This window comes from Roseibium sp. ROS1, from assembly GCF_054658215.1.
Genome location: NZ_BAAGIG010000001.1, coordinates 344,713 through 402,122 on the forward strand (window position 1 = coordinate 344,713; position 57,410 = coordinate 402,122).

At 60.8% G+C, this 57,410-nt stretch carries 51 protein-coding genes (2 of these 51 only partly in view); 27 read left to right on the plus strand and 24 right to left on the minus strand.

The features are described 5' to 3' along the window. The 5 genes from iolG to ACYQ6M_RS01505 form a co-directional block, all read left to right on the plus strand. On the plus strand, positions 1–40 hold the final stretch of the coding sequence (gene iolG, locus ACYQ6M_RS01485) for an inositol 2-dehydrogenase (protein WP_023003008.1). It extends 959 nt beyond the left edge of the window; the window shows 40 of its 999 coding nt (coding positions 960–999); its start codon lies beyond the left edge, outside the window; it ends in the stop codon at positions 38–40. Positions 41–215: 175 nt separating this feature from the next. Then, positions 216–1,349 (plus strand): Gfo/Idh/MocA family protein, encoded by a 1,134-nt coding sequence (locus tag ACYQ6M_RS01490; RefSeq protein ID WP_460071716.1) that lies wholly within the window; start codon positions 216–218, stop codon positions 1,347–1,349. A gap of 187 nt (positions 1,350–1,536) precedes the next feature. Next, a complete protein-coding gene (locus ACYQ6M_RS01495; RefSeq protein WP_297835324.1) occupies positions 1,537–2,154 on the plus strand; it encodes an NAD(P)H-dependent oxidoreductase in 618 nt (205 codons plus the stop codon). Beyond that, the gene (locus tag ACYQ6M_RS01500) at positions 2,154–4,043 is read left to right on the plus strand and encodes a monovalent cation:proton antiporter-2 (CPA2) family protein (protein ID WP_460071719.1); all 1,890 of its coding nucleotides are present in this window, start codon (positions 2,154–2,156) and stop codon (positions 4,041–4,043) included. Before ACYQ6M_RS01495 ends, ACYQ6M_RS01500 begins: the two co-directional genes overlap by 1 nt. 154 nt (positions 4,044–4,197) lie before the next feature. Next, the gene (locus ACYQ6M_RS01505; RefSeq protein WP_062487180.1) at positions 4,198–4,875 is read left to right on the plus strand and encodes a DsbA family oxidoreductase; all 678 of its coding nucleotides are present in this window, start codon (positions 4,198–4,200) and stop codon (positions 4,873–4,875) included. A gap of 207 nt (positions 4,876–5,082) precedes the next feature. Here ACYQ6M_RS01505 and ACYQ6M_RS01510 read toward each other — a convergent pair whose 3' ends face one another. The 9 genes from ACYQ6M_RS01510 to ACYQ6M_RS01550 all read right to left on the minus strand — a co-directional run bounded on the left by ACYQ6M_RS01510 (position 5,083) and on the right by ACYQ6M_RS01550 (position 15,544). Further along, positions 5,083–6,984: a beta-galactosidase gene (locus tag ACYQ6M_RS01510; protein ID WP_460071721.1), complete on the minus strand. Its 1,902-nt coding sequence runs from the start codon at positions 6,982–6,984 to the stop codon at positions 5,083–5,085. A 175-nt stretch (positions 6,985–7,159) separates the two neighbouring features. Continuing rightward, positions 7,160–7,999, minus strand: a complete 840-nt coding sequence (locus ACYQ6M_RS01515) for an SMP-30/gluconolactonase/LRE family protein (RefSeq protein ID WP_031270295.1) — start codon at positions 7,997–7,999, stop codon at positions 7,160–7,162. A 4-nt stretch (positions 8,000–8,003) separates the two neighbouring features. Continuing rightward, positions 8,004–8,618 (minus strand): 2-dehydro-3-deoxy-6-phosphogalactonate aldolase, encoded by a 615-nt coding sequence (locus ACYQ6M_RS01520; RefSeq protein WP_460071724.1) that lies wholly within the window; start codon positions 8,616–8,618, stop codon positions 8,004–8,006. After that, positions 8,615–9,535 carry a 2-dehydro-3-deoxygalactonokinase gene (locus ACYQ6M_RS01525; protein WP_460071726.1) on the minus strand — a complete coding sequence of 307 codons (921 nt, stop codon included), beginning with the start codon at positions 9,533–9,535 and terminating at the stop codon, positions 8,615–8,617. The genes ACYQ6M_RS01520 and ACYQ6M_RS01525 overlap by 4 nt, the downstream gene beginning before the upstream one ends. Further along, complete coding sequence (locus tag ACYQ6M_RS01530; protein ID WP_460071728.1) at positions 9,532–10,296, minus strand: SDR family NAD(P)-dependent oxidoreductase; 765 nt, start codon at positions 10,294–10,296, stop codon at positions 9,532–9,534. Before ACYQ6M_RS01530 ends, ACYQ6M_RS01525 begins: the two co-directional genes overlap by 4 nt. 61 nt (positions 10,297–10,357) lie before the next feature. Continuing rightward, positions 10,358–12,433, minus strand: a complete 2,076-nt coding sequence (locus ACYQ6M_RS01535) for an alpha-galactosidase (RefSeq protein WP_460071730.1) — start codon at positions 12,431–12,433, stop codon at positions 10,358–10,360. Continuing rightward, positions 12,430–13,278: a carbohydrate ABC transporter permease gene (locus tag ACYQ6M_RS01540; protein ID WP_460071732.1), complete on the minus strand. Its 849-nt coding sequence runs from the start codon at positions 13,276–13,278 to the stop codon at positions 12,430–12,432. The genes ACYQ6M_RS01535 and ACYQ6M_RS01540 overlap by 4 nt, the downstream gene beginning before the upstream one ends. Position 13,279: 1 nt before the next feature. Further along, complete coding sequence (locus tag ACYQ6M_RS01545; protein WP_023003020.1) at positions 13,280–14,197, minus strand: carbohydrate ABC transporter permease; 918 nt, start codon at positions 14,195–14,197, stop codon at positions 13,280–13,282. Positions 14,198–14,284: 87 nt separating this feature from the next. Beyond that, positions 14,285–15,544 (minus strand): ABC transporter substrate-binding protein, encoded by a 1,260-nt coding sequence (locus ACYQ6M_RS01550; RefSeq protein ID WP_023003021.1) that lies wholly within the window; start codon positions 15,542–15,544, stop codon positions 14,285–14,287. 118 nt (positions 15,545–15,662) lie between these two features. On the opposite strand from ACYQ6M_RS01550, the gene ACYQ6M_RS01555 reads away from it, so the two are divergent. From ACYQ6M_RS01555 to ACYQ6M_RS01590, 8 genes are all read left to right on the plus strand, one after another. After that, complete coding sequence (locus ACYQ6M_RS01555; RefSeq protein ID WP_168685224.1) at positions 15,663–16,451, plus strand: IclR family transcriptional regulator; 789 nt, start codon at positions 15,663–15,665, stop codon at positions 16,449–16,451. 27 nt (positions 16,452–16,478) lie between these two features. Continuing rightward, positions 16,479–17,540 carry an ABC transporter ATP-binding protein gene (locus tag ACYQ6M_RS01560; RefSeq protein ID WP_460071735.1) on the plus strand — a complete coding sequence of 354 codons (1,062 nt, stop codon included), beginning with the start codon at positions 16,479–16,481 and terminating at the stop codon, positions 17,538–17,540. A 683-nt stretch (positions 17,541–18,223) separates the two neighbouring features. After that, complete coding sequence (locus ACYQ6M_RS01565) at positions 18,224–19,423, plus strand: substrate-binding domain-containing protein (RefSeq protein ID WP_023003024.1); 1,200 nt, start codon at positions 18,224–18,226, stop codon at positions 19,421–19,423. 143 nt (positions 19,424–19,566) lie between these two features. Next, a complete protein-coding gene (locus ACYQ6M_RS01570; protein WP_189640247.1) occupies positions 19,567–20,349 on the plus strand; it encodes an ABC transporter ATP-binding protein in 783 nt (260 codons plus the stop codon). Then, complete coding sequence (locus ACYQ6M_RS01575) at positions 20,349–21,074, plus strand: ABC transporter ATP-binding protein (RefSeq protein WP_296601737.1); 726 nt, start codon at positions 20,349–20,351, stop codon at positions 21,072–21,074. The genes ACYQ6M_RS01570 and ACYQ6M_RS01575 overlap by 1 nt, the downstream gene beginning before the upstream one ends. Continuing rightward, on the plus strand, positions 21,071–22,099 hold the full coding sequence (locus ACYQ6M_RS01580; protein WP_023003027.1) for a branched-chain amino acid ABC transporter permease: 1,029 nt from the start codon (positions 21,071–21,073) through the stop codon (positions 22,097–22,099). The genes ACYQ6M_RS01575 and ACYQ6M_RS01580 overlap by 4 nt, the downstream gene beginning before the upstream one ends. 15 nt (positions 22,100–22,114) lie before the next feature. Next, positions 22,115–23,176, plus strand: coding sequence for a branched-chain amino acid ABC transporter permease (locus ACYQ6M_RS01585; protein WP_055656354.1), 1,062 nt, complete (start codon positions 22,115–22,117; stop codon positions 23,174–23,176). Next, complete coding sequence (locus ACYQ6M_RS01590) at positions 23,173–23,967, plus strand: alpha/beta fold hydrolase (RefSeq protein ID WP_460071738.1); 795 nt, start codon at positions 23,173–23,175, stop codon at positions 23,965–23,967. The genes ACYQ6M_RS01585 and ACYQ6M_RS01590 overlap by 4 nt, the downstream gene beginning before the upstream one ends. Before the next feature lie 45 nt (positions 23,968–24,012). Here the strand turns inward: ACYQ6M_RS01590 and ACYQ6M_RS01595 are convergent, their stop codons facing one another. The 10 genes from ACYQ6M_RS01595 to hemA form a co-directional block, all read right to left on the minus strand. Further along, positions 24,013–24,258: a hypothetical protein gene (locus tag ACYQ6M_RS01595; protein WP_367020024.1), complete on the minus strand. Its 246-nt coding sequence runs from the start codon at positions 24,256–24,258 to the stop codon at positions 24,013–24,015. Next, complete coding sequence (locus tag ACYQ6M_RS01600; RefSeq protein ID WP_023003031.1) at positions 24,255–25,016, minus strand: hypothetical protein; 762 nt, start codon at positions 25,014–25,016, stop codon at positions 24,255–24,257. The genes ACYQ6M_RS01595 and ACYQ6M_RS01600 overlap by 4 nt, the downstream gene beginning before the upstream one ends. After that, a complete protein-coding gene (locus ACYQ6M_RS01605) occupies positions 25,013–26,080 on the minus strand; it encodes a Rieske 2Fe-2S domain-containing protein (protein WP_460071741.1) in 1,068 nt (355 codons plus the stop codon). The genes ACYQ6M_RS01600 and ACYQ6M_RS01605 overlap by 4 nt, the downstream gene beginning before the upstream one ends. Further along, complete coding sequence (locus ACYQ6M_RS01610) at positions 26,077–26,244, minus strand: hypothetical protein (protein WP_168692191.1); 168 nt, start codon at positions 26,242–26,244, stop codon at positions 26,077–26,079. The genes ACYQ6M_RS01605 and ACYQ6M_RS01610 overlap by 4 nt, the downstream gene beginning before the upstream one ends. After that, entirely contained in the window at positions 26,241–26,462 is a 222-nt protein-coding gene (locus tag ACYQ6M_RS01615; RefSeq protein WP_023003034.1) for a hypothetical protein, read from the minus strand. The genes ACYQ6M_RS01610 and ACYQ6M_RS01615 overlap by 4 nt, the downstream gene beginning before the upstream one ends. A gap of 288 nt (positions 26,463–26,750) precedes the next feature. Beyond that, complete coding sequence (locus tag ACYQ6M_RS01620; RefSeq protein WP_460071744.1) at positions 26,751–28,727, minus strand: thiamine pyrophosphate-binding protein; 1,977 nt, start codon at positions 28,725–28,727, stop codon at positions 26,751–26,753. 30 nt (positions 28,728–28,757) lie between these two features. Further along, the gene (locus tag ACYQ6M_RS01625; protein WP_460071745.1) at positions 28,758–30,368 is read right to left on the minus strand and encodes a glutamate synthase-related protein; all 1,611 of its coding nucleotides are present in this window, start codon (positions 30,366–30,368) and stop codon (positions 28,758–28,760) included. A gap of 53 nt (positions 30,369–30,421) precedes the next feature. Next, entirely contained in the window at positions 30,422–31,669 is a 1,248-nt protein-coding gene (locus tag ACYQ6M_RS01630) for a cation:proton antiporter domain-containing protein (RefSeq protein ID WP_152505597.1), read from the minus strand. A gap of 149 nt (positions 31,670–31,818) precedes the next feature. Continuing rightward, the gene (locus tag ACYQ6M_RS01635) at positions 31,819–32,553 is read right to left on the minus strand and encodes a DUF1194 domain-containing protein (RefSeq protein WP_023003038.1); all 735 of its coding nucleotides are present in this window, start codon (positions 32,551–32,553) and stop codon (positions 31,819–31,821) included. 493 nt (positions 32,554–33,046) lie between these two features. Next, positions 33,047–34,264: a 5-aminolevulinate synthase gene (gene hemA, locus ACYQ6M_RS01640; RefSeq protein WP_031270302.1), complete on the minus strand. Its 1,218-nt coding sequence runs from the start codon at positions 34,262–34,264 to the stop codon at positions 33,047–33,049. Positions 34,265–34,724: 460 nt separating this feature from the next. On the opposite strand from hemA, the gene ACYQ6M_RS01645 reads away from it, so the two are divergent. The 5 genes from ACYQ6M_RS01645 (at position 34,725) to ACYQ6M_RS01665 (ending at position 38,537) form a co-directional block, all read left to right on the plus strand. Then, positions 34,725–35,351 carry a TetR/AcrR family transcriptional regulator gene (locus ACYQ6M_RS01645; protein WP_077291855.1) on the plus strand — a complete coding sequence of 209 codons (627 nt, stop codon included), beginning with the start codon at positions 34,725–34,727 and terminating at the stop codon, positions 35,349–35,351. A gap of 10 nt (positions 35,352–35,361) precedes the next feature. Continuing rightward, positions 35,362–36,135: an enoyl-CoA hydratase/isomerase family protein gene (locus ACYQ6M_RS01650; RefSeq protein WP_460071748.1), complete on the plus strand. Its 774-nt coding sequence runs from the start codon at positions 35,362–35,364 to the stop codon at positions 36,133–36,135. A gap of 99 nt (positions 36,136–36,234) precedes the next feature. Beyond that, complete coding sequence (locus tag ACYQ6M_RS01655; protein ID WP_460071750.1) at positions 36,235–37,776, plus strand: AMP-binding protein; 1,542 nt, start codon at positions 36,235–36,237, stop codon at positions 37,774–37,776. 3 nt (positions 37,777–37,779) lie between these two features. Then, on the plus strand, positions 37,780–38,169 hold the full coding sequence (locus tag ACYQ6M_RS01660) for a MaoC/PaaZ C-terminal domain-containing protein (protein WP_460071752.1): 390 nt from the start codon (positions 37,780–37,782) through the stop codon (positions 38,167–38,169). Then, positions 38,166–38,537, plus strand: coding sequence for a hotdog family protein (locus tag ACYQ6M_RS01665; RefSeq protein WP_460071754.1), 372 nt, complete (start codon positions 38,166–38,168; stop codon positions 38,535–38,537). The genes ACYQ6M_RS01660 and ACYQ6M_RS01665 overlap by 4 nt, the downstream gene beginning before the upstream one ends. 66 nt (positions 38,538–38,603) lie before the next feature. On the opposite strand, the gene ACYQ6M_RS01670 is transcribed toward ACYQ6M_RS01665, so the two are convergent. After that, positions 38,604–38,993: a DUF427 domain-containing protein gene (locus ACYQ6M_RS01670; RefSeq protein ID WP_208984244.1), complete on the minus strand. Its 390-nt coding sequence runs from the start codon at positions 38,991–38,993 to the stop codon at positions 38,604–38,606. A gap of 166 nt (positions 38,994–39,159) precedes the next feature. Between ACYQ6M_RS01670 and ACYQ6M_RS01675 the strand changes: the two genes are divergently transcribed. The 9 genes from ACYQ6M_RS01675 (at position 39,160) to ACYQ6M_RS01715 (ending at position 50,024) form a co-directional block, all read left to right on the plus strand. Further along, the gene (locus ACYQ6M_RS01675; protein ID WP_460071756.1) at positions 39,160–40,440 is read left to right on the plus strand and encodes a glycerate kinase type-2 family protein; all 1,281 of its coding nucleotides are present in this window, start codon (positions 39,160–39,162) and stop codon (positions 40,438–40,440) included. A 72-nt stretch (positions 40,441–40,512) separates the two neighbouring features. Then, entirely contained in the window at positions 40,513–41,694 is a 1,182-nt protein-coding gene (locus tag ACYQ6M_RS01680) for a GAK system CofD-like protein (protein ID WP_460071758.1), read from the plus strand. Positions 41,695–41,721: 27 nt separating this feature from the next. Next, positions 41,722–42,132: a D-ribose pyranase gene (gene rbsD / locus ACYQ6M_RS01685; RefSeq protein WP_062487232.1), complete on the plus strand. Its 411-nt coding sequence runs from the start codon at positions 41,722–41,724 to the stop codon at positions 42,130–42,132. A gap of 298 nt (positions 42,133–42,430) precedes the next feature. Then, complete coding sequence (locus tag ACYQ6M_RS01690; RefSeq protein ID WP_023003050.1) at positions 42,431–43,537, plus strand: LacI family DNA-binding transcriptional regulator; 1,107 nt, start codon at positions 42,431–42,433, stop codon at positions 43,535–43,537. 1 nt (position 43,538) lies between these two features. Next, entirely contained in the window at positions 43,539–44,888 is a 1,350-nt protein-coding gene (locus tag ACYQ6M_RS01695; RefSeq protein WP_055656322.1) for an ABC transporter substrate-binding protein, read from the plus strand. A 200-nt stretch (positions 44,889–45,088) separates the two neighbouring features. Further along, positions 45,089–46,393 (plus strand): carbohydrate ABC transporter permease, encoded by a 1,305-nt coding sequence (locus ACYQ6M_RS01700; RefSeq protein WP_023003052.1) that lies wholly within the window; start codon positions 45,089–45,091, stop codon positions 46,391–46,393. Next, positions 46,390–47,622: a carbohydrate ABC transporter permease gene (locus tag ACYQ6M_RS01705; RefSeq protein WP_460071761.1), complete on the plus strand. Its 1,233-nt coding sequence runs from the start codon at positions 46,390–46,392 to the stop codon at positions 47,620–47,622. The genes ACYQ6M_RS01700 and ACYQ6M_RS01705 overlap by 4 nt, the downstream gene beginning before the upstream one ends. Positions 47,623–47,665: 43 nt before the next feature. Beyond that, positions 47,666–48,955: an MGH1-like glycoside hydrolase domain-containing protein gene (locus ACYQ6M_RS01710; protein WP_055656315.1), complete on the plus strand. Its 1,290-nt coding sequence runs from the start codon at positions 47,666–47,668 to the stop codon at positions 48,953–48,955. A 10-nt stretch (positions 48,956–48,965) separates the two neighbouring features. Beyond that, on the plus strand, positions 48,966–50,024 hold the full coding sequence (locus ACYQ6M_RS01715) for an ABC transporter ATP-binding protein (RefSeq protein ID WP_460071764.1): 1,059 nt from the start codon (positions 48,966–48,968) through the stop codon (positions 50,022–50,024). Positions 50,025–50,062: 38 nt separating this feature from the next. Here the strand turns inward: ACYQ6M_RS01715 and ACYQ6M_RS01720 are convergent, their stop codons facing one another. The 4 genes from ACYQ6M_RS01720 to ACYQ6M_RS01735 form a co-directional block, all read right to left on the minus strand. Continuing rightward, positions 50,063–51,499: a trypsin-like peptidase domain-containing protein gene (locus ACYQ6M_RS01720; protein WP_460071766.1), complete on the minus strand. Its 1,437-nt coding sequence runs from the start codon at positions 51,497–51,499 to the stop codon at positions 50,063–50,065. A gap of 138 nt (positions 51,500–51,637) precedes the next feature. Next, positions 51,638–52,513 (minus strand): transglutaminase family protein, encoded by an 876-nt coding sequence (locus ACYQ6M_RS01725; RefSeq protein ID WP_460071768.1) that lies wholly within the window; start codon positions 52,511–52,513, stop codon positions 51,638–51,640. Positions 52,514–52,555: 42 nt separating this feature from the next. Continuing rightward, positions 52,556–54,961: a circularly permuted type 2 ATP-grasp protein gene (locus tag ACYQ6M_RS01730; RefSeq protein WP_460071770.1), complete on the minus strand. Its 2,406-nt coding sequence runs from the start codon at positions 54,959–54,961 to the stop codon at positions 52,556–52,558. A gap of 33 nt (positions 54,962–54,994) precedes the next feature. Further along, a protein-coding gene (locus ACYQ6M_RS01735) for a transglutaminase family protein (protein ID WP_460071772.1) crosses the window boundary here: on the minus strand, positions 54,995–57,410 show its 3' portion. The gene runs 917 nt beyond the window's last position; the window shows 2,416 of its 3,333 coding nt (coding positions 918–3,333); the start codon falls outside the window, past its right edge — the gene reads right to left on this strand; its stop codon occupies positions 54,995–54,997.

Consider the following 57,410-nt stretch of genomic DNA (forward strand, 5'->3'; position numbering starts at 1 on the left):
CATCGCCGAACGCCGCGCCGTCGGCATGGACGAGGTTTAAGCGTCAGAACCACTATGACCTCATCCTGAGGAGGACCGTCTGGTCCGTCTCGAAGGATGGGCGGCACACTCATGAGCAAGCAGCCCATCCTTCGAGACAGCGCCAAGGCGCTTCCTCAGGATGAGGTTAAAGGGCGGAACGGTCCGCTTCGTCACCTCCGGGAGGATCGGATTACATGACAAGTCTCGGTATCGGATTGATCGGCACCGGTTTCATGGGCAAGTGCCACGCGCTTGCCTATGGTTCGGTGAAAGCGGTGTTCGGCGATGTGCCGGCGACCCGCCTGGAAGTGCTGTGCGATGTTCCTGCAGAAAAGGCAGAAGCCTTTGCCGACCAGTTCGGCTTCGCAAGGGCAACGAGTGACTGGAAAGATCTGATTGCGGATCCGAAGGTCGATATCGTCTGCATCACCACACCCAACAAGGTGCACAAGGAAATGGCGCTTGCCGCGCTCGAGGCCGGCAAGCATGTGCATCTGGAAAAACCGATGGCGCTTAGCCTGGAGGACGCCAGAAAGATGCTGGCTGTTGCCGAAAGAACAGGTGCGAAGACAATCGTCGGCTACAACTACCTGCATAATCCGGCGATTTCGCATGCCCGCAAACTCATCGCGGATGGCGCCATCGGCCGGATCGTGCATTTTCGCGGAATGGTCGATGAAGACTACCAGGCTGATCCGGACCTCTCCTGGACCTGGCGGGCAACCAAGGCCGATGCCGGCCTCGGCACGCTCGGCGATCTTGGCTGCCATCTGATTTCGCTCGCAACCGCACTCGTCGGACCGGTCGAAAGCCTGGTCGCGGAGACAAGAACGGTTCATGAAACACGGCCCATGGGCAATGGCTCAAGCGAGCGGCGTCCGGTTGAAAACGAAGACATCGCTTCTGCGCTGCTGACCTTCGAAAACGGTGTCCATGGTGTTGTCTCGACCTCGCGCAGTGCCTGGGGCCGCAAGAGCTACATCGGCTTCGAGGTGCATGGAACGGAAGGCATGATCACCTTCGATCAGGAGCGCATGAACGAACTCCGTCTCTACCAGAACCGGGGTGAGCTTGCCGAACAGGGTTTCAAGACGTTGCTCAGCGGGCCAGCTCATCCGCCGTATGGGCAATTCGTTCCGGCAGCCGGCCATCAGCTCGGGTTCAACGATCTGAAGGTTATAGAGGTTCATGAGTTCCTGAAGGCGATTTCCGAAGGGCGCAACGCCGTACCGTCTTTCCGGGAAGCGCTTCATTTCGAGGCGGTGATCCATGCGATCGCCCAGGCCGGAGAGACGGGCTCCCGGGTGCGGGTCTCCAGGGCGGACTGACGCCGACAGCATCCCACTGTCTATCGCTTACTTTATTGTTCAATGGGCGCGAACAGGCCGGTTCCTGTTCGCGCCCTTTATCTGTTGCGGATGATCCCTATAAACTCTTGAGAATACAGACCGTTGGTCCGCCGTGCTCGGCAGGCCTTGCCGGCTCTGCGGGCTTACTCAGATCCGGGAGATCCTCTTGGCCAAGGTAATCGTTTTCTTTGCCCACCCACGACCGCACAGGTCGGAGGTGAACCAGCCGCTGTTTGAAATCGCGCGGTCGATCAAGGAGATCACAACCGTTGATCTTTATGCGGACTATCCGGATTTCAGCATTGATATCGACCGGGAGCAGGATCGCCTGCGCGCTCATGACGTGATTGTCTTCCAGCACCCGCTTTACTGGTATTCGGCACCCGCCATCATGAAGGAGTGGCAGGATCTCGTGCTGGAACATGGCTTTGCCTATGGTCATGCCGGCAAGGCATTGCATGGCAAGGTGTTCCTGAACGCGGTTACGACCGGTGCCAAGCCGGATGCCTATTCGCAAACGGGCATGAACCATGCCGAGTTGCGCAGCTTGCTGGGCCCATTCGAAAAAACGGCGGACCTTTGCGGCATGCGCTACCTCGCGCCCTTTGCGCTGTTCGGGGCCGGGCGGGCACTGGAGGAAAACCGGTTTGAGGCCCACCGCCTTGCCTACGGAAAGCTTCTGAATGCTTTGGTCCGCGATAAGCTGGATCTTGCAAAGGCGGCTGCAGCGCCGGTGCTGCCGGATGACCTGGATGCGTTCCTGCTGGCAGGGGAGACGGTCTGATGGCGCTGCTCAGCGAAGCCTTCGTCTATCTGTGCGCGGCCGTCATCGCGGTGCCGATTGCCAACCGGCTCGGTCTCGGCTCCGTGCTCGGTTATCTGATCGCCGGTGTGGTGATCGGGCCGGTCATCGGCATCGTCGGATCGGAAGCGGCCGACGTGCAGCATTTTGCCGAATTCGGTGTGGTGATGATGCTTTTCCTGGTCGGGCTGGAACTGCAGCCCGCCATGCTCTGGAAAATGCGTCAGCAGCTTGTCGGGCTTGGCGGACTGCAAGTTGTCGGGACAGCGCTCGTCTTTGCCGCGGCCGGTCTGGCGTTCGGTCTTCACTGGCAGAGCGCTTTGGCGCTCGGCATGATCCTGTCGCTTTCCTCCACCGCCATCGTCTTGCAGACCCTCAACGAGAAAGGCTGGCTGAAAACGCAAGGTGGTCAGAGTTCCTTCTCGGTATTGCTGACCCAGGATATCGCGGTCATTCCGATGCTGGCGCTTCTTCCGTTGCTTGCCATCAGTGGCCATGGCGGGGAAGGAGCCGCGGATGGGCATGGCGAGAGTGCCGGTCATGGAGGTGAAGCTCTGGCGGCCTTGCCAGGCTGGGCACAGGCTCTTGTCATTCTGGCTGTTATTGCCGCAATCATTCTGGCAGGGCGTCATCTGCTGCGACCTGTCTTCCGGTTCATAGCCGAAGCGCGCCTGCGGGAAATCTTCACGGCAACCGCGCTGCTGCTCGTAATCTGCATTGCCCTGGTCATGGATTTTGTCGGTCTGTCGCCGGCACTCGGAACCTTCCTTGCCGGGGTTGTCCTGTCCGACAGCGACTATCGTCATGAGATGGAAAGCGATATCGAGCCCTTCAAGGGCCTGTTGCTTGGCCTGTTCTTCCTGACGGTCGGGGCAGGAATCGATTTCGACCTTCTGTTCGGTGCCCCTTTATCGATCCTTGGACTCGCGCTCGGCTTGATGGCAGTCAAGTTTCTGGTGCTGTTCCTGCTTGCAGCCCTCTTTCGCCTCACAGGGCCAGATCGGTGGCTGTTCGCGCTCGGGCTGGCACAGGCAGGGGAATTCGCTTTCGTGTTGTTCGGATTTGCCTCGGGCAGCGGGGTGCTGGAACCATCGCTGATCAAGACCATGACCCTGGTGGTGGCGATTTCCATGCTGCTGACACCCGCGTTGTTCATTTTCTATGAAAAAATCGTCGCTCCACGGGCTCTGGCGAAAGCGGATCGGGAACCGGATGTCATCGACAGGCGCGGCCGGGTTGTTGTCGCGGGCATGGGCCGGTTCGGCCAGATCGTATCGCGACTGCTGCTGACCAGTGGCTATGACGTGATCATTCTCGATCATGACCCGCAGACGATCGAAAATCTGCGCAGGATAGGCATTCGAACCTTCTATGGGGATGCGACCCGGCCAGACCTTCTGCACGGTGCCGGGCTGGACGATGCCGACCTCTTCGTTGCCGCGCTTGATGATCGCGACAAGCAGACCGAACTGGTGGAACACGTTGCCAAGACCTATCCGAATGTCCGGATCCTCGCCCGTGCCCGCGACCGGCATCACGTCTACGAACTGGAAAATGCCGGTGCTCATTGTGCCGAGCGGGAGGTCTTCGAAGGGGCCCTGGCGCTTGGGCGCCAGGCCTTGACCGAGTTGGGGTACCATCCGTTCCGGGCGCGCACCAAGGCGAGGGAATTCCGTCATCACGACATTGCGATGCTCGATGACCTTCGCGAGAATTTCAACGACGGTGGCGTCGACACTTCCTATATCGATGCCATGCGGGCGCATTCCGAAACCCTGTTCGAAATCATGCAAGTCGACAGGGGTGGTGATCGCCCTGAAGGATCGGAGCGTGGCTGGACGCCGCCCCCAAAGGGCGATGCGACGCTCTGACGGGAGGGGGAAAGCAGCGTTCCGACGAAAGAATGAGGTTTCCCGGTGGTAACCACTGCCTTTTCCCGGCTGGCAGCGGCTCCTATATGCGGGGCAAGACAGACAATGGCGCCGGCCAGACATATGGCTGACAGCGCCGGAACAGGAACCAATCATGACTTCGCAAGACACCGACACAACCGGCCTCGATGATGTGTTGCAGATCGACATTGTTTCCGATGTCGTCTGCCCCTGGTGCATCGTCGGCTTCAAGCAGCTCGAACAGGCGATCGCACGGACCGGCGTTACGGCCGCCATCAAATGGCATCCTTTCGAACTCAATCAGGATATGGCTGCCGAGGGAGAGAACCTGCGCGAACACATCATGCGCAAATACGGCTCCAGCGCGGAGCAATCCCAGGCAGCGCGGGACCGGCTGACGGACCTTGGCGCGAGCCTTGGTTTCGAGTTCAACTTCACCGACGACATGCGCATGGTGAACACCTTCAAGGCGCACCAGCTGATCCATTGGGCCGGTGAGAGCCGCAAGGAACACCAGTTGAAGATGGCGCTGTTCCAGGCCTATTTCGGCGACAGGAAGGACCTCAATGACAATCAGGTTCTGGCGGATGTGGCCGAAAGCATTGGCCTCAACCGGGCCGAAGCCCTTGCCGTTCTGGAAGACGGCCGCTTTGCCGAAACCGTTCGCGCGGAAGAAGCCTTCTGGACCGGCAACGGCATTCACGGCGTTCCTGCTGTCATCTTCGAGCGTCAGCACCTGGTGTCAGGGGCACAGGGCGTCGACAATTTCGCGGCCATCATCACCGAGCTGACGAAGGGTAAGGCGGCCTGACGGCAAGCCGTAAAGATAACCTGTAGATCGTCCAATATCTTCGCCATGCCATGGCTCGACCTTGGCATCCATACCGTTCCGGTTCCGCTCTGCAGGCCTTAGTTTGAGGCACCGTCTCGGCATGGATTGCAGGATCAAGTCCTGCAATGACGGGGTGGAGGAAGAGTTCGGTTATCTAACCACTCTCAGGGTAGAACCAACTTTGCCTTACAGCTTTTCGAACAACACCCCTGCAGCTTCGATCCGGCCGGCAGGTGTGTCGGCAGGCTCGGCGCCGTAATTTGTCCAGATCCTCAGGCCATCGGTCACACGGCAGCGGACGCCGCCGGCAAGGTCGAGCGTGTCGATCGCGGCTTCTTCGCACAGCATGGTGTAGAGGCGCTTCAGCACGGTTTCGTCACCCCAGCCGCCGACATAGACGAGATGTTCCTGGCGGTAGGCGGCGGGTTGGCCGTCTTCCAGTTCCAGGATGACTTCGCCAGCACCTTCCAGTTCCTCGCGGTAGCCGGTGAAGGCGCCGCCGCCCTTAAGCGGCATCGGCATGTCCGGGCGCAGGCTTTCGACCCGCGAGACCGCAAGATCGAGCCCGGGCATGTCTGGTGGCAATGGCACGGGAATGACCATGTCGGCGTTGCGGGCGGCAGTGCGCGGGCCCATCACAACCAGCGCTTCGGTTTCGGCAAGCACCTGTTTCAGGTCCTGCGGCACGTAGATCAGGCCAGGCAGGGCAACAATCTTGTAGCCGGAAAAGTCGCGGGTCTCGCCGCGCAGGATATCGACCGAAAGCCCGAGCTTGCGCAGCGCCTTGTAGGTGTCGAAAACTAGCTGGAAATAGGAAAGCTCCTTGCCGTGCGGTTGGGTGGTCCAGGCAAAATCCGCGTCATAATCAAAGATCAGTGCAACAGGTGCCTGTGGGGCCGAGACGTCAGGCGCATCGCGCAATTCGTCGGCGACCTTGCGGGCTTCGAGCAGTGCCGGTGCATCGGCATTGTCCGGGCGCAGCATGCCGGCATGCATCTGTTCCTGCGCGAAAGGCGCCTGTCGCCAACGGAAATAGCACACGGCCTCGGCCCCATGGGCATAAGCCTCCCAGGCCCAAAGCCGCATCATGCCAGGCAGCGGAGCAGGATTGTGGGGGGCCCAGTTCACCGGTCCCGGCTGTTGTTCCATCACCCACCAGCGGCCCTTGCCAACGGCACGGTAGAGATCGTGGTGGAAGGCCTGGAAGTCCGGATCGCCCTGGCGCATGAAGGCCCGCTGATGGGCGTCATCCGCGCCGACACGGTCTTCCAGAAAACCGAGCGGGTAGCTGTCCCATGTCGCGATCTCGAGATCGTCGCCGACCTTGAAGTGGTCGAAATCAGTTACCCGGCCCATGTAGTTGTGGCTGATCGGTGCGCTGGAATGCGCCCGGATGATATCGACCTGTCGCTTGTTGAAGGTAACTACCTGATCGGAGGAGAACCGCCGGAACGCAAGCGTGTGCGAGGGGTTCGGTTCGGTTACGGTCAGGTTCGGCAGGTCGATCTCGTCAAAGGAGAGATACTCCATAGACCAGAACACGTTGCCCCAAGCGCGGTTGAGCGCCTCGATGGAGCCGTAGCGGCCCTTCAGCCAGACCCGGAACGCTTTTCGGGCAGCATCCGAATAGGAGAGAATCGTATCGTGGCAACCATATTCGTTGTCGGTCTGCCAGGCGGCGACATGCGGATTGTTGCCGTAGCGCTCGGCGACAAGCTTCACGATCCGGTCGCTCTCCTGGCGAAAGCCCTCGTGCGAAAAGCAGTAGTGGCGGCGGGAACCAAACTTGCGGGGATTGCCGTTGGCATCGACGGCGACCATGTCCGGATGCTTGTCGACAACCCAGCGCGGCGGCGTTGCGGTCGGTGTGCCGAGAACGACCTTCAACCCGGCACGGCCCAAGGTCTCGATGGCCCTGTCCAGCCACTCGAAGTGCAAGTCACCAGGGCGGGGCTCGAGGCGCGACCAGGCGAATTCACCGATGCGGATCCATGTCAGCCCGGTCTCGGCCATCCGGCGGGCATCAGCTTCCCAGATTTCTTCCGGCCAGTGTTCCGGATAATAGCAGGTGCCGAGAGTGCGTTTCATGATGGATGCTCACTGCTTGATGGTTTGGCAACGCTCATCCGGATGGTGAAGCGTTGCCACATATTCCGTGTCATTCCCGCAAAGGCGGGGCCTGAGGACCCTTCAAAGGTCCACTGAACTTGCATTTTGTCCCGGTGCTCCCAAAACTTGGCCCGGGAGATGGACGGCAGGCCCGTTAGAGCAAGACCCTGTGCTCGCTCTGTCCACGAACCTTCACTTGCGCGAAATAGGTCTTGCCTTCGTGCTCGCCGGTAAGACCTTCGGCGGCGGATGTGGCAAAGAGCGTCTGCAGATCCGCCCCGCCGAATGCCGGGCAGGAAATCTGTTTTGCAGGCATGGAAACGGCCTCGGCAAATTTCCCGTCCGCAGTATAGCGCGCGACGTGGTTCGCCCCCCAATGGGCGTTCCACAGGAACCCCTCGCTATCGACCACGGCGCCATCCGGATTGAACCCGTCGGCGGACAGATCGACGAACAGGGACGGCGCACCTGCTGGCCAGCCCTCGGCGTCCAGGGCGACCTTCTGAATGGTCAGGGTGTCGGTGTCGGCGAAATAGGCCGTCTTGCCGTCCGGCGAAAAACAGATCGCGTTGGAAATGGTGATGTCGGAGAACAGCTTGCGCAGCTCTCCCTTGTAATAGCGGTAGATCGATCCGGCGTTCTTTTCGGCGCCAAAGCCCATGGTGCCGATCCAGAAGCCTCCCTTGGGATCTGCCCTGCCGTCGTTGGACCGCGTGATTGCGTTGTCGGCCTCCAGGTCGCAGATCTTTGCGGAGGCTTCCGTTTCCAGATTGAACAGGAACAGCTTCGAAGAACTGGCGATCAGGAGTTCGGTCCGGCTGACCCAGCCTGCGGCAGAAACATATTCATCGAACTGCCAGGTCTTTTCCGTGCCGTTGTCACGGCTGAGCAGGCGCTTGTTGAGAATGTCGAACCAGAATAGCTGCTGGCGTTCGGGATGCCACAACGGGCCTTCGCCAAGGGTGCACTGGCGCTCGTCGAAAACTGTGCTCATGACATCACCTGCATGCTGCAACGGCCGCGTCGTAGGCGGCGACGATTTTTTCGGCCCGTTTGCTGACTTCGGCAACACTGAAACCGGGTTTGAACAGAGCCGTTCCGATGCCGAAGCCGGCTGCCCCGGCCTTGATCCAGTCCCCGAAATTGTCCGGGCCGGCACCGCCCACGGCATAGGTCGCAGTGCCCTTCGGCAATACCGCCAGCATCGCCTTCAGTCCGTCCGGGCCGATGAGCGAGGCTGGAAAGAATTTGAGGCCATCTGCCCCGCTGCGCAGCGCCGTGAAGCACTCGCTTGGCGTCATCACACCTGGAAAGGAAGACATGCCTTCGGCTTTCGTCGTCTTGATGACATCCGGATTGCAGTCGGGTGACACGATCAGCGAGCCGCCGGCGTTCTTGACGTCGCGCACCTGTTCGGGCGCCAGCACGGTACCTGCGCCGATCTCGGCATTCGACGAAAAGGCCTTTGCCATGGCGGCAATGCTGACAAGCGGGTCCGGCGAGTTGAGCGGAACCTCGATACGAGTGATGCCGGCGGCAATCAGGCATTCGGTAACGGGCAGAGCCTCGTCCGGGGTCAGGCCGCGCAGGATGGCTATCAGGTTACGGCTCATGAATGCTCCGGTTCGTAGAAGGAATAGGCAAGGGTCAGGCCCTTCAAGGTGATGGTTTCCGCATCGAGCTGCCTTGAGGCATGGCCGTTATGTGTCAAGGCGCTGCGATAGGCACCGGCGATCTTGTCGCTGCCCAGCAGGGCCGTGTTACCAAGGTCGAAATCACGGCTGACAGCGGCCAGTTCGGCTCCGATCAGAAGCCCCGATAATCTGCCGCTTGCCTGTGCCGGGCCAAGGTCCGCGACGAGGCCTGCGGCGCGCACGCCGAAGAGATCGGCAGTCAGCGCTTCGGGCGCATTGAAACTGTGTTCGGCCGCTTCGGCAAAGGCTGTGCTGTCGAGGTCATCGGCGGAAAGGCCGTGCCGCAGGACGGAGTGTTTGGACAGAAGCGCGAAGGTCTCCCCTGTCATGAAGGTGCGGAACCGCTCAATTCGTCCGTCCTGGAGGGCGACCCACTTGGTGTGCGTTCCAGGCAGGCACAAGGTGCCGGAATAGGTCTGATTTTCCGCAAGGAATCCGGCGATCTGCGTTTCCTCGCCGCGCATGACATCGGGAGGTGTGAGCTGCTTGATGCCCGGCAGGATGCGCACTTCGAGGCGCGGGTCGGCTGCATCCACCCGGGTAGCGTTCCGGATCGACGGCGGCGCGCAGGGTACGGTCATGTAGGGGGCTTCGGCCCAACCCTGCCGGGACCCTGCCATGCCGCAGACGATCACAGGTGTGACCTCACCGTCCTTCAGGAGGTCAGCGATCAGTTCGATCAGGGCGGGTTCGAAATCCTGTTTCTCCAGTCGGCCCATGCCCTTTTCGGAGCTGCGATGGGCAAGGATGCCGCCGGCTTCGTCAAGCGCCCAGATGCGCAGATTGGTGGTGCCCCAATCCGCCGCGATCCAGGACGCTTTTGGATGTGTGTTCATCCTGTCACCACCACGCCGCCATCCACGACCAGCGCCTGTCCTGTCATCGCCTTGCTGGTTCTGGAGGCAAGGAAAAGCACTGGGTCAACCATGTCGTCCGGCTGCAGTTCAACCTTGAGACACTGCCGGTCGATGTGCGCTGCCAGGCCTTCCGGCGTTACCCACATGTCCTTCTGCTTCTGGGTCAGGACCCAGCCGGGTGCAATTGCGTTGACGCGGATGTTCTCCGGGCCGAATTCCCGTGCGAGGCTGCGGGTCATGCCGTTGATGCCGGAATTCGCGGTCGTGTAGACCGGGTAGCCCGCATTGCCCATCATGTAGGAGATGGACGAGAAGTTGACGATGGAGCCACCGCCGGCCGCTCGCATGCCGGCAACCACATGCTGGCAGGCAAAGAAATAGGCTTTCAGGTTGATCGCCACGGACCAGTCCCAGAACGCCTCGTCAACCTCTTCGGTCTTGTGGCGTTTGTCGTTCGCGGCATTGTTGACCAGAACCGTGATCGGGCCATGGGCTTCGGCTGCCTGATCCATGGCCGCCTTGAGGGCAACCATGTCTGTGATGTCACAGGGCAGGTACAGCGGACGGCGGCCGTATTTCTGTTCCATCTCGTCGCAGAAGGGCGCTGCGTCGGAACGCTGCACAAAGGCGACCTTCGCCCCCTGCCGCAGAAAGCCCTCCGTCAGCGCCGCGCCAATGCCGGAGCCGCCACCGGTGATGAATACCGATGCGTTGTCGAGATCCGGGTATGTTGCGTACATGGCACTTCCTCAATTGTTTTGGCGGCCTAAGCCGAAATCGGTTCGTTTTGAGTAACGTTACTCAAAGACGTTCGCCTTCCACAACCCAGACGGTTTCAGGGAACCGCCAGGGGAGCGTGAGCCCGTGGGACATCAGATATTGTCCACTGGCTTCAAGGTCTTGATGTTTCAGGAGAGGCGCACCGCGGGACAGCCGGGGCGCTTCGTCCCGATTGACGAGAGATAGCCTGTATCTGCCTTGCGGGTCCAGACCGGTCAAGCGCAACGGACGCGGCAGGATCTGGTCACTTGGTCGCGTCAGCGCGGCAAACGCAACGAACCGGCTGCCGTCGCAGGCAAGCTGCTGTTCTGCGATCACGGCCGGATCGGCGCTGTCGAGCCGCAGGATATCGGCCTGCATCATCCAGCTCCGATTGGCTTTCCACCAGCTCGTGACATTGCGCAGCGTCTCGGCTTCGGCTTCCGACAGCTCACGCGGGTCCATCTCGAAGCCCATGTGGCGTTGAGCCGCGGTCCAGGCGCGCAGACGAATGTCCATCGTCCGGCCGGAAGTATGGCAGTGGCGGGGCCCGACGTGAGAGCCTGTTACCGAGGCTGGCAGGAACAGGGCGGCATCGTGCTGAATACGCTGGCGTTCAAGCGCATCGTTGCTGTCCGAAAGCCAGACCCGGTGCGTGCGTTCCAGGACGCCGAAGTCGATGCGTCCGCCGCCGGACGAGCAGCTCTCGATCTCCACTGCCGGAAAACCGGACCGCAGACGGTCGACCAGCTCGTAAAAGCCTTCGGCCTGTCTGGCATCGACCACGGGCAGGATGCGGTTGTGGTCCCACTTGATGTAGCCGATGTCGTTGTTTTTCAGGACGTCGGCAATGTGGGTGTAAAGATAATCGCGAACCTCCTGGCGGGACATGTCCAGCACCAGTTGCTGGCGTCCGCGGATCTGGTCGGCGTGGCCGAGTACCCAGTCGGGATGGGCGCGGCAGAGGTCACTGTCCTCGTTGACCATTTCCGGTTCGAACCAGATGCCGAACTCCATGCCGAGCGCCTTGATATGGTCGATCAGCGGGGTGAGGCCGTCCGGGTACTTGCGTTTGTCGATCACCCAGTCTCCCAGAGACGAGGTGTCGTCATCCCGGCGGCCAAACCAGCCGTCGTCCAGCACAAAGCGCTCGGCGCCCAGGTCCGCCGCTTGGGAGGCGATGGCTTTGAGTTCGTCGAGGTCGTGTTTGAAATAGACCGCTTCCCAGCAATTGTAGTGGACCGGGCGGGGTGTGCGGGCTCCCTGAACCACATGGTCGCGAACATGGCGCTGGAACCGCACGGCGGCACCGTTGAAGCCGGTGGCAGAATAGGTTGCGTAGAGCGGTGCGCTGACGAAGTGGCGTCCGCTGGCAAGGCTGGCAGTGGCGTGGCCGAACTGGACCTGGCGACGGCCATCGGCAAGTTCCTCGGCAACCATCTTGTGGCCCCCGGACCAGCCATAGTGAAACGCGAAAGCTTCACCGGCCGTGTTGGACGTTCCGGCATTGCAGACGACAAGCCCCGGGAAATGGGCGTGGTCCGTGCGGCCGGTACGGTTGTCGCGGACGCGGGCACCGGGTGCAAACGGCAGGCGGCGGGTCAGGAATTCCGCGCACCAGCGGCCGGAAAACTCGATCATCTCGCCAGTATGAGCCGGGAGCGGCAGAACCGGAGCCGCCAGCCAGTCGACCGTGATCTCATCGGCGCTTTCCAGCCGTGTCTGAAGCTTTAACAGGGAGGTTTCCGGTGTCAGGACGAGATCGAAGACGAGGCTGAGATCAAGGCTCTTGTCGGCAAAGACAAGCGTCAGGCCATGAACCGACGCAGCTTCGCTTTCGAACCGGAAACTGGGCTTGAGCGGCGCGCCGGATGCGTTCCTTGCAGTCAGGCCGGTTTGCCCGGGGAAGCTTTCGGAGGCTTCCGGGCACAGGCTCAGACCTGCGTTGCGGTCGACCATGCCGCCGGTGACGTCGGCAAGTGCGGCTGCCGAAAGCGTCTCCAGGTTTTCGCCAGTGGGAAGGGCGGGACCCCAGTAGATGGCTTCCGGCAATCGGTCGTCGAAGCTGGCCAGGACCAGGCTCTGTCTGTCATCTCCAAGATGCCAGCTGCGGATCATTTCACGGCTCCGAGTGTGAGGCCTGCAATAAAGTGGCGCTGCATCAGGAAGAACATGGCGACAGGCGGCAGGGCGGCCACGATGGAACCGGCGCTCATCAGGTGGTAGGCAGCGCGATATTGCGCGTTGAAGGACGTGATGCCGGCGGTGACAGGCTGGCTTTCAACGCCCTGGGTCAGCACCACGGCCCAGAAGTAGTCGTTCCAGATGAAGGTGAAGATCAGCACCGACAGCGCGGCAATGGCCGGCTTCATCAGCGGCAGTACCACGTACCAGAAGATCCGCCATTCGGAGACGCCCTCAACGCGCGCGGCCTCTATCAGCTCAAACGGCAGGGCACGGATGAAGTTGCGCATGAAGAGTGTGCAGAAGCCGGTCTGGAAGGCGATGTGGAACAGAACCAGGCCGGTGATGGTGTTGTAGAGGCCCATCTGCAGGGTCAGGTCGCGCACCGGCACCATCAGGATCTGGAACGGCACGAAGTTGCCCGCCACGAACATGAAGAAGAGCCAGATATTGGCCTTGAACTTGTAGATGCCGAGGGCGAAGCCGGTCAAGCACGAGAGGCCAACCGCGCCGATCACTGTTGGAATGGTGATCTTGAACGAGTTCAGCAAATACTGCGGCATGTCCGAGCCGGTGAAGACCAGCGCGTAGTTGGTGAAGCCTTCGAAGGATGACGGCCAGCCCCAGTAGTTGGCGTTGGCGAAATCCGAATCCGGCTTGACCGAAAAGATGGCGACCGCGATCAGCGGCAGCAGCCACAGGATCAGCGCCAGCGGAAGCAGCGTCTGATAGGTGATCTGCCAGGGGCGGGACGTGCGTTCGATCGGTGTCGGGAACATGTCAGCGCGCCTTTTCTTCTTTGTACATCGACCAGAGGAAGTAGGCGATGAAGGCCAGCATGATCAGGAACAGCACCACGGCAATGGCCGCGCCGTAGCCCATGCGGAAGCCGTATTCGGAGAGTGCGACCTCGAACATGTAGAAGCTGAGCACCCGGCTGGCGCCGAAGGGCCCGCCGTTGGTCATGACCGAAATCAGGTCGAAAGAGCGCAAAGCGCCGATGATGGTGACGACGAAGGCGATGAAGGTGGCCGGGCGAAGCTGCGGCACGATGATGTACCAGAGCATGCGCCAGCCCTTGGCGCCGTCGAGGCGTCCGGCCTCGATCTGCTCCGGATCAACCGCGTTGAGGCCGGTGAGATAGAGGATCATGCAATAGGCTGTCTGGGGCCAGAGGCCCGCGACGATGATGCCCACGGTGACCCAGTTCTCGTCCCCCAGCACGTTGAGCGGCGGCAGGCCGACCGCGCCGAGCAGAACGTTGAGGATGCCGAATGTCGGGTCGTAGAACCAGGTGAACACCAGGCCGACGACGACCTGGGAGATCACGAAGGGAAAGAAGAACAGGGATTTGTAGAGCCGGATGCCGGTGACGGTCTGGTTCAGGAACAGCGCGATGAACAGACCTGCCGGAATGGCAAGCAGATAGAGCAGCAGCCAGATGACGTTGTTCTTCAGCGAGGTGTAGAACGCGTCATCCCAGTAGAGTTCCTCGTAATTGTAGAGCCCGACATATTCCGCCTGGCCCAAACCGTCCCACTCGTAGAGCGACAGGTTGAACGACTGGAAAATCGGAAAGATCACATAGAACAGGAAGAACAGGATCCCGGGAGCCAGGAACAGCCAGGGTGTCAACTGCTGCTGGTTGCGATGCCACCAGGAACTCTGGCGGGTCTCGGCGACGGATGCTTGGGCCATTTTCGGAACTCTTCGTGAGTCGTCGGCGTATACCGGAAAAGAGGACAGGGAGCGGTTGCCCCCTGTCCGGTCATGCGAAGGCAGACCTTATTTGTAGATACGCTGTTGGGCGCGGTCCAAACGGTCCAGGATCTTGTCCAGGTTGTCCGGCTTGACCATGAATTCCTGCAGGCCTTCCATGGCAACCTTTGCCATTTCAGCCGGGGCATCGCGGTCGAAGAACTGGGCAACGCCGCCCGGGGAGTTCGTGGACAGCATTTCAAAGCCCTGTTCCAGGAACTTGTCCTGGTCCACGGACGACTTGGCGTTCACCGGGAGCTGGCCGAGGTGCTTGCCGTCGTTGATCCAGGTCTGGACGTCCGGCGAGACCGCGAACTTCAGGAATTCGCGCGCGTTTTCCTTGTTCTCGGCATTGGCCGGAATGTGGAAGGTATCGGTCGGCGCGTCTTCCGCCTTGGCGATGCCCGGCGTGATTTCCACGAACTGGTAGAAATCGATCTGGTCATCGGAAAGACCGGCTTCGCGCAGCGGTGCCACGGCGAAGTTGCCCATCAGGTAAGCGGCTGCATCGCCCTTGACCATGAACGGCAGGGCTTCCTGCCAGGAGTAGGTCTGGTGGTTGTCGATGAAGGCGCCCATGTCGATGAGCTCGCGCCAGTTGGCGAAGGTCTTGCGGACTTCGTCGGACTTCCAGGACGCCTTGCCCGTGAGCAGGTCCATGTGGAAGTCGAAGCCGTTGGTGCGCATGTTCAGGTAGTCGAACCAGCCACCCGCGGTCCAGAGAAACTTGGTGCCGATCGTGTAGCACTTCTTGCCGGCATCGATGATCTTCTGGCAGTTCGCCTTTTCCTCTTCCCAGGTGGTGGGTTCGGACAGGCCAAGCTCGTCGAAGATGTCTTTGCGGTAGTAAACACCCCACTGATAGTAGGTGTAGGGCACGCCCCACTGCTTGCCGTCGATGGTCATCGCACCCTTGGTGGAGGCGAGGTTGTCGGCAATTGCCGGGTCCGCCCAAAGGTCGGACACGTCCTCGAAGAGGCCGGCCTCCACGTAAGGCCGCATGCGGTTGGCCGCGTACCAGGTGGCAACGTCCGGCGCATTTGCCGTCAGGAAGTTGCGGATCTGGGTCTTGTAGGCCTCCCGGTCAATCACCGTCGTCTCGATGTTCAGCTCCGGGTTCTTCTCCTGGAACTGAGCGATCATCTCTTCCATGGTCGCACGCGGCGCCGGGTTCGATGTGTCGAGAAAGATTTTCAGATTGCCTGTCAGGCCGTCAGCAGAAGCTGCGCCCATCGCGGCTGCCAACATGGCAAATGCCGCTACGGACGTTTTCAGCATGGAACGCATGGTGTCCTCCCTTTTGGTTCCATTATGTGAAACTTAGTTTTGTATATTGATACTTTGATGCGATGGCGATAAGTTGTCAACAGGCTCGACGACAAGAAACGGGCCGAAGGAGGAGCTCATGAACAAACAGGCGGGGTCATCGACAGGTGACGGCACGGTCGGCAAGGCGCTGGAAGTGCTGGACAAGGTTGCAGCTGTGGGCCGGCCCGTGCGCTTTTCCGAACTGCTGTCTGAAAGCACTCATCCCAAGGCGACGCTGTACCGGTTGCTGCAGACGCTGGTGAGCCAGGGCATGCTGGCCTACGACGAGCGCCAGCAGACCTATTCGCTGGGTATCCGCCTGGTGCGGCTGGCGCATGCGGCCTGGCGGCAAAGTTCCATCGCGCCGATTGCGCGTCCCTTCGTAGGCGCCTTGTCGGAAGCTGTCGGCGAAACGGTGCACCTGGCACAGCTCGACAGCGGGCAGGTGCTTTATGTCGACAAGAGAAACCCGACCAATGCCATCGACATGTTTTCGCAGGCCGGCAAGGTTGGTCCGGCCTATTGCACCGGGGTCGGCAAGGCCCTGATGGCCTTTCTGGAGCCTGCGGACCTCGATCACGTTTTGAAGAAGCAGTCGTTCTATCGCTACACCCCGGCAACGCTGGCCAGCGAAGCTGAACTGCGTGCGGACCTGGAAAAGATCCGCGAAGAGGGGCTGTCCTACGACCGCGAGGAACACGAGCCCGGCATCATCTGCATTGCAGCGCCGATCTTGTCGTCCAAGGGGCGGCCGGTCGGGGCGCTTTCCGTTACCACGTCCACGCAGCGCAAGAGCCTCGAACAGCTTCTGGAGGCACGGCCTGCACTGCTGGATGCGGCCTCGAAGATCGCGGCGGCGGTCGAGGACTGGCAGTTCCCTGCCTAACAAGAATCCCAAGGGAGAGAGAATTACATGTCTGGCGTCACACTGACAAAAGCCGTCAAGAAATATGGCGACCTGGAAGTCATCCACGGAGTGGACCTTCAGATCGAGCATGGCGAATTCTGCGTTTTTGTCGGTCCGTCCGGCTGTGGCAAGTCCACTCTTCTGCGCATGATCGCCGGGCTGGAGGAAACGACCGACGGCAGGATCGAGATCGGTGGCCGTGATGTGACCAAGACAGATCCGGCGGAACGGGGCGTTGCCATGGTGTTTCAGACCTATGCGCTTTACCCGCATATGACAGTCGAGGAGAACATGGGCTTCGGGCTGAAGATGAACGGTCATCCGAAGTCCGAGATCCAGTCCAAGGTTGCCGAAGCCAGCCGCATCCTGAAGCTGGACCCTTATCTGAAGCGTAAGCCGAAGGCGCTTTCCGGCGGGCAGCGCCAGCGTGTTGCCATCGGCCGGGCCATTGTGCGTGGTCCGGAAGTGTTTCTGTTCGACGAACCGCTCTCCAACCTGGATGCCGAGCTGCGTGTCGACATGCGCGTGGAGATCGCCCGCCTGCACAAGGATATCGGCGCGACGATGATCTACGTGACGCACGACCAGGTCGAGGCGATGACGCTGGCGGACAAGATCGTGGTTCTGCGCGGTGGCAATATCGAGCAGGTCGGCTCGCCGATGCAGCTCTATTCCGATCCGGACAACAGGTTCGTCGCTGGCTTCATCGGCTCACCCAGCATGAATTTCGCCGAGGGGATTGCCGGGGAGGGTGAGGTCAGTGTTGCCGCATTTGGCGATGTTTCCGTACCGACCACGGTCACCTTGCCCGCCAAGGGTGAAAAGGTGCTGGTCGGTCTGCGCCCGCAGCATCTGAAAGTCTCGCCTGCGCCGGAAGGGGCGAAGGTCGATCTGTGTGAGCAACTCGGCGGCGTCGCCTATTCCTATCTCATCTGCCCGACGGGCGAGCGTGTGATCGTGGAAACCAAGGGTGAGGATGCGCCTGTTTCTGATGGAACTGTCGCCATAGACTTCGACCCGGCTTCGGCGCTGTTCTTCGATGCGAAGACGGAACAGCGGCTGAGGTAGTCTCGCCAACGCGACTGGTCCAGGCGGCCCGCCTTCCGCACGTGGTTCTGGACAAGTGAGACAATGCCGAACCGGAAACCGGATATCAGCCGTGCCATTGGCGCGTCTCCTCGTACGAAAAAGAGTTCGCTACACTCACGCAGATGCGCTGGATTCCGGATCTGCACGCAGCTTATGCTGCGCTTGTCCGGAATGACGGTGGACAGCCGTAGATGGTGACGTTCCCGAGGGGCTGGCAACCGGATTGCGCAGGGAGCTGAGAACGCCTTTCCACTTATGCCGAGACGCAGGGCATCTGGTCTGCGGGCCGATTGCACTGCATTCGTCTGGTGGGCGGTTCTGTTTTTTTGACGATTTTGGCGGCTCTCCTGTCAGGGCCGATCTTTTCCCTCTGTCATGATAATCCTTCAGACAGTCTTTATCGCATGACTGTCTGGCATTGCGCTGCCGCTCTTGGCGCTGTGTTTTTGCAGGACCGGGTTGCATTCATCTGTCATGAGCTCGTGTTACGCTAACTGACGACCCGCCCGGAAAGGCGGCCACTTCGAACACGTATCTTGCCTTGACATGAATACTGATTCATGTGTCATATGTTCCGGCGTCAGGCGATGATGTTACCCTGTGGAGGCCGTGGGAGCGGCCGTGCAGGTTTGCCGGCCTTTCGCGCAACGGGAGGAGAATTCATGACGAAACGCGTTTTCCGCTGGGCCGTGCCGCTTCTGGCTGGCATCAGCGTGGCGGCGGCCGGGATTGCCGGTGCCCAGGCCGACGATATCAAGATCGCCCATGTTTACGGCAAGACCGGTGCCCTGGAGGCCTATGCGAAACAGTCGCATACCGGCCTGATGATGGGTCTCGAATATGCCACCGACGGCACCATGGAAATCGACGGCCGCAAGATCGTGGTCATCGAGAAGGACACTCAGCTGAAGCCGGATATCGGCAAGGCCGCGCTGGCGGAAGCCTATGGTGACGATGAAGTCGATATCGCCGTCGGCCCTGTCTCCTCCGGCGTTGCGCTGGCCATGCTGCCGGTCGCCGAAGAATACGAGAAGGTGCTTCTGGTGGAGCCGGCGGTTGCCGACAGCATCACCGGCGAGAACTGGAATCGCTACATCTTCCGCACCGCGCGGAACTCGTCCCAGGACGCGATCGCCAACGCTGTCGCACTGGGGCAGGAAGGCGTCTCCATCGCCACGCTCGCACAGGACTATGCCTTCGGCCGTGACGGCGTCGCCGCCTTCAAGGAAGCGCTGGAAGGCACGGGTGCCAAATTGGTGTTCGAGGAATATGCGCCGACCGATACCAAGGATTTCACAGCCAACGCGCAGCGCGTCTTTGATGCCCTGAAGGATGAGCCGGGCCGCAAGTTCCTGTTCGTGATCTGGGCCGGTGGCGGCAATCCGATCAGCAAGATCAAGGCAATGGAGCCGGAGCGCTTTGGTGTCGAAATCGCCACGGGCGGCAACATCCTGGCGGCCATGGCGGCCTACAAGGAACTGCCGGGCATGGAAGGCGCGACCTACTACTATTACGAAATCCCGAAGAATCCGGTGAACGACTGGCTGGTGGCCGAACACCAGAAGCGTTTCAATGCGCCGCCGGACTTCTTCACCGCGGGTGGCATGTCTTCCGGCATTGCCATTGTCGAGGCGATCCGCAAGGCCGGGTCCACGGAGACCGAAGACCTGATCACTGCCATGGAAGGCATGGAGTTTGAAACGCCAAAGGGCAAGATGATGTTCCGGGCGGAAGATCACCAGGCTCTGCAGTCGATGTATCACTTCAAGATCAAGGTCGATCCGGATGTCGAATGGGGCATCCCGGAGCTGGTGCGCGAGTTGACAATCGAGGACATGAACATCCCGGTGCGCAACCAGTAAGCCGAATGAAGACGCGGCGGAGCCTTCAGCTTCGCCCGCGTGGCCCCAAGACCCTTAAGTTTGCCCGGCTGGTGGGAAACCCGTCCGGCCGGGCACTCATCCGATACAGTTTTCGCGACAATTCAAGCCTGGGAACGCGCATCGTGGCCAAGGAACACCCGATTCTGGAAACGAGGGACCTGACCATACGCTTCGGCGGTCATGTGGCGGTCGATCACGTTTCCTGCGCCTTCGAGCGAGGCACCCTGACGGCGATCGTTGGGCCAAACGGCGCGGGCAAGACCACCTATTTCAACCTGATCTCCGGTCAGCTGGCAGCGACCTCCGGGGCTGTGCTGCTCAACGGCGAGACCATCACCCGACTGTCGGTGCCTGAACGCACCGACAGGGGGATCGGCCGGGCGTTCCAGCTGACCAATCTCTTTCCGACCTTGAGCGTGCGCGAAAACGTGCGGCTTGTAGCTCAGGCGAAGGCACGCAAGGGGTTCGATCTCTTCACCGTTGCAGAAAGCCATGTGGAACTTCTGGAGCGGGCAGACCACGTGCTGGCGGAGGTCCGGCTGATCGATCAGGCCGACCAGACCGTTTCCGCTCTGCCTCATGGTGACCAGCGCAAGCTTGAGGTGGCGCTGCTGATCGCACTTGGCCCCCAGGTGCTCATGTTCGATGAGCCGACCGCCGGCATGAGCGTCGACGAGGTTCCGGTGATCCTGGAGCTGATCCAGAAACTGAAGAGCGACATGGACCGGACGATCCTGCTGGTGGAGCACAAGATGGATGTCATTCGCACCCTGGCCGACCGCATCATCGTTCTGCACAACGGGGCGCTGGTGGCCGATGGAGAACCCTCGGAAGTGATTGCCCTGCCGATCGTGCAGGAGGCTTATCTCGGCAAGGCACCGGCTTCCTCCGGGGAGGCTGCGTGATGGCGGAAAATCTGCTCACCCTTTCCGGGGTGCACACCCACATCGGCCCCTATCACATCCTGCAGGGTGTGGACCTCGCAGTGCCGGAAGGCGGCGTAACCGTTCTGCTCGGCCGCAATGGCGCGGGCAAGACCACAACGTTACGCACCATTATGGGGCTTTGGACAGCCAGCCAGGGCGATATCCGGTTTGGCGATCATGTCATCACCAAACTGTCGACGCCCGAGATTTCCCGCAGGGGAATTGCCTTCGTGCCGGAAGACATGGGCATCTTCACCGATCTGACAGTTGCCGAAAACATGATCCTGGCCGCTGCCAACGGGCCGATGGACCAAAAGCGCCTTGCCTGGATCAAGGAGCTGTTTCCGCCGATCGGCAGCTTCTGGAATTCCTCCGCAGGAACGCTGTCCGGTGGTCAGAAGCAGATGCTGTCCGTGGCGCGGGCGATCATCGAACCGCGCCGGCTGATCCTGATCGACGAGCCGACGAAAGGCCTCGCACCGGCGATCATCAAGGCGATGACCGATGCGCTGAAGGAACTGAAGGAAACCGATACCACCATCCTGCTGGTGGAGCAGAATTTCGCCATGGCGTCCGGCATCGGCGACACGGTCGCGGTGATGGATGATGGCCGCATCATTCATTCCGGCGGCATGGACGAACTGGTGGCGGATGTCGCCTTGCAGGAAAAACTCATGGGGCTGAGCCTGGAGGCGCATCAATGAGCGAGACGGCGATCAAACCGCGGATCGAGAAAATCCCGCTGAAGGAACAGCTTGCCCAGAAACTGCCGGTGCTGCTGGTGCCGGTGCTGGCTGCCGTCGGGCTCATTGCCATCGGCAATCCGGCGAGCTGGCTGACACTGACGGTGGCCGGGCTGGCCATGGGCATGATGATCTTCATCATGGCGTCGGGATTGACGGTGGTCTTCGGGCTGATGGACGTGATCAACTTCGGCCATGGCGCCTTTGTTGCCGTCGGCGCCTTCGTCGGCTTCACGGTTCTGGCCTGGCTGGCCGGCTGGACGGCTTCGCCAAGCGTCTTCATGAATCTCTCCGCCGTGCTGATTGCCATCCTTGCGGCCATGCTCGTCACCGGCCTTCTCGGTCTTGCCTTCGAGCGGGTGATCGTGATGCCGGTCTACGGCGAACATCTGAAGCAGATCCTTGTCACCATGGGCGGGCTGATCGTGGCTCAGCAGATGATCTACGTGGTCTGGGGGCCGGACGAGCTGCATATGTCCCGCCCGGAAGCCTTGCAGGGATCGCTCGTGATCGGCGAAGCAGCCATCGAGAAATATCGCCTGGTGGCGGTCGGCATCGGTCTCGCGCTGTTCATCGGCATGCGCCATATCCTGAAGAACACCAAGATCGGTCTGCTGGTGCGCGCCGGGGTGGAGAACGGCGAGATGGTGGAAGCGCTCGGCTACCGTATCCGCCGGCTGTTCCTGATCGTGTTCATGACCGGGTCGGCGCTGGCCGGGCTTGGGGGCGTCATGTGGGGCCTCTATCAGGAAACGATTACTGCACACATGGGCTCGGAGATCATGGTGCTGGTGTTCATCGTGGTGATCATCGGCGGCCTCGGCTCGGTCGAGGGCTGTTTCATCGGCGCCATGCTGGTGGGGCTGCTTGCCAACTACACGGCCTTCCTGGCGCCGAAAGTAGCGCTGATCTCGACCATCGCGCTGATGGTCGTGGTGCTGATGTGGCGGCCGCAGGGCCTTTATCCGGTGGTCAAGGCGAAGTAGGGACGGAACAAGATCATGCTGACCAGACTTCTTTCCGGCGACACGCCGCGTAGCGGCCTTCTGACGGCGCTGCTGCTGATCGTGTTGATCTCGCTCGCCTTTGCACCGTTTCTCTTTCCCGGCACCAAGTCGCTGGAGACGGCCGCGCGGATCTGCATCTTCATCGTGCTGGTGGCAAGCTACGACCTGCTGCTGGGCTATGCCGGTATCGTTTCCTTCGCCCACACCATGTTCTTCGGCATCGGCGCCTATGGGACCGCGCTTGCCTTGTCGACCACCGGGCCGAACTACGGTTCGCTGATCTGGGGCACGGCGGCGGGCGCGGGGGTTGCGGCCCTGTTCGCGCTGGCCATCGGGCTGTTCTCGCTTCGGGTGAAGGCGATCTTCTTCGCCATGGTGACCCTGGCGGTGGCAAGTGCCTTTGCCGTTCTGGTGTCGCAGATGTCCTGGCTGACAGGCGGTGAGGACGGGCTCAACTACAAGATCCCGCGCGAACTGACGCCCGCCTTCAAGCTTATCAAGGCGAAGGTGTTCGACGTCAGCATCAATGGCAAGGTCCTGGCCTATTACCTGGTGTTCTTCGCGGCCGCGATCCTGTTCCTGGTCATGCTGCGCATCGTCAACTCGCCGTTCGGCCGCACGCTGAAGGCGGTTCGCGACAATGCCTTCCGGGCGGAGGCGATCGGTTACCGCGTGGTCTGGTATCGCACCACGGCCACCGTTCTGTCGGCAGTCATGGCAGCGCTTGCGGGCTCTCTTCTGGCGATATGGCTGCGCTACACCGGCCCGGCAACAACGCTCTCCATGGAGATCATGATCGACATTCTGTTGATGGTCGTGATAGGGGGCATGGGCACGCTTTACGGGGCCGTGCTCGGGGCAACCCTGTTCATTCTGGCGCAGACCTATCTGCAGAACCTGATGGGTGTTGCTGCAGAAGCAACCAGCGCGGTGCCGGTGTTCTCGACGCTGGTGGCGCCGGAACGCTGGCTTTTGTGGCTGGGTGTTCTCTTCATTCTGTCGGTCTATTTTTTCCCGACGGGCATTGTCGGACGGCTACGGGCGGGGCGTGCGTGAGCGGGAATCTTCTGCATATCCGCGACGAGGGAACGGGCAGACCGCTGGTGCTGATCCACGGCTGGTCTTGCCCGGGCCGGTTCTTCGAAGGCCAGATCGGGGCTCTGAAAACTGACGCCCGTTGCATCGTTCCGGATCTGCCGGGCCACGGCAAAACAGCGGGCCGGTTGCCATTGACCATCGAGGCAGCAGCCGATGCGGTTCATGCGGCTTTGGCCGAGCGCGAACTAACTGAAGTAATCCTCTGCGGTTGGTCGATGGGTGCGTTGGTTTCCTATGCAATGATCGAGCGGCACGGCGCGGACCGGATCTCGCAGTTCGTTGCCATTGACATGACGCCGAAGGTTCTGAACGACCCCGACTGGCAGAACGGAACGCTGAACGGCCTCAATGCTGAACTCAACGACCATTTCCTGAATGCCATTGTGGCGGATTGGGCCAAACTGCCGGCCCGGATCGCGAGAAGACTGTTCGCCGAAGGCCTGCCCGTGCCGGAGTGCGTTGCGGAGCTAGCCCGCAAAGAGATTGCTGCAGCCGATCCTGTGCTCTTGAAACCGATGTGGTCCTCACTGACCGCGCAGGATTTCCGCCCGCTTTTGAAAGCCTTTCCCGTGCCGTTTCGTCTGGTGGCGGGTCTGCGCAGCCAGCTTTACGGCCCGGGTGTCCATCGCTGGCACGCGGACAATGTTCCGGATTTTCATTTCCATGGCTTTGAAGCGTCGGGCCACGCGCCGCACATGGAAGAGCCGGACAAGTTCAACAGCCTGCTGCGGAACCTGGTGAAGGGCTGAGGCGCGCAAACTTGGCTTTTTGGGACGGCCATACTGACCGTTTTCTCAGTGTCCGCCGCCCAGCTTCGCCTTCACGAATTCAATGAACCGATCCAGGATGCTCAAAACCAGGAACACGGCGAGCAGGCCGACGAAGAAGCGGAGGTCGCGCAGCAACGTGCCGGGGGCAAAATCCTGGACGCTGCTGTTGGCGTAGGTCCACACAGCCCAGGCGATCCCGGCGAGGAGTGCTGTCATCACCAGCGAGATCACGATGGTCTGCCAGAGAGGCTTTTGCGGCTGGTCGCTCATTTCAGCACCCTGGCGGTCAGAAGGTCTGCTTTGAACACCATCAGGTCATCCAGTTGTTCGACCTCGCCTTCGACCTCGATGTAAAGCGCCAGCAGCGGATCGATGGCCTCGCCAAGAAGCTGGCCGTCCTTGCCTGCCAGAAGAAAGAAATTGCGCCCCTCGACCGGTCCGGACGAGACGAAGACCGGGGGAATGCCGCCGGTCAGGCAAAGGTCCGCGCAGGCCTTGTGCGCAAGGCCCCGGCCCGGGCGCATGGCGCCCGCATAGCACTTGCCGTCGCAGATTTCACCGGTCAGTTTCCAGCGCCCCAGCGAGACGGGTTCGGATGGGGTGAAGCCGGGCGCATCGTCCATAGCAGGTGCTACCTGTCCCACCTGGATCATTGTCAGATCGCCCCGGTTCACGGGCACTCCACGCAAGGTCACCTGCATCTCGCGATTGGCTTCTGCCTGTTCAAAGACACCGCGTTTGCCCTGGCCTGCCAGCATGTAGGTGCGGGCAGGGGTGTCGCCATCCGCCGGAATGCGGAACACCGGATAGGGCCGGAGTTCGAGCAGGCCGGTTTGCTCGAACCTGTTGCCCCACTGAAACGTGCCGCTGCCCGGATCGTTCTGGGTGGTGGACAGGGCGAAGGCTGCAAGGCCCAGTCCCGCGACAAAACACAGGGAGAAGACCCCGAGAAAGGCCACCAGTGGCTTCGGCACCTTGTTGAGATAGCCGACGAAAAACGGCGCCGCCTTGGTTTGTTTCCAGCTCATGACGCACCTCCGATCACGACCGGCTCGACATAGGTGCCGGGTGGCAGAGCGTTGGGATCGAGAAGAACGGTGGAGCCGACCAGCTTCAGCTTGTAGGTGGCGATCTTCTCGGTGAAGGGCGCGGGCGCGCAGCCGTCGGCCAGATTGTACTGATATCCGTGCCAGGGGCAGGTGATGCAGCCCCACAGCACCTTGCCCTCGCCAAGCGGACCGTTCTGGTGGGCGCAGACATTGGTGACCGCCGACAGCTTGCCGTCATACTTGAAGATGGCGACACGCTCCTCTTCGCTCAGGGTCACGACCTTGGCGCATTTGTCGTCGATTTCGTCCACCTCTCCGGCGACGACCCAGCCGGCTTCCTCCAGAGAAGCCTTTGCCGTGGCATCGCCCTTTTCCCGATTGGCCTCCAGGCGTCCGCTTGCAAAGTGAAGACCGCAGACCATGACAACGCTTGCCGCAACCATGCCGGTGAAGATGGGATCGGACGGGCCTTGCAGCGCACCGAGCGCGACATGCAACACCACGAAGGCGTAGGCGGCATAGATGAACATGTGCAGCGCCTTCCAGATCGGCGCTCCCAGAAAGCTGAGCCAGAAATCATGGCTGGTGGCAGCCAGTACGAACAGGATCAGGAGCGCGGCGATACCGAAAGCCTCGAAGGGAAAGCCGATCACTTGCCCGTAGCTTGTGTTGGACGACAGTAACGCGACGTAGCTGTCTGTCGGTGAGAAGTTGAAATACCAGCCAAGCACATAGTTGGCGTGAACGGCGGCAATACCGGCGGTCATCACGCCGAAATGGCGGCGGTTATAAAGCAGCGGCAAAAAGCGCCGGTCGAGCCGGGCCAGCGGCCCGATGCACAGGATCACCGTCAGCATCAGGAAGGCACAGCTGCCGAAGGCACGCATCCTCAGGATGGCCCCGTCGATTGGCCGGGTGATATCCTCATAGAACGGCCCGACACGAATGAAGATGTAAAGATAAAGCGCAACGGCAATCAGCAGGATGGCATCATAGACCATCTTGTTGCGATTCCAGATCACCGGTGTGTATTGCACGCTCATTGGCTTGCCTCCCCGGAGCTTTCCACCGGGACTTCAATCAGCACAGCCGGTCTGTCCGTGGGGGGCGACTGGCGCATCGCCAGGATGGCAAAGAAAGCCAGCGGCAGCAAAAGGCCGAGGACAGTCCAGATACGGGCATGGGCTTTGCGATGTGCACGTTTCACCGGCCAGCCTCCCCATGCTTTTCAAGCACGTACCAGCGATAGAGCACCAGCGGCCAGATCAGGCAGATACCGGGAATGAGCAAGGGCCGGAAGACATGAGACCCGCGTGCGGATGGCTCCACCCGGTCGATGCCGATGACAAGAAAGAGTACCGCGACCAGCCCGCCGGCCATGAGATAGTATTTTCCGATGTCGATCAGAATGGCTGCTGTTTGCAAGTGGACCCCCACCAGGTCTGGATGTGATTGGTGTCAGCTTAGCTCATTACGAAGCATTGCCAACGGTCTCTTCATTTCTTCCGGTCCGAGTTGGCCTCTCTTCTCACCCCGTCATTGCAGGGCTCGACCCTGCAATCCATGCCGTTTCCGTGCCTTGAGCGAGGTCCGTCATGTCGAACCGCAATGGCATGGATCCCATGGTCGAGCCATGGGATGACGGAGGAGGAGGTGTTGCTCGAGTGGCCTTGCCGCGTAAAAGGAGCGATTGAGACCTTGTCACGGTTTCCATCAAACCAGATCCGCATCCGTGATGATCTCCACCAGTGACGGACCGTCGTGGGCGATCGCATCGGCGATGGCGTCTTTCAGTTCGGCAGGGTCGGTCACCCGGTGGCCGTGACCACCGCACAGGCGCGCGAAAGCGGCGAAGGACGGGTTGGTGAGGTTCGTTTCCCAGACCGGCCATTCGCCCGAGCGCTGCTCCTTGGAGATCTTGCCGAGCTCGGAATTGTTCAAAAGGATATGGGTTATATCCATTCCGTATTTGACGGCAGTGGTGAACTCCATGGCGTATTGACCAAAACCTCCGTCCCCGGAAATCGAGATCACCTTGCGGCCCCGGAATTCCTCGAAATCCTGGGTCGCGCTCCAGGCGCCGAGGGCTGCCGGCAGGCTGAAGCCGATGGAGCCGAGATAGCCGGACATCAGGATGCGCTGTCCGCAAGGCTCAAAATACCGACCGAAGGAATAGGTGTTGTTGCCGACGTCGACCGGGATGATCGCGTCCGGTGGGCACAGATCGCTCAAAGCCTTGAAAACGGCTGCCGAATGAATGCCCCTGCCGCCGTCCTCGGAAAGACGAAGGTCCTTTTCCGCGCGCCAGATTGTCCAGCGTTCCACCAGTTCTCCCGCCTGGTCGGGGGCATCTGCCGGTTTCAACACCTGATCGACAATGGCTTCGCAGAAGGTGCCGATCTCGCCCCAGACAGGCAGGGTCACGGGATGGAACTTGCCGAGCTGCATGCGCTCGAAATCCACCTGGATGATGGTCTTGTAGGGGGCGATGCCTGTGTGGTTGGCAAAGGATGATCCGAGCGAGACGATCAGATCCGCCTCGTTCATGAACCAGCTTGCAATGGGCGTCCCGGAGCGGCCAAGAACACCGGCCGCCAGCGGGTGGGTGTCCGGGATCAGGCCCTTGCCCTTGAAAGTGGTCAGGACCGGTGCGCCGAGCTTTTCGGCAAGCGCAACGACCTTGTCGCGAACATCCTTGGCGCCGTAGCCAAGCACAATGACGGGGCGTTTCGCTGCGTTGATCAACTCAACGGCCTTTGCGAGATCCTCGCCGGAGGGCGTGATGCCGGTTTCGCCGAGGCGGCCTTCGGGTTTACCTGCCTCCTTGCTGCTCGGGTTGGTCTGGACGTCGTCGGGGAAAATGAGATTGGCGACATCCCGTTCCACCAGCGCGGTTTTCAAGGCCAGCGACATCAGCTCGGCATGGTTGGAGGTGCTGAGCACCGGCTGGGAAAACTTCGAGACGGCTTCGAATGCGGATTTGAGATCAATGTCCTGAAAGGCCCCCGGGCCGAACACCTGGGTCTGCACCTGGCCGGTGAGGGCCAGAACCGGTGACCGGTCGACCTTGGCGTCCCAGAGGCCGGTCAGAAGGTTGGTTGCGCCGGGGCCGGCAATGGTGAGGCAAGCTGCCGGTTTGCCTGTCAGCTTGCCATAGGCGGAGGCGGCGAAGGCGGCCGCGCCCTCGTGGCGAATTCCGATATAGCCCAAAGCGCCCTTGTCGACCTGACGGCGTATCGCATCTGCAAGACCGAGGTTGGAGTGGCCGACCATGCCGAAGACACGCTTGACGCCCCAGTTGACCATGGTTTCGGCCATGACGTCGGTCACCGTGCGTTCATGGGGCGGCTCCGGGTCCAGGCCGATGTAGATCTCGTCGCCATCGATCCTGAGGGGATAGAGCTTTTGGCCACTGTCTTCGTGACCGCCGGGAGGCGTACCCGTCAGCGGATCGAAGTCCCAGCCGTGCCAGGGGCAACGGATCCAGCATTTTCCGTCCGACCCCTTCTCGATGGAACCTTCCCCGAGCGGGCCGCGCTGATGCGGGCAATGATTGTCCATCGCCGCCCACTGGCCTTCGAAATGCGACAGGCAGATCGAGGTTGTGCGGGCCGTGACCGTTTTCACCCGGCCTTCGGGCAGGTCTTTGACGTGCCCAACCTTGATCCAGTCGAGATCCTGAGCGTCCATTGGTCTTCCTCCCTTACACGTCGCGATCGGTCACGCGATGCCGCCATAGGCAACGCCGGATAGCTCGGCCATTTCCCGTTTCCAAGTTGTCAGGTCTTCCAGGGTGAACTGGCTCAGGTGCGAATGGCCGCAGGCCCTTGCCATCACCTGCATCAGTTCAACCGATGCTTCGAAGAAGTTGGTCAGCTGGCGGGCGGATTTCTCGATTTCCAGTCGATTGACCAGATGCGGTTTCTGGGTGGCGATCCCAACCGGGCAATTGTTGGTGTGGCAGGCTCGCATGGCGATACAGCCGATGGCCTGCATGGCCGAATTGGAAAGCGCGACCGCGTCGGCACCGAGCGCCAGGGCCTTGATGAAATCGGCCGGTTTGCGCAGGCCGCCTGTGATGATCAACGTGATGTCCGGTCGTTCCGACGTGTCGAGGTGCCTCCGGGCGCGGGCAAGCGCGGGAATGGTCGGCACGGAGATGTTGTCGCGGAAGATGATCGGTGCTGCCCCGGTGCCGCCGCCACGGCCATCAAGGATGATGTAGTCGACACCCAACTCCAACGCCGCGTCGATGTCCTTTTCGACGTGCTGGGCCGACAGCTTGTAGCCGATCGGGATGCCGCCGGTGCGGGTGCGCACCTCGTCGGCGAAATCCTTTATCTGGGATCGATCTGTCCAGTCCGGAAAGCGGGGCGGCGAGATCGCGTCTTCGCCTTCCTTCAAGCCGCGGACCTCGGCAATCTTGCCCTTGACCTTGGCACCCGGCAGATGACCACCCGTGCCGGTCTTGGCCCCCTGACCGCCCTTGAAGTGAAACGCCTGAACCTTGTCGAGCTTGTCCCACGCAAAACCGAAACGGGCGGAGGCGAGTTCATAGAAATATCTTGAATTGGCCTGTTGTTCTTCCGGCAACATGCCGCCTTCGCCAGAGCAGATGCCGGTTCCGGCAAGGTCTGCGCCTCTGGCAAGGGCGATCTTGGCCGGCTCCGACAGGGCGCCAAAGCTCATGTCGGAGACCAGCAACGGGATCTTCAGTTTCAGCGGTTTCTGCGCGTTCGGCCCGACAACAACGTCGGTGCCGACTGGTTCGTCCTCCAGAAGCGGGAATTTCTGCAGTTGGGCCGTCAGGATCTGGATATCGTCCCAGTCGGGCAGCTGGTTGCGCGGCACGCCCATGGCGTCGACGCGGCCGTGATGACCTGTCTTTTTAAGACCGTCGCGGGCGTATTGCTGGATCAGGCCGTTGTAAGGTTCTTCCTCGGTGCCGTGGCTGGTGTCGGCGTACAAGCCGAGGTAGCTGTTGCGGTTGAACGGCTGCGGATGCTCCCGGGCCCAGGCGGCGACCTCGTCCTCGTCGACCAGGATATCGTCGCCTTCGACCCAGCTCTTGAATTTCGGCAAGGCCTCGGAGTTGTTGTATTCGGAGACGCCGCTGTCGAGCCGGTAATCCCAGTAATGAACGCCGCAGATGAGGTTGTTGCCGCTGACATAGCCATCGGACATGAGTGCGCCGCGATGCAGGCAGCGGCCGTAGAAGACGGAGATGTCGTCGTCGAAGCGAACAACCACAAGGTCAACATTGGCGACGAGGGCATAGGTCGGTTTTCTGTCCGGCAATTCGCTGAGTTTGGCAACAACCTGTTTTGTCATGTCTTCCCCCGGCTACTGGCGATATGCGCCCTGGCTATTGGGTTGGTCGAAATTCAGTCGGCAGGCACTTCCGGCCGCATGGGCGGCATGGCCTTGAGTTCCGCTGCCCCGTCCTTGCCGGACATGTGAGCAGCGTACCATTTGGCAAAAGGCACGGCTGTGACACCATGCAGGACCGCGCTGATCCAGACCGCGTTAACGGCCAGATTCAGGAGCTGTTCGCCGATTGCGTGATCAATCTGGTCAACGACGAGGAGCGCGAAGAGGGCTGTTGCGAGTCCGCGCGGGCCGAACCAGCCGAAAAAGAGCTTGGTCAGTGGGGCGGCATCCGTGCCGGCAAGCGACAGCCAGACCGCCAGTGGCCGCACCACGAACAGGCTCACCAGAATGAGCGCAAGGCTGGCGGCATCAAGATGGGCGATGGCATCGGGCAACAGGGCAAGACCGATCAGGAAAAAGGCACCCCAGGAAAGCATCTGGCCTTCGCTTTCGGTGAATTCGTAGATGAAGGCGCATTGCCCCTTGATGACGTTGCCGAAGAAGAGCCCTGCGACGAACGCTGATATGAAGCCGTTGCCGCCGATTTCGCCGGCGGCCAGATAAGCGCCGCAAGCCATGGCAATGGCGCCGATGCCTTCGATGGTGTCGGTGGTCATGCCCCGGCGTTTGGCAGCCAGAAACAGCACCCCGCCCGCAGCACCGATAGCCGCGCCCGCCAGGGGACCAAGGATCAGTTGCTTGGCGCCGAACATCAGCCAGTCTGTCGCGCCCGGCTGCATCATTTCCCCGGCAAGGCTAGCGAACAGCAAGATGGCCGGCAGGGCCAGTCCGTCATTGAGGCCGCTTTCCAGCGTCAGCGCCCGGCGCACCCGCTCCGGCACCGCCTTGTTGGTGATGACAGCCTGGCCGAGAGCAGCATCGGTCGGGGCGAGCAGCGCGGCAGCAAGAGCGGCGACGATGAGCGGTTCGCCGCTCAAAAACGGTATGGCCGCCATGGTTCCGATAATAATGGCAAGTGGCAGGCCAAGGGCGAGCATGCGCAGGGGCCATTGGTGGCGCTGGCGCAAGGCCTGAAGATTGATCTGGGCAGCGTCCAGGAACAGAAGGACGATGAGAGCCATTTCGGCAACGATATGCAGAAGGCGTTCAGCATCGGTTCCGGGCATCAACCCGGTCTGGGCCATCAGGTAGCCGAAGCCGATGAAGAGGATCGGCGCTGTCAGGACGCCCTTCGACAATGTCCTGGCCAGCAGCGTGTAGCAGACCGTAAACAGCGCCAGAAGCAACAGGCCGGTTGTCATGAAACGGTATCCCCCTCGAACGCTGTGACGTTAGGACAGCGCGAGCTGCCGTCTCAAATCATAATGCGATGACGCGGTTGTGCGACAGCCGTGATTTGCCAAAGGCGAAAATGCGTTTGGAAAGGGCGGGTCAAAGGCCCGTGTGAGGATTACTGCAAGGCCGCCAATTGCTTCAGGATGCGCTGCGCATCGGCGGGTTTGGCGGCGATTTCAAGGATCAGTTTCTTGCGCACTGCTTCGGCAAATGTCGCTGGACTGTCGGCAGTCACCACAAAGGCGGCCGGACCGCCGATGATGCTCTCGTAGAACCGCTTTTCCAGATCGTAGGCAATCGGCCGGCCGGAACAGTGTCGGCACAGAACCGCCAGGCCGTTGATGACAATACCCGAGGAAACCACGATATTCCGGGCTTCGGGTATGGTCGGACCGTTCCAGTTGTTGGCGCTGTCGGCAGAAAGGTCGATCACCCTGCGCAAGCCCGCAAACGCATTGTCGTCGATCAGCTCCTTGCCTTTCAGAAGCGCTGCGCCAATGGCGTTGCGGCCATAGGCGCGGCGTGGGGCTGCCATCAGTTCCGTTGCAAAATGCTGGGCGCTCTCAGGTCCGTCGATGACTGTCCAGTCCACGACAACATCCTGGGAGTGCATGTCCGCCCATTCGACATAGGTGACGACGATCTTGCCGTAAATGTTGCTGGCGATGGCATTCAGCACTGACGGATCCGTGATCGCGTCGGCATAGCCCTTGCGTTGAAACCGAATTTCTTCGTCATCGATGGACCCGGTCGCATCGGCCAGGAGCACCAGTTCCAGGTCGAGTTCTTCGGAAAAGGCTGGGGGGATCAGAAAAAGGCACCAGACAACAACAGCAAGGATTATCCGCATCGCAACCGTCTCCCCATGGCAAAGGCATTTGAGAGTAGCTAGGGCGAGGTCGGGAAAAGGGCAGGGTGGATGATGGTCGTGTCGCGAAGTTTGTCGTTGTTTGCACATGTCATTATGCGGCTTGCCCCACTCGTATCCGGGGAAGCGCTCGCCACAGAATATTTGCACTCAAGCACTCGCAACTTGTCATCCCTGCGCAGGCAGGGATCCAGTAACTCACAGACTTTGCGGTTTTCGTCTCATACGACACGGCGTACTGGGTCCCGGTCTTGCTGCGGACGCAACAAACCGGGACGACAAATCATGGAGGTTCGGATGTGCTTAATCCCGCAATCCATGCCAATGCGTTTCCTCGTTCACGCTCTTTGTACGGAGGTGCAACGGCTTGGATCCCATGGTCATGCCATGGGATGGCGACGCTTGGAAACGAAGAAACAAAAAACCCGCCTTCCATCGGATAGCGGGTTTTGTCTGATCTGTTTTAATTCTGACCTTACGCGACAGCGCGGGCCAGTGCGCACTGCGACCACAGGTCATTGATCGCGTTGGCGAGGTGTTCGATGTCCTCGGCTGTGTGCAGCGGTGTCGGGGTGAAGCGCAGGCGCTCCGTGCCGACCGGAACCGTCGGATAGTTGATCGGCTGAACGTAGATGCCGTAGGTGTCCAGAAGGATGTCGGAGATCCATTTGCACTTCTTGGCATCACCCACCATCACCGGAACGATGTGGCTCGGGTTTTCCATGTGCGGGATGCCGCGCTTGTCGAGAGCGGCGCGGACCTGGGCGACCCGGTCCTTGTGCGCCTTGCGCTCGAACGGGCTGTCCTTCAGGTGACGGATGGAGACGGCTGCGCCTGCTGCCAGCGCCGGCGGCAGGGCGGTGGTAAAGATGAAGCCAGAGGCGAAGGAGCGGATAAAGTCGACCACCGTCTTCGAACCGGTGATGTAACCACCCATCACGCCGAAGGCCTTGCCGAGCGTGCCTTCGATGATGGTCAGACGATCCATCAGGCCTTCGCGTTCGGCAACGCCGCCACCGCGCGGGCCGTACATGCCGACGGCGTGCACTTCGTCGAGGTATGTCAGTGCACCGAACTTGTCGGCAACGTCGCAGATCTCCTTGATCGGCGCGATGTCGCCATCCATGGAATAGACGCTTTCGAATGCGACCAGTTTCGGCGCGTCCGGATCGTCCGCCGCCATCTGGCGTTCCAGGTCTTCATAGTCGTTGTGCTTGAAGATGCGCTTTTCGCAGCGGGCGTGGCGGATGCCTTCAATCATGGAGGCGTGATTGAGCGAGTCCGAATAGACGATCATGCCCGGAACCTGGGAGGCGAGCGTACCCAGCGCTGCCCAGTTGGAAACATAACCGGACGTGAAGATCAGGGCAGCTTCCTTGCCGTGAAGGTCGGCCAGCTCGTTCTCCAGAAGAACATGGTAGTGGTTGGTGCCGGAAATGTTGCGCGTTCCGCCTGCGCCTGCGCCGCATTTGGAGATCACGTCCTGCATCGCGGACACGACCTTTTCGTTCTGGCCCATGCCGAGATAGTCGTTGGAGCACCAGACGGTCACGTCCTGAACGGAACCATCTTCGCGGTAACGGGTTGCGCGCGGAAAAGCACCTGCCTGACGTTCCAGATCTGCAAACACACGGTAATTGCCGTTGTCATGCAGTTTGCCCAAGCGTTCTTCCAGATACGCGTTCACGTCCATTCTCAGGATCCTCTCATCGCGGGCACCTTTGCCAGCGCCTCTCTCCTGCCCGCGCAACTCGCGTCCCGCGCGGCCAATTTGCTGCCTGGAACCTTTCCGTCCGATTCCAGACTAGCAGCTAACTTATAGCCATTCAAAACTGCTTATCAAAGTTTTGGCCTTGATCAAGGTCAAAAACCCCGGCTGCGTCCAATCGCCATAGTGTCCGTTGCCGTGGTTTGCCAAGGAAAACCGGCCTTGTTCCCTTGTCGGAAAAAGTGCGCAATACCCGGTGAAACCGAAGAATATCCCAAGGTGATTGCCGGAAAATTTTCGCGGTCACGGCAAACATGGGTATGGCATCGGAATGTGCATGGGGCCAAATTGCCGCATTCTTCGGCCCGGTTTGAAGAAGTTTCTTGCTTTCAACCCTCAAACATGAATACTGATTCATGTTTCATGAACTGGGAGGAAACAGCAGGTGCGCAAACCAGCCGCAGAAGCAGACGCGCCGCAAAAGGCTGCAGGCAACCAGCCGAAAACGGCGCGCGGTGAAGCCACCCGAAAGGCGATCCTGACCGCTGCCGAAAGGGTGATCGGCGAGAAGGGCTACAACGACGCCTCCATCGGCCACATTACCAGTGAGGCAGGTGTCGCCCAAGGCACTTTCTATATCTACTTCACCACCAAGGAGCAGGTGTTCTCGGAGCTCGTCCTGGAAATGGGGCGGCTGGTCCGGCACACGATCGCCGAGGCAACGCAGGGCATCGGCAACCGGCTGGAAGCGGAAAAGGCCGGCTTGCGGGCCTTCCTGGAATTCGTCCAGGCCCATCCGGACCTCTACCGGATCGTACAGGAAGCACTGTTCGTCGATCCTGCAGCCTATGAGGAATATTACAAGACATTCGCTGCCGGTTACCGGTCGGGACTGGTTGCCGCCGAGGCCGCCGGACAGATCTCCAAGGGGGACACGGAAACCCGTGCCTGGGCCCTCATGGGCATCGCCCGGGCCCTTGGCGAGCAGCTGGTCGTGTTCAAGTCGGAAAAACCCATTTCCGAACTGGTTGCCAGTGCCTACGACCTGATTGCCAACGGCATCAAACCCTGAGGCGCATGTCATGGGCCTCGTTGAGACAGAAACACGCGGCGGCGCGATCTGGATATGGTTGAACCGGCCGGACCGGCACAATGCCCTGGTTCCGGCCCTGGTTTCGCAACTGCGGAGCGCCATTGCCGATGCGGCGATGGCCGAACCGGTGGCGCTGGTCCTGTCAGGCCGCGGATCCACCTTTTCGACCGGTGGCGATATTGGCGGGTTTTTGGACCATGCCGGATCGCAGGGTACACTCGTGGCCTACTCGGATGAGCTTGTCGGCAGCCTGCACGAGACGATCCTCGACCTGCTGTCCTTTCCGGCGCCGGTGCTGGCGGCGGTTAATGGGCCGGTGACGGGTGGGTCTGCGGGCTTGATGCTGGCGGCAGACATGGTCGCCATGTCCGGGACGGCCTTTGTCCAGCCCTACTACAATCAGGTGGGGTTCGGTCCGGACGGCGGCTGGACAGCCTTGCTGCCGGACCGCATCGGCACTTCGAAGGCACTTGCGATCCAGTATCGCAACGCGCGCGTCACTGCTTCGGAGGCTGTGGAACTGGGGCTTGCCGTCTGTCAGGTGCCGGGGGCTGAGCTTGTTGCAACTATTGACGGCTGGGTCGTGGATCTCGGCAAAGGCTTCGCGCAGACCCACCGCACGACACGGCAGAGTGTTTGGGATGCACGCAGATGCGCGATGGTGCGAGACCGTCTCGACCAGGAAAAAGCCAGGTTCCTGGACCTGGTGAGCCGTCAAAGCACGCTCGACGGCATGAAGGAATTCACCAGGAAACGGGCCTGAGGAGAAGCCCGTCCGAAGGGCCAGGATGGCGACTGCAAGCCGGATCATCTCGACTTGCAGGGCGCTGGCTCCAGGCCCCGCCAGGTGTTGGGAGGACGCATGGAATATTTAACCGACATGGCCGCAAAACGGGCTGAGCTCACGCCCGGGGCGACAGCCTTTGTCGATCATGAAAGCGGCAGATCTTTCAGTTTCTGCGAGATCAACGAACGCGCCACCCGGTTGGGTAACCTTCTGCTCGGTCGCGGTCTTGCCAAGGGCGACCGCATGGCGGTGCTCTGCCATAACCACCCGGATTTCTTCGTGCTGCTGTTTGCGGCTCAGAAAACCGGCATCCTGCTTGTGCCTCTCAACTGGCGACAGCCGGTTGCCGAGCTGCAGCCCATATTGGCGACCTCCGGTGCGAAGCTGCTGTTTCATGATCTTGCGTTTGTCGAGATTGCCGAAGAACTTGCCGCCGCAAACGGCCTGTCGCTTCTGCCGCTGGGCGCCGAGGGCCGGGGTGGCAGCGCTCTTGATCGTCTTCTGACGGGGGCAAGTCCTGCAGCGATCGGCTGCGGCAAGGTCAAGGCTTCAGCCCCCTGGTATCTGCTTTACACCTCCGGAACGACTGGCCTGCCCAAGGCGGTCATCCAGACGGCGGGCATGGCCTATGCCAACATGATCAACTACTGCCAGGCAACGGGTCTTTCGATCGGCGAAAAGGGCGTCAATTTCCTGCCGCTCTTCCATACGGCGGGGATCAACCTGCCGACGCTGCCGATCTTCCTGAACGGCGGCATGTCGACTGTCTTGCGCAAGTTCGACCCGGAGACCGTGCTTGATCTCGTTTCCGCCGGAAACGTCACCTGCTTCTTCGGTGTTCCGGCGATCTATCAGGCGCTGGCCCTGTCACCCAGGATCGGCAAGACGAATTTTTCAAGGGTCCGGTCCCTGGGGTGTGGCGGTGCGCCGGTGCCGAAACACCTTTTGTCGGAGTTTCAGGAGCGGGGCGTCACCATCTGCAACGGCATGGGCATGACCGAGACCGGGCCAACCGTGTTCCTGATGGACAAGGGCCATGCGCCCGCCAAGATCGGTTCAGTCGGAAAACCGCAGATCCTGACGGATGTTCGCCTGGTCGACGGCGATGGCGGTATCGTCGAAGGGCCGGGGGAGGGGGAAGTCCAGTTTCGCGGGCCGAACATCACGCCGGGCTACATGGACAACAAGGAAGCGACGGTTGCCACATTCACGGTCGACGGCTGGCTGAAATCCGGTGACATCGGGCGCCGCGACGAGGACGGCTACTACTTCATCGTCGACCGGATCAAGGACATGTACATCTCGGGAGGCGAGAACGTCTATCCGGCTGAAGTCGAGAAGGTTCTGGTTGGTCATCCGGCCGTTCTGGAGGCCGTGGTGATTGGTGTGCCTGATGCTAAGTGGGGCGAGGTCGGTGCGGCCTTCCTGATTGTGCGTCCCGGCGAAGACCTCGATACGACGACGTTGGCCGACTGGTGCCGCGAGCAGCTTGCGCCCTACAAGGTGCCGAAAAGCTTTACCGTCGTTGACGACCTGCCGCGCACCGCGGCGGGCAAGGTACGCAAGAACATTCTGAAAGACGACTTCCTTGCCGACAATTCCCTGGAGAAAGCATAACCGATGAGCCTGACCGCTGACGCGCAGCACAGCGCAACGTTTAGCTGGATCCCCCGTCAGGAGGATTTCGATGCCTTTGCCGATCTGTCCGGTGATGACAACCCGATCCACGTCGATCCCGAATTTTCGGCTCGCACACGGTTCGGCCGGACCGTCTCCCACGGAATGCTGCTTTATACGCGGGTCTTTGCGCATCTGGAGGCCCTCCATCCGGGGCGAAGCCATGCCGTGCAGACTTTGATGTTTCCCAATCCGGCCTATGCGGATGAGGAACTGGCGTTTTCGTTCACGCCGAGCGAGGACGATGCAGACCTGATCCTGATCGAGGTTGCCCGTGCGGCGGATGGGGCCGTGACCTTGTCCGGTTCCTGCAAACTGGGGGGGCGGACATGAGCCTGGAAGTCGGAGCGCGCGCGGAAGTCAAACGCAGCTACACAGAAGACGACATGCGTGGTTTCGCGCAGCTTTCCGGAAACGGTGCGGAAGTACCGGTGTCTGTTCCGGGACCACTGATCGGCGGGCTCTTTTCCTATCTGCTGGGCGTCGAGCTGCCGGGGAGAGGAACCAACTACCTGAAGCAGAGCCTGGAGTTTCTGGCGCCCGCTCCGGTCGGGGAGACGCTGACGGCCTCGGTGACCATCACGCGCCTGCGGCCGGAAAAACACCTGGTCGATCTGGAAACGGTCTGTGAAGCCGAGGACGGCACCCGCATCTGTCAGGGCCGGGCGCTGGTCTATGTCGAGGATGTCGGCAAGGACTGAGCCGTTGTGTCAGGTTTTCGGCTGCCGCGCGGCGTTAGGCTGACCGGTTGCGCATTCGAGGGCCTTCTACTCGCCCTCGATGATCCGGACCTTGGATGGCCAGAAGGCGTAGTGCCCGGCAAGTTTCTCCGCCATCGGCACCGGCGATCTGTAGACCCAGCCGATCTCCTCGCCATCATGGGAAATGTAGCTGGCGTCGCCCTTGATGGGGCAATGGGTAGACTTGTCGACATACCCGAACCGGGTCTTGAGATCGGCTTCCGGCACGTAGATCACGGGGTCATAAAAAGACTTGCCGATTTCAAGAACGCGAACCGCATTGATGCTGTCCGCCAGCAGGGCCGCGCCCTGATAGATGCGAATACGCCGGGGTACGTCCTTTATCACCATCAGGTGGTCGGGGTTTTCCGGGTTGCGGATCGCCGTATCGAAGGCGGGCATTGTCTGCGCAGTCATGAGGTCCTCCGTGGAATTGGCCCTCATGTGTGGATGGTGACGGTGAAACGCAAAACAATTCTATGCTGCAGGGCACACGGTTTCGCTGGGTTTTGGGCGTTCGCAGGTTGAAGGTCATCGTTTCGGCCTTGATAATTCCTGCAGTTCTGCGCTCAAACAGGAGAACATGAATTTAGGAAGAAGTGGTGCCATGGCCGAAAGCGTTCAGGATTTTTTGAAACGGCTGTTCCTGCGGGCCGTCGAAGTGGCGGACCCGATGCAGAGCCTTGGTGCGTTTCTGCCGGAGAAACCAGCGGGCCGCGTCGTGGTGATCGGCGCAGGCAAGGCCTCCGCCCGAATGGCGGAAGCGGTCGAAAAGGTCTGGGGGCCGTGCGAAGGCCTGGTGATCACACGCTATGGCTACGCGAGGCCGTGCGAAGGGATCGAGATCGTGGAGGCCGCGCATCCGGTTCCGGACGAAATGGGTTTTGTCGCGACCAAACGCATGATCGAGCTTGTTTCCGGCCTGGGTGAGAACGACTACGTGCTGGCGCTCATGTCCGGTGGTGCCTCGGCCTTGCTGATTGCGCCTGCCGGAGAAATCTCGCTGGCCGAAAAGCAGGCGGTCAACCAGGCGCTTCTGGCCTCCGGTGCGCCAATCGGCCAGATGAATGTCGTGCGGAAACATCTGAGCCGGGTGAAGGGCGGGCAATTGGCAGCCGCTGCCTATCCTGCAAAGATGCTGGCTCTGCTCATCTCCGATGTTCCCGGTGACAATCCTGCTGAAATCGGGTCCGGTCCGACGGTTGGTGATACCAGCACGACGGCCGATGCCAAGGCGATCCTGGAGCAGTGGAAGATCGAAGTGCCGGCTTCGGTGCAACAGGTTCTCGCTGCCGGAAGCGGTGTGTTGAAGCCCGATGACGAAAAGCTCGGCCGTGTGTCGAATGTCATCTTCGCAGCTCCCTCCCAGTCGCTGGAAGCTGCCCGGACCCTAGCCGAAGCAGAAGGCTGTGATGTCGAGATCCTGGGTGACGCCCTGGAAGGCGAAGCGCGGGAAGTTGCGCGTGCCCATGCAGAGCTTGCCCTCAGCCGCCAGAGTGAGCGCCCTGACGGCAACCGGCCTTTGCTGCTCCTGTCCGGCGGTGAGCTGACGGTGACCCGACGCGGCGAGGGCGTTGGCGGACCGAACGCCGAATACGCCCTGGCTCTTGCCTTTGCCTTGCGCGGGGCTCCAGGTATCCACGCGCTCGCTTGCGACTCGGACGGTGTCGACGGGGCAGCAGAGGTAGCGGGTGCTGTCATTGGCCCGGATACGCTGGCGAGGGCGGACAAGGCGGGTGCCGATGTGGAAGAGGCACTTCTTACCAATGACGCTCACCGCTTTTTCGACACGATCGGAGATCAGGTTGTCACCGGGCCGACACTGACGAATGTCAATGATTTCCGTGCCATATGGATCGGATAGCGCATTGGCCGGGACGAACGCCCGCAAATCCTTTACCCGGCAAATTGCGCCGGAATTCCCAAGGGACCGGACTTGACTGAAATCACCATCACCCGTGTGGCGCGCCTGCCGGATCCGTTTCGGATCGAACGGTTTCTGTCCAATCCCAAGCTTGGCCCGAGGACGCTGTTCTTCAGCGGTGGATCGGCACTCAACGGTGTCGCCCAGTGCCTGAAGCGCTATACGCATAATTCCATCCACCTGGTGACACCGTTCGATTCCGGCGGCAGCTCGCAAGGGCTCAGGATTGCCTTCAACATGCCGGCCATCGGTGATCTCAGAAGCCGGTTGATGGCACTCGCCGACGAAACGGTGCTCGGCCATCCGGACGTTTTTCGCCTGTTCACACATCGGTTTTCGAAAACAGCCTCGCAAGTGGATCTGGCCGCCGAGCTGGAAAGCATGATCGCCGGAACGCATCCGCTGGTGGAGGCGATAGAGCAGCCGATGCGCACGCTCATCCAGAATCAGCTGGGCATGTTTCACGCAGCACGCCCGATAGATTTCGACCTGCGCGGCGCCAGCATCGGCAACCTGATCCTGGCCGGTGGTTACCTCAACCAGAACCAGCAGCTTGAGCCGATCATCTTTCTGGTGGCCAAGCTGGTGGGTGTTCAGGGCACCGTCCGGGCCGTTGCCGACGACAACCTGCATCTGGGGGCAGACCTTGAGGATGGCGAGGTTGTTGTCGGCCAGCATCTTCTGACCGGCAAGGAGCATCCGCCACTGGTTTCTCCGATCAGGAACCTGTTCCTCAATCGGGGGCTGACCGGCAAGGACCCTGCGGAAGCAGCGTTTCCGGACTGCAACCGGAGCCTCATCCAGTCTGCTGACCTCATCTGTTATGCGCCGGGAAGTTTCTATACCAGCCTGATCGCAAATCTTTTGCCCAAAGGCGTTGGAAAAGCCATTGCCGCGCGCACCGTTCCGAAGGTCTATGTGCCCGGAACGGGGCAGGATCCGGAAACCGGCACGATGAGTGTTGCCGACAAGGTGCAGACCCTGCTTGCCTACTTGCGGCGGGATGCGGGCATCGATTGCCCGGTCGACCGTCTGCTCAACTTCGTGATCGTCGACCAAGCGGTTCCGGAGAAGGAAACGGAAGGGCTGCAGGCGCTTGGGCTTTCCGTGCTTCGGCTCGATCTCGTCAGCGAGGCGTCCGCACCCTATTATGCCCCTGTGCCGCTTTGCGAAACTCTGGTCTCGCTGACGTAAGCACCACCGAACATTCAGGACAAGGCCATGAAACGTACGAAGCTTCTAAACCGGCATCTCAGTAAACTGGTAGCCTCGCTCGGCCATATGGACGAGATCGTCCTTGCCGATGCAGGCCTTCCGGTTCCTGCCAATGTTGGTGTGATCGACCTGGCAGTCAGCCCCGGTATTCCGGCCTTCTTCGATGTTCTGGAAGCGCTTGCCGATGAAATGATCGTCGAGCAGGCGGTCTTTGCAGACGAGGCATCGGAAGATCTCGTCACGCAGATCGAGGTCCGACTGGCCCATTGGGCGGCTGACACCGGCAAGCCGATCGAACATGTCCGCATGTCCCACGAGGACTTCAAGGAGCGTTGCTCGAAGGCACGTGCGGTCATTCGCACCGGTGAATGCACGCCTTACGCAAATCTGATTCTCGTCTCCGGCGTACCGTTCTGACAATCGCCGCAGACGGTCTTCGCAAGGTCTGTCTCCACGAACATCGATGAGAACTGACGGATGCAACGGGGGGAGCGGAAATGCTCCTCCCATTTTTGTTTTCCGAAACGTTGCAGCGGCATGTTTCGTTGCAACGTCAGTCGCTTCCCGCTCTGCAAAAAATAAAAATTTGATCTCCAAAACCGATTTTGTTGACTTACAAAATCGGTTTTGTAAAAATTTTCCTCAATAAAACAATCTGTTGCCTTTTGAGGCTGCAGGCCGGGAATTGAGCCCTTCGGGCTCGCAGGGAGGATCGATGTCGCGACTTCGCGATTCCGTCACCATTGATGACGTGGCGCGCCATGTGGGCGTTGCGAAAGGAACCGTGTCGCGGGTCCTCAACAATTACACCGATATTTCCGAAGCCACCCGCAAACGTATCCTCAAGGCTGTTCAGGATCTGGGCTATCAGCCGTCGGCCACCGCGCGCAATCTGAAGCGCGGACGTCAGGACACGCTCGGCATCGTCATCCCCGTGGGTCACGGCAGTGGAGCGGATCCGTTCCTGTCCGAATTCATCGACGGCATCGCAAGAGCTCTCGACGAACTGGGGCTGGACCTTCTGGTGACCACTGCCCATTCACGCGAACACATGATCGAGACCGTGAAGCGGCTGATCGCCAGGCGCAAGGTGGACGGTTTCATCGTCACCCGAACGGAAGTGGACGATCCGCGCATCGCCTATTTGCGGGAACAGAATTTTCCATTCGTCGCCCATGGCCGCACGCGCGATCCGGCAGGCTATGCCTGGTTCGATATCGATAACGAGGCGGCCTTTGCCGATGGCGTTCGCCACCTCTACAGCCTCGGACATGAGCGGATCGGGTTCATCGGCGGTCCGATGGAACTCAACTTCGCGCTTCAGCGCCGCAACGGGTACAGGCAGGGTCTGGAGGCCCTGGGCCTTGCGCATGATCCGGCATTGGAAAATCTTCAGCCGCTCAGCGAAAAAGGCGGCTTTGCAGGGGCCGAGGCGCTGTTGTCGCTGGAGGCGCCGCCAACCGCACTTTTGTGCGTGACCGACGCCCTTGCCATCGGAGCGGTGCAGTACTGCCGCAAGTTCGGTCTGAAGGTCGGCTCCGACGTTACCGTCGTCGGCTATGACGGCCTGCCGGTGGGCGAATATCTGGACCCGCCGCTGACGACCTTTTCGCAAAGCGCCCAGGAAGCAGGCGGCAGGGTTGCCCGCATGCTTATCGATGTTCTGGACGGCAAGAACCCCACGGATCTGCAGGCCCTTGCCAAGGCAAACCTGATCCGGCGCGCCTCGGATGGCGCTCCGGCAAATTCATCGGAGGCGCTTGCAAGCGCGCTCCGCGACCGGCTGAACCAACAGCCACATTCCGGCAGGAAGGGAGAGTAATATGTTTGGGAGGACAACATTCCTGGCCTCGACCATCGCGGGCGTTCTGACGCTCGGTCTGACGGCCGCACAGGCCGAGACGTTGCGGTTCTGGACGACTGAAGAACAACCGGAACGCCTGGCCAAGCAGGAAGAAATGGCCGCCGCGTTCAAGGAAAAGACAGGCATCGAGGTGGACGTCATTCCGGTGACGGAATCCGATCTCGGCACGCGTGCCACGGCAGCCTTTGCCGCCGGCGATCTGCCGGATGTCATCTATCACACGCTGCAATACGCGCTGCCCTGGGCCGAAGCAGGCATCCTGGATACGGAAGCTGCGACCGAAGTGTTTGAAAAACTGGGTGCCGGCACATTCGCGCCGGGCGCGGTTGCCATGGCTGCCGTTGAAGACGGTGTCGCCTCCGTGCCTGTGGACGGCTGGACCCAGATGGTGATCTACCGCAAGGACCTCTTTGAGGAAAACGGCCTTGCCGCTCCGGACAGCTACGAAGACATTCTGGCGGCCGTCGAAAAACTGCATAACCCGCCTGAAATGTTCGGCTTCGTCGCCGCGACCAAGGTTGACGAGAACTTCATGAGCCAGGTGCTGGAGCACGTGCTTCTGGCCAATGGTGTCAGCCCTGTCGGTGACGACGGTTTCAAGCCGCTGGACGAGAAGAAGACCGTCGAAGCGCTGGAGTTCTACAAGGCCATCGCCAAGGCATCGCCTCCCGGAGACCTCTTCTGGAAGCAGTCGCGCGAGCTTTATTTTGCTGGCAAAGCAGCCATGATCATCTGGTCGCCGTTCATCCTGGATGAGCTTGCCGGCCTGCGTGACAGCGCTCCGCCGACCATCACCGACGATCCGACTTCCACGGAACTTGCTTCCAAGACCGGTGTTGTCACCACCTTGAGCGGCCCGTCCAATCCAGATGGGGCAGCCTGGGCCGACATCCGCTACTTCGGCATCACCAATGACGCGGACACGGAAGCGGCGATGCAGTTCGTCGAGTTCTCCATGGATGACGGCTACCTGTCGACCCTGTCGATCGCGCCGGAAGGCAAGTTCCCGATCCGTCGTGGTTCAGCCGACAACGCGACCGAATTCGTCGATGGCTGGGCAAAGCTCCCGGTGGGTGTCGACCGCAAGGCGCCGCTGACCGATCTCTACGATGCCGACACCATCAAGACCATCGTCTCCGGTCTCGACACCGCCAGCCGCTGGGGCGTCAAGGAAGGCCAGCTCTCGCTTGCCTCCAAGATGATCAACAGCCAGGTGATGAACCGTCTGGTGCGTGAATACATCGACGACGAACGCGATGCTGCGGCAACCGTTGCCAAGCTCAACGAGGAACTGGCCAAGATCCAGTAACGCCTTTCCACCCCTCAAGACCCCACGAGGGGGTGGGAAAGCCCGCACATAACAGCCCGGACCGGGCGTCTGTCGGATGCCCGGTCCTTCCCAATCTCCTGCCGCTGAATTGCCGGCAGCCGAGATGGGCTCCAGACAGTTGCCGGTTGGGACTTGTCGGTCGCCAACGGCAGAACGGGATCTAGACCCCGGGCGGAAACATGAACACCAAAACCGAAGCTGACGCTTCCTCAGGGCCGCCGAAAGGCATCGGTCCGATGCAGCGGCGTGAAATGTGGCTGGCGTATCTGATGCTGGCGCCGACATTTGCCATCATCCTGATGATTGTTGCCGGACCGCTGCTTGCCAATTTCTGGATCAGTGTGAAGCCGGTTCAGCTTGCCGACCTGCGGCCGCCGACCGTGCTCGTCAACGAACGGGTTCGTGGCCGGCCAAAAGCACCAGGCGACGAGGCCCGGCTGGAATACCGGCTGCGCAATTCGTCTCAGGACGAGGAAGTCCGCAACGTGACGCTGAGCGATGTGGTGCCCGATGGCTTCACGGTGACTTCGCATTCCGAAAACTGTTCGCTCAATGGCGCCGCGCTGACGTGCGATCTTGGAACCGTAGCGCCTGGCTGGCGCGGAGACGTCGAACTGGTTGGAACCGTGTCGCAGGGGTTTCTGGATGCAAACCGTCCCGAACGTGCGAGCGAGCCGGTTATTTCGGGCGAAGCCAACAATGTGCTGACCAACTTCGAATTCACGTTCGAGAACTTCAGCCGGATCTTCAGCGCGGACGAGTTCTGGTCAGTGCTGCGCATTACGTTCTACTACACCATCTTCGGGACGGGTGGCGCGTTGGTGCTGGGTCTCTTTGCGGCGCAGCTCCTGAACACGACCTTCCCCGGTCGCGGTGTCCTGCGGGGCCTGTTCCTGTTTCCCTACGTCTCGCCGGTGATCGCGGTTGCCTTTACCTGGGTCGTTCTGTTCGACCCGTTTTCCGGCACGCTCAACGCGCTGCTGACCAAAATGGGCGTTGTCGCCGATCCGATCAATTTCTTTGGCCAGAGAGCGATCGAGTTTTCCGTTCTCGGCATTCCGATGGAGTTTCCGCTGGCGCTGACGACGGTGATTGCCTTCGAGGCCTGGCGTTACTTCCCGCTGTCTTTCCTGTTCATCCTGGCGCGCATGCAGTCGATCAACACGGACATGTATGAAGCTGCCGAAATGGACGGGGCAACGCCGCTACAACAGTTCTGGTACCTGTCGCTGCCGCAACTGATGGGGATCCTCTCGGTCCTGTTCCTGCTGCGCTTCATCTGGACCTTCAACAAGTTCGACGACATCTTCCTTCTGACCGGCGGCAACGCGGGCACGCGTACGCTGACCGTCGATGTCTATGAGCAGGGATTTGCCCTGTCCAATCTCGGCGCCGGTGCGGCCGTTGCCGTGGTCGTCTTTGTCGTCCTTGTCACCTTCGCCACTTTGTTCATCCGCTTTTCGCCGAAGGAGGAAGGGCTATGAGACCCGGCAGTATCGTTCTCGCGGCGCTGACCGGCCTGATCTGGGGCGTCACTGCCATGGTGGTCATCGGTGTCACGCTGACACTGGTGACCGGCGATGTGGCGCAACCGCAGGCAACGGCGGCGGGTCTTGCAGGGCTTGTCAGTGCTCTGGTTCTGGTCTGGAGGCAGTCGACCGGGGGCGCTGGAGCCATGGCGGACAGGGGGCTTTGTGCTGCCGTCCTGTTCGTCGTCCTGATGGTGGCTTCCTTCGCGGCGCCCTTCGGTCTGTCGCTTGGTCAGCACTCCTTGTGGCAGGGACTTGGTCTGGTGATGTTTGTCGCCGGCGTTACCGTTGCCAATGCGATCTGCCTCGGTGGGGCCCGGCTTGGTGCCATGTCGCGCTACGAGCGTGAGGTTGTCTATATTCGCATCGCGAAGGGCGTCGGCTTCGTCGTCTTCTCGATCATTGTCGCCTTGCCGTTCTACGTCATGATCATGACCTCGCTCAAAAGTCAGCAGGCACTGCTGGCCAATCCGCTGGACCTGTCGATCGACGTCAGTCAGGGCATCAGCGGGCTTTTCCGGTCCTATGTCGAGCTTTTCACCCAGTTCAACTTCGGCCGTTACCTGATGGTGTCCGCCTTCGTGTCGGTGGCAACCGTCGTGCTGACATTGCTGTTCTCGGTGCCGGGCGCCTATGCCGTGTCGCGGCTGCGGTTTCCGGGGCAGGCATTCCTGGCCCGCTCCGTGCTGCTCATCTACATGGTGCCGGCGATCGTGCTGGTGATCCCGCTCTATGCGGTGTTCTCGCAGCTTGGCCTGCGCAACACGCTCACCGGTCTTCTGATCGTCTATCCGGCAACCACCATCCCGGTCGCGCTCTACATGCTGCAGGGCTACTTTCGCGGTCTGCCGTCGGAGCTGGAGGAAGCCGGACTGATGGACGGGCTGTCGCGCATCGGCGTGATCCTCAAGATCACCCTGCCGCTGTCCCTTCCGGCGCTGGCCTCCGTTTCGCTTTACGTCTTCATGATCGCCTGGAACGAGTTCCTGTTCGCGTTCATGTTCCTGGATGATCCGGACATCTTCACGCTGTCGCGCGGAGTGGTGTCCCTCAATTCCTCCGAGGTGCCACGTCAGCATCTCATGGCGGGCGCGGTAATTGCGACCGTGCCCGTCCTTTTCATTTTCCTGTGGTTCGAACGTTTCCTTGTCCAGGGCCTGACGGCCGGCAGCGTCAAGGGTTGAACGATCAAGAGAAGGGGCTCTGAAGAGCCCGAGGGAGTACGCTGTGGCACACGCAGATCTAGACCAGGCGGCAAAGGCCATCCTGACCGAAAACGACCAGGGCGGGTACACGATCCCGACGAAGGGTCTTTATCCGTACCAGTGGAACTGGGATTCCGTCTTTGTCGCCCTGGGGTTTGCGGAATTCGACCAGGACCGGGCCTGGCAGGAAATCGAGATGCTGTTCCAGGGTCAGTGGCGCGACGGAATGGTGCCGCACATCCTGTTTCGCAAGGACGATCCGAGCTATTTTCCCGGACCGGGCGTGTGGGGAACCGACGGCGGTCCGATCCCGAGTTCCGGTCATTCCCAGCCGCCGGTGGCCGCGTCCGTCGTCCATAGCCTGGTGGAGGCTGACCGGACCGGCAAGGCACTGGAGCGGGCGAAGGCCTTGTTGCCGAAACTGATGGCCTGGCATCGCTGGTATCTTGCCTATCGCGACCCGAAAAACCTTGGTGTCATTGCCGTCATTCACCCCTGGGAATCCGGCCGAGACAACCTGCCGGACTGGGACGAGGCGCTGCGGGCGGTCGAGGTCAAGGACATTGGTCCTTATGAGCGGAAGGACACCTCTCATGTCGATCCGGCCATGCGGCCGCACAAGGAGGACTACGACCGTTATCTCAGCATTGTCGCTGCTTGCCGAAAGGTAGGCTGGGATCCGGAAAAAGTCGCCGAAACCTGCCCGTTCTTCGTTGCCGACCCAGGCGTTACCTTCATCTTCCTGCGCGCCAACCGGGATCTTCTCGCGCTGGCCGAAAAACTCGGTATGAGTGCGGAAGCCGACGAGATCCGAGGGTGGATCGCGGCGATGGAAAAAGGCAGCCGGACGCTTTGGAATGATGAGGTCAAGGCACATGTCGCTTTTGACGAGCGTCGCGGCAAGCAGACAGATGGCATCTCCAGTGCTTCCTTCCTGGCGCTCTATGCCGGGCTCCATGATCCGCAGACCCTTGGTGCGCTTCAGGGACATTTCGACAGGATCGCGGAGCGGGTCGAATACCTGATGCCGTCCTATGATCCCGATCACCGCAGTTACGAGCCTTTGCGGTATTGGCGCGGACCGGTGTGGGCGATGATCAATTACATGATCGCGAAAGGTTTCGCCGAAGCAGGCGATGCCGTCCGGGCCGAACGACTGCGCGCCGACACCGCGCGGCTGATCGAAACCGGGGGCTTTGCGGAGTATTTTAGCCCGGAAACGGGCGCAGGAGCAGGTGGCGGATCGTTCTCCTGGACGTCGGCCATCTGGCTGACCTGGGCTTCGCCTTCACACGCCGAGCAGGCAGCTTAAGGGGGACGCGATGGGAGCGATCCAGCTCAACAAGGTTGAAAAGTGGTTCGGCAACCTGCAGGTCATCAAGGGCATCGACCTCAACATCAAGGATGGCGAATTTGTCATCTTTGTCGGACCGTCCGGCTGCGGGAAGTCGACACTGTTGCGTCTGATCTCAGGGCTTGAGGAAACCAGCCGTGGTGCTATCGAAATCGATGGCAAGGACGTGACTGCACTGCCGCCATCGGGGCGGGGACTGTCGATGGTCTTCCAGTCCTACGCGCTTTACCCGCATATGTCGGTGCGCGAGAACGTCGGTTTCGGTCTGAAGACGGCAGGCTTTCCCAAGGCGGAGATCGACCGCAAGGTGAATGCGGCTGCTGAAGTGCTGAAGCTGGACGAATATCTCGACCGGCGCCCCAAGGCGCTTTCGGGGGGGCAGCGCCAGCGGGTGGCCATCGGCCGCGCCATTGTTCGCGAGCCAAGTGCCTTCCTGTTCGATGAGCCGTTGTCGAACCTGGACGCAGCGCTTCGCGTTGAAATGCGTTTTGAGGTCGCCCGGCTCCACAAGAGCCTCGGCACCACCATGATCTACGTGACACACGATCAGGTGGAAGCCATGACGCTGGCCGACAAGATCGTGGTGTTGCAGGCCGGCAGGATCGAACAGGTCGGATCACCGCGCGAACTTTATGAGCGGCCGGACAATCTGTTCGTGGCACAGTTCATCGGTTCGCCGAAGATGAACGTGTTGCCCTGTTCACTCGAAGAAGGACGGTTTTCGCTGCGCGGGCATGGCGGCGGTCCTTATCCGTATGCCGGCAGCGGGCAAACACCGGTTAAACTCGGCATCCGTCCGGAGCACATCAGCCTTGCAACGCCGGGCGAGGGGCATTGCACCGGGACGGTGGAAGTGGCCGAGTATCTGGGTGCAGACACCTTCCTTTACGTGGCGCTCGACGGGCTTGAAACGATCCTGGTGCGCATCAGCGGTGCCGAAGACGTGGAGGAGGGCACTCGTGTTGGTCTGACTTTCGACGAGAGCCGCCTGCATTTCTTCGACGGCGAAGACAAGGCCATCCGCTAAGACTGTCTGTCGGAATGAACCCGGCCTTTTCGGCAGGTTCAGTTCCGGCAGAGCACCAGCACGGTGTATCGAGAAGCCTCCTCGTCGATCCGGGTCGGGCTCTTGATGTTGGTGATGGTGTTGTAGGAAGGCGCCAGGCCGAGATCTTCCATGAACTCCGCCATCAGCTTGCCCCTGACCGCGAAATTCACGTTTTCCGGCAGGTCACCGGCCAGTTTGAGCGTTTTGAACTTGTCTAGACGAGACACAACGGTGCCGACAACAGCCCCCGTCCTGTCCAGAACCGGGCCACCTGAATTGCCCGGCTGTACCGGTGCTGTCAGCATGAAATGGCGGCTGTCGCCCTTGACGCCTGCCAGCGACGAGATCATGCCGGGAGTGAAGTTCAGGTTGTTGTCCAGGATCTGGGCAAAGGGATAGCCGATCACGAAAATCTCCTCTCCGCGAACGATCGGCTGTTTTGAGCGGAACTGCGCAACATGATCCGACTTGCCGCTGTCGAGCTGCAGGATCGCGAGGTCGTTTTCCGTGTCCGCCTTCACCAGCCTCGCGGTACCGTGGCCTGGAATATCCAGCGAGCGGCAGTTGCCGACCACATGCGCATTGGTGCCGATGTGGCCTTCGCTCGTCAGGAAATAGCCGCTGCCGGAGGAGGAGGTCTTGCGGCCGATAATATCCTTGCGTGCTCCCTTGGGAAGCGGATCGCTGCTGTTGTCCTCTTCCAGAACCTGCAGGCCGGGAGCTGATGTAACCGCGTCCAGTTTCTCCTCATCCGTTCCGTCGTAAAACGTCATGCTGTTCGACATGGCAACTGCCACGCGGTCCATGAAGACGGCATGGCGTGCCTGCCAGGCAAGCGAAAAGCCGCGGCTGTCCGAAGAGGTCTTCATCATGCGCAGGTAGAAATCACGTCCATCCTGCCGACCGGAGACGACGAAGTAGTCATTCCGGAATTGCTTGTGCTCCACGGTCCGCCCGTCGCTGGTATCGGTCAGACGCTTGTAGAGGGCCGCGTAGTCGGTTTCTTCCGCCGAAACCTGCAGGGTTTCCAGTTCGATGCTGTTGTCGTAGGCCCGCCAGAGGTGCCCGCGCGGCGTCTGGGTGGACGGTTCGAAGAGCTTGCCGGGAACGCCGAGCTGCAATCCGGAAACGGCGTCCTTGTAGGTTTCAAAACCGACCCGTTCGACAAGGTCGAGGCCATCGCGCTGGAGGATCTGCATCTGCTCGTCGTCGAGCACACCGTTCGGGGTGAAGTCCCGGTGCTTCTGGAAAGTTGTGAGCGCGTTGTAGGTGAGCCTGCCGAAGGTTCCGTCCACCTGTGAGGCGTAGTCTCCCGTAAAGACCAGCAGGAACTGGATCCGGACCCGTTCTCGCCAGTCCCTGCCATGGAACCAGTCCTTGGACTGATCGTAACCTGCCTGCACGGTGCCGGCTGATACCAGCAAAAACACGATGGCATGAAGAAACGAACGCATAACCAGCTCCCCTTGGTCGCGTTCCACATTTTAGCAAAACGGCGATGATGGAAACAGGCTCGCCCTGCTCAGTCGGGGATATCTCGCGATAAAATTCCGGAGGCGGTGTTCAGATGGAGCGGCCTGAAAAACCATGTTTCAAAGCGGAACAACATCGACCTTGTGATCGGTGGATTGGGACCCTGACGTGCGCAACACGCCTTTCACCGGTGCCGCGTCTCCGTAGTCGCGGCCATGCGCGACAACGATGTGATCCTGTCCGACCCTGAGAGCATTGGTGGGGTCATATTCGATCCAGCCTATCTCGATGCCGCACCAGGCCCTGACCCAGGCGTGCATGGCATCCGCACCTTCCAGCCGTTCCTGGCCTTCCGGGGGAATGGTCCGGAGAAAGCCGCTGACGTAGCCTGCCGGAATGCCGATGCTTCTGAGGCATGCGATCATGATGTGCGAAAAATCCTGACAGACGCCATGACGCCGCTCGAACGCCTCGATGGCCGGAGTATCGACTGTTGTGGCCTCGGCATCGAAACGCATATCCGTGTTCAAGGCCTTGCCGATGGCTTCGACGGCGGAAATCGTGCTCATGCCCGGGACGACATGGTCCTGCGCATAGACTGCAAATGCGGGGTCGAGGGGCAGGCGCGGCGAGGCGGAAAGAAAATGGACCGGCGCCCTGGGGGCAAGAGACTGAACGCCGGAGAGCTCCCTTGCCAGGGCGTGCAATGGCGGTGAAATGTCGAGTTCTTCCGGCACCGCTGTTCTGTCGATACGGGCCTTCAGCTTGAAACTGAGTTCGCTGTGGCTGCGCCGGTAGGCAACGTCGGTGACAGAATTGCCGAAGAAGTCCGTCCGGTCGTGACGCTCAGAAGGGCCAGGCACGATATGGATCTGCCCCGCCATCAGCTTCTGCTCGCCGGGAATGGTCGCCGGCATCAGCCGGAGCGCATGATGTCCGTAGTTGGCCGGGCTGGCATAGTCGTAGGTGATTTCAAGCGTTACATCGTAATGCACGGGCGCCTCGCGTCGGGCGTGTCGGGTGAAAGCGACCGTCCGTTACCGGATATAGGCATCGGTCAGCTCCACGGAGAGATAGGAGATCTGATCGCGAAGATCGGCAAGAGAAGCCGGTGTCAGGGTCTCCGGGGTGGCGATTGCCAGAAGTGTGTGAACCTGCAGGACGGAGCGGGCCAGCTCCGAAAGATGCCCGTTTTCCGTCGCGTTGGGCAGCACGCCGATATGGTCTTTCATGTCGGTCAGCTGGTAGAGCACCGCGCGCGGGTTCTTGGTGTCCATCGCCAAAAGGTCCAGCACGGTGGCATGGCTGAGAGAGACCGCATAACGCCGACTCATGGACATGGCGCTGTCGCCAACCTCAAGCAGCAGTTCAAGAGAGCCTTCCGGGGCGTCTTCGTCGGTAAAGACCGACAGGAGATCAGCCATCCGGTGGGCGCGTTCCAGTGCACGGCCGATGGACAGGAAACGCCAGCCGATAAACCTGTACATGTTTTCATGCACAAGACCTGAAAAGCCGGTGATCTTGCGCAGCAGCAGGCCCATGGCTCTGGTAACGTCGGCATTGTCGCGCATCGTGCGCTTGGCGCCGTTCGCGGCCTGGGCAAGGTCGTTCAGCGCCAGCCAGCCATCGACGGAAAACCGGTCGCGTACCTTTGCAGCGCTGGCGACGGCCGATTGCAGCATGTCGCACAGGCCATCGGGAACCGGCTCGACAGGCGCCATGCCGATCTTGTCCAGATATTCCGCCGTCAATGCCACAAGCGGGGCTTCCGGGTCCGCCGTTTCCATCAAACGGGCATGATAGGCACGCAGCAGCCGCACCGCGCCTTCCGCACGCTCCACGTAGCGACCGAGCCAGAACAGATTGTCGGCTGCGCGCGATGGCAGGGAACCGGTCTGTGATTTGAAGAACGGCGATTCCGTCTGGTGGAGCAAGGTTTCCTTGTGCGGCTTCTGACCGCCGACGATCCACACATCGGCCGCCGATCCGCCTGCCTGCATGGCGATCGCACTTGCATCTTCCGTTTGTCCGATCCGGGCAAAGCCACCAGCCATGACTTCCCAGCCGTTGGTCGTTCGGGCCAGGAAGACGCGCAGACTCATCGGCCGGGGAACCAGAAGCCCGTTGTCATAGGCAGGTGTCGTCGACAGGGTCACGGCTTCCTGCCCGACCAGCTTATCGCTCTTGCTATCGATCCAGGTTTCCAGAATGCCCTTGTGGAACTTGTCGAAATCCTTGCCGATAAAATCGGTATGGGAGGACGTGAAAGGCAGTGCGGTCGACAGCGCGGGGCTGAACATCATGCCTTCCGCATTTTCCTTAACGTAGGCTTTCGTTCCCTCTTCACCGCACCACCAGGTCGCGACGTTCGGCAGCTTCAGCGGCTCGCCGAGCAGGTGTTCGCTGATGCGCGGCAGAAAGGCAAGGAGCGCGCGCGTCTCCAGAATGCCGGTGCCGAGCGCGTTGATCATGGTGACTGCGCCGCTGCGGACCGCCTGAACAAGACCCGGTGTGCCGATGTGAGAGGTTTCGTTCAATTCCACCGGATCGGCCCAGGCGGCATCAAGGCGCCGCCAGAGAACGCTGACGGGCCTCAGTCCGGCGACCGTGCGTACCATCAGCTTGCCGTTTTCAACGGTCAGGTCCTCACCTTCCAGCAGCATGAAGCCGAGATAGCGGGCGATGTAGGCATGCTCGAAATAGGTGTCGTTCAGCGGGCCTGGTGTCAGGATCGAAACGCGGCTTTCGCTTTCTCCGCGCAGCTCGACCAGGTGGTCGCGGAACCGCCGGAAAAACCCGGCGAGCCGATGGACATTGGCACGGGCGAAGAACTCGTTGAAGACGCGTCCGGTTGCGACCCGGTTTTCCAGTGCGAAGCCGGCACCGGAAGGCGCCTGTGCCCTGTCGGACAGAACCCACCAGGTTCCGTCCGGCCCGCGGCCGATCTCAAACGACAGGAAATGCAGAAAATGTCCGGATTTCGGCTTGATGCCCACCAGCGGACGCTGCCACTCCGGGCTTTGCGCAATCAGGCTTGCCGGAAGATAGCCGTTGGACACCAGCCTGTTGTCGCCATAAAGATCGGCGACAACCTGTTCCAGAAGTTCGGCGCGCTGGGTCAGGCCGTCTGCAATCACCTGCCAGTCGTCCTGGCTGATGATCACCGGAATATGGCTCAACGGCCATTCCCGCTCGTTCGCCCCGTCCTGCCCGTATTGACGGAAATAGACCCCGGCATCGTTCAGATACTGATTGCCGCGTGCGAAACGCTCGGTGATTTCCTCCGGCGTCAGAGCGCTCAGATGCTCTAGAAACGGCCGCCAGACCGGTCTTACCCGGCCATCAGGGAAGAGCAGCTCGTCCGAAACATCCGGAAAGGGACGATAGGCCTTCAAGAGGCCGTAGCGAAGCGCTCCGGGTTCTGCGTTTTCGTCCAAGCTCATGCATCGTTTCCAGTCGGCGGGGCTGCCGGTTCGTCAGACATTCTGCGGTCTGCGCAGGTCCAACGTCAACGGAAACTCCGGATGCGGCCATTCAAGCCCCGGAAGATAGAGCCCCGGCGTATGGCCGTGCGGCTCGAACCTTGCAAGGCGGCGGGCTTCTGCCTCGTTCCCGTTGACAGGAAACGTGTCATAGTTCCGTCCGCCCGGATGAGCAACATGATAGACGCAGCCACCAAGGGCCCGGCCGCTCCAGCGATCGAAGATATCGAAGGTCAGCGGGGCGTCGACCGGATGCACCGGGTGCAGCGCCATGGCCGGTTGCCAGGCCTTGTAACGGACACCGGCAACCGAAACGCCGTTGGTCTCGGTTTTCCTGAGCGGCAAGGTCCGCCGGTTACAGGTGACGGCGTAGCGATCCGGATCGCTGGTGGTGAGCTTAACCTGCAGACGTTCGGTTGAGCTGTCCGTATAGCGCACCGTGCCACCGATGGCGCCGGTCTCGCCCAGTACGTGCCAGGGTTCCAGCGCCTGTCGAAGTTCAAGGTGAACACCATCGACCTCGAGTTCTCCGCAGAAGGGGAAGCGGAATTCGGCCTGGGCTTCGAACCAGTCCGGACGCATCTGAAAACCGTGATGCTCCAGATCGCCCAGGACGTCGAGAAAATCGGTCCAGACATAATGCGGCAGCATGAACCGGTCGTGCAGGGCCGTGCCCCAACGGGTCAGGTTGCCGGACAGTGGCTGCTGCCACAGGCGCGCAATGAGCGCCCTGAGCAACAGCTGCTGGGCAAGGCTCATGCGCGGGTCCGGCGGCATTTCGAAGCCACGAAACTCGACGAGGCCCAGCCGTCCTGTCGGGCCGTCGGGGGAATAGAGCTTGTCGATGCAGATTTCCGCCCGGTGGGTGTTGCCGGTGACATCCACCAGAAGGTTGCGCAGCAACCGGTCAACCAGCCAGGGGAACGGCGTTGCCCCTTCATGAGGGCGGTGGATCTGTGACAGCGCGACTTCCAACTCGTAAAGGCCGTCATGACGGGCCTCATCGACGCGCGGAGCCTGCGAGGTCGGGCCGATGAAGAGGCCGGAGAACAGGTAGGACAGGCTTGGATGGCGCTGCCAGTGCAGGATCAGGCTGCGCAGGAGATCAGGCCGGCGCAGGAACGGACTGTCGAGCGGAGTCGCGCCGCCAACTACCACGTGGTTGCCGCCGCCGGTGCCCGTGTGCTTGCCGTCGATCATGAACTTGTCGGCACCGAGCCGCGACTGCCGGGCTTCTTCATAGACGCCTTCGGTGATCGCGACACATTCCTGCCAGCTGGATGCCGGATGGATGTTGACCTCGATGACGCCCGGATCCGGTGCAACGCGGATGACATTCATGCGCGGGTCGGGCGGGGGCGGATATCCTTCGATATGAACCGGCAGGTTCAAGTCAGCCGCGGCAGATTCCGCCACCGAAATGAGTTCCAGATAGTCCTCGATCCGTTCCACCGGCGGCATGAAAACGCAAAGACGTCCGTCGCGAGCTTCCACCGACAGCGCTGTTCTGACCGATGCCCCGCCAAATTCGTCGTCCGTCAGGGTTTGTTCCCGCCGGTCCTGCTGGCCTTCGCTGGCGGTGAAATGGGCAACATCCTGCCTGCGGTCAGCGCGCGGGCCCGCAGGAAACTCCGGCAACGGATCGCGCGGGACGGTCGGATCGGCGATATTGGTGTAGGGATATTGGGCCGGTGGGACATGGGGCAGGGATTCCAGCGGCAGGCGGTAGCCGACAGGGCTGTCTCCGGGTACGAGGAACAGCGCATCACGGCGCAGCTTCCAGCGTTCGGATCGCCAGCGGTGTCCGCCGGCCTTCGATTGCCAGCGCTGGATCGGCAGCACATGTCCGGCAGGTTCGGTCAGCCCGCGGTCGAAGACACGGGCAATACGATGCCGGGCCTCGGCATCCTCCAGCTTGGAATTTTTCGGGGTGACATTTTCCGGAAGGTTGGCTTCCTTCACCAGCCACACCGCCGGGTCTTCATAGGCGGCCACGACGTGGTCCGGGTCGATTTCCAGCTTCGTTGCGATCTCCTGCAGCAGCGCTGCGGCCTGATCTGCGCTGGCCTTGGTATCGTCGCCTTCTTCCGCGATCAAATCCGGATCATGCCAGATCGGTTTTTCGTCGCGGCGCCAGTAAAGCGAGAAAGTCCAGCGGGGCAGGGTTTCACCCGGGTACCATTTCCCCTGGCCGTAATGCAGGAACCCTCCAGGGGCAAAGCGTTCACGCAGCCGGCGGATCAGAATGTCCGCCTTCTGGCGTTTGGTCGGGCCGACCGCGTCGGTGTTCCATTCTGCGGCTTCGAAATCATCGATCGAGACGAAGGTGGGTTCACCGCCCATGGTCAGGCGGACGTCCTCCTGCGACAGGATCCGGTCGACCTTGGTGCCGAGCTGATTGAGTGCCGAC

Bases quoted from the DNA above. Each gene is read 5' to 3' on its own strand.
- ACYQ6M_RS01490 (WP_460071716.1), top strand. From the start codon at position 216: ATGACAAGTCTCGGTATCGGATTGATCGGCACCGGTTTCATGGGCAAG.
- ACYQ6M_RS01500 (WP_460071719.1), top strand. From the start codon at position 2,154: ATGGCGCTGCTCAGCGAAGCCTTCGTCTATCTGTGCGCGGCCGTCATC.
- ACYQ6M_RS01505 (WP_062487180.1), top strand. From the start codon at position 4,198: ATGACTTCGCAAGACACCGACACAACCGGCCTCGATGATGTGTTGCAG.
- ACYQ6M_RS01510 (WP_460071721.1), bottom strand. From the start codon at position 6,984: ATGAAACGCACTCTCGGCACCTGCTATTATCCGGAACACTGGCCGGAA.
- ACYQ6M_RS01515 (WP_031270295.1), bottom strand. From the start codon at position 7,999: ATGAGCACAGTTTTCGACGAGCGCCAGTGCACCCTTGGCGAAGGCCCG.
- ACYQ6M_RS01520 (WP_460071724.1), bottom strand. From the start codon at position 8,618: ATGAGCCGTAACCTGATAGCCATCCTGCGCGGCCTGACCCCGGACGAG.
- ACYQ6M_RS01525 (WP_460071726.1), bottom strand. From the start codon at position 9,535: ATGAACACACATCCAAAAGCGTCCTGGATCGCGGCGGATTGGGGCACC.
- ACYQ6M_RS01530 (WP_460071728.1), bottom strand. From the start codon at position 10,296: ATGTACGCAACATACCCGGATCTCGACAACGCATCGGTATTCATCACC.
- ACYQ6M_RS01535 (WP_460071730.1), bottom strand. From the start codon at position 12,433: ATGATCCGCAGCTGGCATCTTGGAGATGACAGACAGAGCCTGGTCCTG.
- ACYQ6M_RS01540 (WP_460071732.1), bottom strand. From the start codon at position 13,278: ATGTTCCCGACACCGATCGAACGCACGTCCCGCCCCTGGCAGATCACC.
- ACYQ6M_RS01545 (WP_023003020.1), bottom strand. From the start codon at position 14,197: ATGGCCCAAGCATCCGTCGCCGAGACCCGCCAGAGTTCCTGGTGGCAT.
- ACYQ6M_RS01550 (WP_023003021.1), bottom strand. From the start codon at position 15,544: ATGCGTTCCATGCTGAAAACGTCCGTAGCGGCATTTGCCATGTTGGCA.
- ACYQ6M_RS01555 (WP_168685224.1), top strand. From the start codon at position 15,663: ATGAACAAACAGGCGGGGTCATCGACAGGTGACGGCACGGTCGGCAAG.
- ACYQ6M_RS01560 (WP_460071735.1), top strand. From the start codon at position 16,479: ATGTCTGGCGTCACACTGACAAAAGCCGTCAAGAAATATGGCGACCTG.
- ACYQ6M_RS01565 (WP_023003024.1), top strand. From the start codon at position 18,224: ATGACGAAACGCGTTTTCCGCTGGGCCGTGCCGCTTCTGGCTGGCATC.
- ACYQ6M_RS01575 (WP_296601737.1), top strand. From the start codon at position 20,349: ATGGCGGAAAATCTGCTCACCCTTTCCGGGGTGCACACCCACATCGGC.
- ACYQ6M_RS01580 (WP_023003027.1), top strand. From the start codon at position 21,071: ATGAGCGAGACGGCGATCAAACCGCGGATCGAGAAAATCCCGCTGAAG.
- ACYQ6M_RS01585 (WP_055656354.1), top strand. From the start codon at position 22,115: ATGCTGACCAGACTTCTTTCCGGCGACACGCCGCGTAGCGGCCTTCTG.
- ACYQ6M_RS01595 (WP_367020024.1), bottom strand. From the start codon at position 24,258: ATGAGCGACCAGCCGCAAAAGCCTCTCTGGCAGACCATCGTGATCTCG.
- ACYQ6M_RS01600 (WP_023003031.1), bottom strand. From the start codon at position 25,016: ATGAGCTGGAAACAAACCAAGGCGGCGCCGTTTTTCGTCGGCTATCTC.
- ACYQ6M_RS01605 (WP_460071741.1), bottom strand. From the start codon at position 26,080: ATGAGCGTGCAATACACACCGGTGATCTGGAATCGCAACAAGATGGTC.
- ACYQ6M_RS01620 (WP_460071744.1), bottom strand. From the start codon at position 28,727: ATGGACGCTCAGGATCTCGACTGGATCAAGGTTGGGCACGTCAAAGAC.
- ACYQ6M_RS01625 (WP_460071745.1), bottom strand. From the start codon at position 30,368: ATGACAAAACAGGTTGTTGCCAAACTCAGCGAATTGCCGGACAGAAAA.
- ACYQ6M_RS01630 (WP_152505597.1), bottom strand. From the start codon at position 31,669: ATGACAACCGGCCTGTTGCTTCTGGCGCTGTTTACGGTCTGCTACACG.
- ACYQ6M_RS01635 (WP_023003038.1), bottom strand. From the start codon at position 32,553: ATGCGGATAATCCTTGCTGTTGTTGTCTGGTGCCTTTTTCTGATCCCC.
- hemA (WP_031270302.1), bottom strand. From the start codon at position 34,264: ATGGACGTGAACGCGTATCTGGAAGAACGCTTGGGCAAACTGCATGAC.
- ACYQ6M_RS01650 (WP_460071748.1), top strand. From the start codon at position 35,362: ATGGGCCTCGTTGAGACAGAAACACGCGGCGGCGCGATCTGGATATGG.
- ACYQ6M_RS01655 (WP_460071750.1), top strand. From the start codon at position 36,235: ATGGAATATTTAACCGACATGGCCGCAAAACGGGCTGAGCTCACGCCC.
- ACYQ6M_RS01660 (WP_460071752.1), top strand. From the start codon at position 37,780: ATGAGCCTGACCGCTGACGCGCAGCACAGCGCAACGTTTAGCTGGATC.
- ACYQ6M_RS01665 (WP_460071754.1), top strand. From the start codon at position 38,166: ATGAGCCTGGAAGTCGGAGCGCGCGCGGAAGTCAAACGCAGCTACACA.
- ACYQ6M_RS01670 (WP_208984244.1), bottom strand. From the start codon at position 38,993: ATGACTGCGCAGACAATGCCCGCCTTCGATACGGCGATCCGCAACCCG.
- ACYQ6M_RS01675 (WP_460071756.1), top strand. From the start codon at position 39,160: ATGAATTTAGGAAGAAGTGGTGCCATGGCCGAAAGCGTTCAGGATTTT.
- rbsD (WP_062487232.1), top strand. From the start codon at position 41,722: ATGAAACGTACGAAGCTTCTAAACCGGCATCTCAGTAAACTGGTAGCC.
- ACYQ6M_RS01690 (WP_023003050.1), top strand. From the start codon at position 42,431: ATGTCGCGACTTCGCGATTCCGTCACCATTGATGACGTGGCGCGCCAT.
- ACYQ6M_RS01695 (WP_055656322.1), top strand. From the start codon at position 43,539: ATGTTTGGGAGGACAACATTCCTGGCCTCGACCATCGCGGGCGTTCTG.
- ACYQ6M_RS01700 (WP_023003052.1), top strand. From the start codon at position 45,089: ATGAACACCAAAACCGAAGCTGACGCTTCCTCAGGGCCGCCGAAAGGC.
- ACYQ6M_RS01705 (WP_460071761.1), top strand. From the start codon at position 46,390: ATGAGACCCGGCAGTATCGTTCTCGCGGCGCTGACCGGCCTGATCTGG.
- ACYQ6M_RS01715 (WP_460071764.1), top strand. From the start codon at position 48,966: ATGGGAGCGATCCAGCTCAACAAGGTTGAAAAGTGGTTCGGCAACCTG.
- ACYQ6M_RS01720 (WP_460071766.1), bottom strand. From the start codon at position 51,499: ATGCGTTCGTTTCTTCATGCCATCGTGTTTTTGCTGGTATCAGCCGGC.
- ACYQ6M_RS01730 (WP_460071770.1), bottom strand. From the start codon at position 54,961: ATGAGCTTGGACGAAAACGCAGAACCCGGAGCGCTTCGCTACGGCCTC.